This is a genomic window from Salmonella sp. SJTUF15581 (genome assembly GCF_043356775.1).
Lineage (GTDB): Bacteria > Pseudomonadota > Gammaproteobacteria > Enterobacterales > Enterobacteriaceae > Salmonella > Salmonella enterica.
Genome location: NZ_JBEUJY010000002.1, coordinates 1 through 57,671 on the forward strand (window position 1 = coordinate 1; position 57,671 = coordinate 57,671).

Here is a 57,671-nt window from a genome sequence, read left to right on the forward strand (position 1 = left end):
GGTGATGCTGCCAACTTACTGATTTAGTGTATGATGGTGTTTTTGAGGTGCTCCAGTGGCTTCTGTTTCTATCAGCTGTCCCTCCTGTTCAGCTACTGACGGGGTGGTGCGTAACGGCAAAAGCACTGCCGGACACCAGCGCTATCTCTGCTCTCACTGCCGTAAAACATGGCAACTGCAGTTCACTTACACCGCTTCTCAACCCGGTACGCACCAGAAAATCATTGATATGGCCATGAATGGCGTTGGATGCCGGGCAACTGCCCGCATTATGGGCGTTGGCCTCAACACGGTTTTACGTCACTTAAAAAACTCAGGCCGCAGTCGGTAACCTCGCGCATACAACCGGGCAGTGATGTGATTGTCTGCGCTGAAATGGACGAACAGTGGGGCTACGTCGGTGCTAAATCACGTCAGCGCTGGCTGTTTTACGCGTATGACAGGATACGGAGGACAGTTGTGGCGCACGTTTTCGGTGAACGCACTCTGGCCACACTGGAGCGTCTTCTGAGCCTGCTGTCACCCTTTGACGTGGTGATATGGATGACGGATGGCTGGCCGCTGTATGAATCCCGCCTGAAGGGAAAGCTGCACGTAATCAGCAAGCGATATACGCAGCGAATTGAGCGGCATAACCTGAATCTGAGGCAGCACCTGGCACGGCTGGGACGGAAGTCGCTGTCGTTCTCAAAATCGGTGGAGCTGCATGACAAAGTCATCGGGCATTATCTGAACATAAAACACTATCAATAAGTTGGAGTCATTACCTATTCTTCACTACAGATATTAGCAAAGAATAAGCTTTGAGCAACTGGGCTTTCCGCTATACTTAAACTTTTACCATTAACATTAAAATATTTAAAAAATATATCAGGATTAGAAATAACAGGACTAGAAAAAATGAGTTTCAAGCTCGGATATTTCTCTAACGAGGTAGAAATGACTTTATATAAAGTCATAGATCTCTTACTACTTTTATCAGCTAACTTGTGTGCTTCATCGATGAAAAGAACATCAACATTAATATCGCTATAATCCAATTCGTAAAGAAAATTATTATATCTCTCTTGAGTAAAGATCATTAAATTCTTTTCACCTGGTTTCACACCTGATACGGATTTAGTGATATTAACATTATCAATTCCTCGCTTATTTAACATAGCACGAAAATCAACTAAATATTCCTCAAGTAAAGCTTTTGTAGGTAGAATAAAAACAATAACATTAAACCTATCAAGTAAATCAATGGCACAATTTTTAATAACAAATGATTTACCCAGTGATGTTGGCCCTGAAAAACTAAAAAAATCATTAATCAGGATCTCATTATAGATATCGTATTGTCTATTAGTAAATGAATATTCTGAATTCGGTATAGCCTGAATAGCCCTACGAATATCACCTAATAGTGCAGATGAAGTTGAGAGAGAAACAGAGGGATCTGTAAAGGAAGTTACCGCTGAAAACAATCCAAAGTTTGTAAGAATGGATTTAGTTATAGCCTTTGTATAGTTATTATTAGGGAACAATTCATTTATGCCTGAAATTACTTTTAAGGCGATAGCTCTATTATGTTCATTACTGGAATTAGAAAAAAATTGACTGAAATGTAGAAGCCTCTCGTGCTGTGCCGTAAAAACAAAATCATGCTTATTCTTCTCGAAAAATGAATGAGCTAACTGTTCTAATAAACCATTATAGTAATTATTAAACTCATAGCTACTTTTGATTCTTTCACATAAATACTCTATAAGGCTAATCATCACCAATTAACTCCTTAACAATTGCCAGCGATAATTCATTAATTTTATTACTTGGCATGATCAATAAATTTAATTTTAAGCCAAAGGAAAGACTCTTGAGGATTTCTTCATCAATACCAGCACATGCTTGGTTAACCAGCGAGATAATATAATCATTTACCGAAGCGAATTCATTTTTATTATATTCCTCCAGGGATACAGTAAAAACTAAACAAAATGTACTGATACATTTATCTTCAGAAAAAAGAACTTTAAATAGAGTTTCACATTCTGATGCAGGAAGTTTTTGATTTAAAAATGAACGTTCTAAAAATAATTCCTGATTAAAACCATAAAAATTGAAATTAGAAATTACTTTCCCTATTTCATCATTTAAACCTTCAATTATATTATTGTGACCACAATAATTTGAAAATGCTAATTCATAATTGCCATCGGGACTAATCATATAATGCATGTGATGATAGTATTTGTCCGTCAGCCCAGTAGAGTAAAGATGAGGTGCATTAAGATATGTTTCTACCAACCTTCCTGTTAGCAACTTATTGGCTGGTTCATGCTTTTCCTCATTAGCTAATAAATTACCGGCTCTATACATACCTTGAGAAAGAGAAAGTTTATTTGTAGTAAGCATATGATTAAATTCAATAAGCAAAAATTTTGCAATTGGATTTAAGTTAAAGTGAGGAAATCCTTTATGTGACGGTATGTAAGTAACAACTTCAAATTCATCAGTAACTTTTTTCCTGAAAATTTCTTGGACATAATCACCTATTGAATTATCTAATTTTATTGTCCAAGCTGGTTTATGAAAAACGATACAGTCGAAAAAATTATTAAGCTGCTCATGGTCAATATCAGTTAGAGATTCAGCAACAAGATCATTATTTTTACCATTTTCTATAACAACAGCATGTGCTATTGGGAAATCTGAAGCAGGATATTCTAAGACTAATGCACCAGAAACACCTTTATACCCTCTAGACTTTTCGACCAAATCAGGTGTTGAGTTCGATTCTATATTATAATATATAAGCCCATCAGTTGATTTATCAGGAAAATTGAGCATAATACGCCCTGGTTCCGTATCATCTTGTTTATAAGCATTGAGGTAATAATGTGTTGAACTAATATTAGCTTCACTACCGATGCGTAAAGGGTGACTAGAATATCCCTCGACAAGAGTTATAGCCAAGTCTCTATCAGGAAAACTAAAGATCTTTATGGCATTGAGGCTCATTTTAGAGTTTTCTAATGAAATAGTATCTAAGCTGAGTTGGACTGGGCATTGCCTACAACATCCTGCTGTCTTTGCTTTGAATGGCTCACAACTTGTCTTCTGATGGCAAAGACCATGCTTCGATGAGATCACAAAACTTGCATCGCAGGAACTTGCCTTAAAAAGATACCCAGTCGATTCAGATCCTAACCCTTTGATCTTTATGCAATTAGCTACACTCATAGTATCGTACATTCACTCCATTAGAAGAATAAGTGCATAACACTTGACATCCTAACACATTGTTCTCACTGAAAATACTTCTGACTTTGTCATTATCACTGCTAAAATGAAATGTTGCTTGTTGAAACTGAGATAATATCCGAGCGATGGTTTTATTGTTCGGGTGATTATGCTTGCTTTTATCAGCACAAAATATATATTCTGTTTTACCTATTATCTTTATTAATTCGCTATTTGTGTTTTTTTCACTTCCATGATGTGATAATTTTGTAATACAAAAACCTGGTTCAATTCGGTTTGATCTGAAACATTCAATGATATCAGAAGCCCATGCATCACCTAAAAACAATCCTCTAAAACTATTATACTCGATGATAAGAGATAAGCTGGTTCTGTTAGTAATTGATCTATCGGGTATGAATTTATCGTTACCATTAGTAATTTCTTCAATACACTCTAATAAGGTAGGCTCCACTTTTTCATCAGATGATATTTGTGGTTGATTCTTTCTGATATAATCATTATGCATATGATGGAGTGCATCAATCGTAGGTGTTAAAGGAATAAGCTTGATATCATTGATAACGATTGGTTCATTACCAAATACTAATGTATCTAAGGAAACCCCCTTATCCTTTATAATGGTATCTAAATTGACATCTTGATTATAGGAAATATGTTGTTCATGATCAGTAAAAATTTCGCCACAAAAACTGAGACTATTAAAAATGAATTTTTCAATTTTAATCCCTGAAGATATTACATACTTATAACCGCCAATATGGTCATCGTCATTATGGGTAACAATTGCAATATCAATTGCTCTATCATGCAATAATTCTTTAAGCTTCTCTATAACATTTCTTCTTATCAAAAATGTTTTAGGTCCGGAATCAATAAGTATCAATGTATGAATGAAATCTAACAGAATACAATCGCCATGACCAGCATCTAACACATTAATTATTGGCACTATCATCACCTAATTTTAACATTACCTTAGCATTTTAAAACCGAATTTGACAGTTTATAAAATTTGATGTCATTTATAAAGGAAGTAATACCTTACTTTTATCTGGTTTGAAAATCAAGGTTCAATATCTTTCTGAAAATACAAAAAAACCGAACTTGGCGAATCCAAGCAAGGTTTCATTATTTAATCTATAAGAAATATTAGGAGTCTTACCTATGAGTAATATCAATCGATTAATCGATTCCAATTACCAACTGTAACCTAGCCAATTAATCATATAAATATTTTATAAAACAAACCTTTCGAGATTAATTAAACCATCTATATACAAATAAGATTATAATACAATTCAATCTCGGTATTGACTTTCTTCTAAAAAATTATGAGCTTCAATGTATTTATTCATTAGCATAACTTTGTAACTGTCTTTGTATACGTCATTGTATAAATTTTTTCTAATTAAATCTGCATCCATACCATTATCAATCATCACCGAAAGGTTATACATCTCGTCAATCCTTTTTTCCATGAAAATACAGTTTTTAACATACTTAGCTTTTTCACAATCCTTCCCATTTAAATATTCTTTTGTTTTGAGTATATGTTTTTTCAATAACCCGCCACTTTTTAACATTAAGTAATAGTTAATACTATTTTCCTGATAAACAATGGAGTAAGTATCATACATTTTATCAACATAAGATTTGTTGTACTTACCATCAACAAATAGATTATTATCACGAACATCAATAAAGCTATATTTAGCTTCTGCCACCAGAGCCTTATCATTAAAAACATTCATTTTTTCTGAATGGGAAAGCCTGGCTGATGAAGAGCAAGAAATAGTAGTGAAAATAACTATTAACATTGATTGAAATAAAACCTTATTAATCATTAGAACCTCCGTTGACTTTTTTATTTAAGATAGCAATCAATTATTAAAAGTCAACAGAGGTTTATTTCAGGAGTGTATCTATCTATTATTGTAGTCTATGTCTACTCCCTCGCAACTATAAGCTTTACTGTCTGAACCGGGTATAACAGATAGCATTTTCATAAGTTTTTCAGCTTGTTTTTCACTTACTCGGCATCCATTTGAAATATCGCTCAATAGTGTCCCTGGGCTAGAATTGGGGTCAACTTTAAAGTTACATGCACATTGAAGTTGACCAACCTCTATTTCTGGGACTTGTTTAGGCAATTCTGAAGCTTGTGCCAACGAAACAAAACAACTAAATGAATAAAGGAGGGGTTTAATATTCATAATGTTCTCATTTGTGGTGTGCGATTGATGAAGCTATTATATTATATTGTTTGCAGAATGACATGTTTTTATTGAAAACTGAACATATATACCCATTGGCATTTGCACTTCATCCACTAAATTCGAAACAGACATCATTTCAAATAGAAAAAACATTCTTTTTCTTATGTTTTAAGACTAATAATTAAATTATTTTCACCCAATGAAAAATTAATTTGGCTGTGCTATTATAAGGAAAGAAATTAAGTTTAGATCTATATCCCTCACAGGTGATTTTAATATGTCAAAAAGCAACTACAAGTTTGAACGTTGGATTCCTCAATCACAGTCATCTTGGGCATGGCGAGTATTTAAAAAGCATAACAATGAATTATTGAGAATGCTAATAACATTTGATAATAGTCATAAATTTACCTATAGCAACCTGAAAGAAAAAGGGGCAAATTTTGAATCTGAGGTTATCAGTTACTTTGATTCATCTCTCAAATTAAAAGGGCATATGAATGATACTAAATTTAAAAATATCAAAGAATGGAGCAATTCTTTCAATGAGTTACAAAACTGGATGAATCTCAATGCACTTCTTGCAATGATGTCGAACTTAGAAACGTATATGGCAACAGTCATTCCTTTAGCTATAGAATCTGACATCGGTGTTCTGTACGGTGTTTCAAAGAGAATAGATGGTATTGAGCTGCTTAAACATGGTAAACAAAAAAACCATGGTATAAAAGAAATGGTTATAGGTTGTACTAAAGGAACATGGCAATCAAGAGTGAATACATATATAAAAATTTTCGACCATGCTCCAGATAAACTTATCAAAAACATATCTGAACTAGATAAAATGCAAGATATAAGAAACAAAATTGCTCATGCTTTTGGGAGAGACATTGAAAGCTCCAGAGCAAATGGTAAAATCACTACATTACCCAGTGAAAAAATAAAAAATGATAAATTAATTGAATTTCAAACAACCGTATGGCAAACAGCCAAAGTTATAGATTTTCACTTGCAAAATTCTCATATCGGTGAATACTTAAGAGTCCTTTTCTATCATAATATGCAAAAAAATTTAAACACAACACTTCATAAAAATGAAAAGGCTGTTATTTTAAAAAAAAGGATTGGTAAATTTGGCGACGTTTCTGCAGGTAAAGAATTTTGCCAAGGTTTAGTAGAGTACTATGATAAACTTTAATATAAAATGGAGAATAAAAAATGAAATATGGGTACGTCACGAGCAATAAAAACTATATTTTTTATTACGATGAAAGTAATAACATAAGAAATTTTACTCTGCGAGGTAATAAATATAATGTTGACAATAACCCTCAAAGTACTTACTCACCTATTTTTGTTTTAGCTGGGATTGTTACAAACCAAACTAAACACAATATTTCAGCACAAGAGGTAAGAACATTACTTAATATCCAGAGCAATGTTAAAGAAATAAAACTAAAACATGTCGGAACAGGTAGTTTCCCTGAATTGATGAATAATAAAAAGATTCACGTGTTTCTAACATGGTTGCTTGAGAGCCCTTTCTTTATTCATTATTACGCAACAAATACGGTCTACTGGTCTTTCCTTGATATCATAGAAGACCTTGCACACTATTTATTCGACGACAAAAACAGTTCTTTATTCAAAAAAGCATTTCATAACAATATAGATCTTAGATCACAACTCGATTTTTACAAAAATGCTCTATATATACTTATCAAGAAAGACAAAACTGGTTTTTTAAAATTGATGAATGATTTTAATTATCCTGAAATAAATAATAATGATGCGAATAAATTTTACAAATCCCTGCACAAATTTTGTAGAAGTCACACAAATAGTTACCTTAGCTACAAGCATAAGAATCCAAACCATATTGAGAAATCATTGCTGGAACTAACAAGGCTCCTGTCCATCTGTAAAGACATTGATAATGCCGAATTAACATTCAATGATAAAGATCTTCTTATAGATTCATTTTCTCATTTCTATCTCAATCGATTAAATGGATTTAGAAACTCCCAGCACTTGCTTGATGAAGAAGACTTAGTAGAACCGCATCTGGTACTTTCAACAAAAAATGAATTTATTGGTGATGAAAAAAATCAATACTATGGACTGAATTTCAAATTCATAAAATCGGAAAGTAATATTGAAATTCAAATTTCTGACATTATTGCTGGTATAATTCGCTCTCTATACTCTTTTATTGAGCAGGTTGAATTTTCCGAAATTGATAGCTTTATTGAAAATTCCACCGAATTGCAAAAGGATAATATAAAGAAACTAAGCATGTTGATTTCTAAATCTGTAAATGAATGTGAAGGCTTTATTTTTAGAACCCAACCACAAATGGATGAATCAAAAATGTATAAGCTATTATCATAATGATTTAACATGTTAATAAAGCAAGAGCTAATTTATAGAAGCGGTTGCACCGTTCTATAAAGCTCTTGCTTTTCTTGCTTCCTTTCAGTCAGACAATAAAAGAAAGTCAAAACATTCCATCCTATAGATTGACAAAAAACTCATTCATTATATAAGTGATATATAAAGCATATGGATTATGCTAACTAATTAACATCATATAAAATGGAGTTTATATGCATAAGATAAATTATAGCGATGATATAGATCTATCCAAAATTTCCCGCCGTGGTGGTTTTAATAAAAGTAAAATACCTTCAGAAACAGTAAGAAGCTATTGTGTCAGTGTCCGTTTGAATGCTGAAGAACTGCAACTCCTGAATATTAAGCGAGGCTCTTATAAAAAGGGAGAGTGGCTTCGTATGGCTTCCCTTCAAAAGTTACCTCCTGTTATACCTGCGATTAATACCAAAGCCTGGAAAGCTTTAACTGACATATCACAAAAGCTAAATAGAATTGCGATCCATATCGATGGTAAGAGCAGAGATAGCCAGCTTACTCATACAGAGCTTTTCGCTGTGAAGCGACAACTGGAAGAGCTTCGCACGAATCTTTTAAGTGACAGTATATGGAGCCTCCCGAATGAAGGGTATGCGACAGATTCGCAGGGGTAAGAACATTGCTGGTGTGGTCCAATACGCATTGAAACCGGGAGCACATCATAAATGCGATCCAGTCGTAATCGGGGGCAATATGCTGGGTGACACTGTAAGTATCCCGCATAATCGTGCCATTCACATTTAGAGATCATCCGGCATAATCAATCTGCCAACGAAGGAGATCGCTATGCGTAAAGCCCGTTTTACTGAGCATCAGATCATCACTGTGATTAAGTCGGTTGAAGCTGGACGAACCGTTAAAGATGTCTGCCGGGAGGCCGGTATCTCTGAGGCCACCTACTATAACTGGAAGTCCAGATACGGCGGCATGGAAGCTTCTGATATTAAAAAGATAAAAGATCTTGAGGACGAGAACCGACGCCTCAAACAGATGTTTGCCGACCTGAGCCTTGAGAACCGGGCGCTGAAAGACGTTATCGAAAAAAAGCTTTAAAACCAGCCTTTAAGCGTGAGCTGGTCACTCATCTGATAACGGCATTCGGACTCAGTATCCGTCAGGCCTGCCGGAGCCTGAACCTGAGCAGAACGGTTTATCATTACCGTCCGGATAACACACGTGACGAACCCGTTATTACCGCATTGCAGGCGGCAGCTGAACGGTATCCACGATACGGTTTTCCGAAGCTTTTTCAGGTTCTGCGGCGGCAGGGATACATGTGGAATCACAAAAGGATCCACCGTATTTATTGTCTGCTGAAGCTGAATTTTCGCCGTAAGGGCAAACAACGGCTGCCGGTGCGTAACCCCTCGCCACTGGCCACGCCGGAAGCGCTGAACCAGAGCTGGTCTGTCGATTTTATGCATGATGCCCTGGTCTGTGGGCGTCGTTTTCGCACGTTCAATGTCGTTGATGACTTTAACCGTGAGGCGTTGTCGATTGAAATAGATCTGAATCTGCCAGCCCCACGAGTGGTCCGTGTACTCGACAGGATCGCGGCAAATCGTGGCTATCCGGTCATGCTACGCATGGATAATGGTCCGGAATTTATCTCACTTGCACTGGCTGAATGGGCAGAGCAACATGCAGTAAAACTGGAATTTATTCAGCCGGGTAAGCCGACGCAGAACGCTTTTATTGAGCGCTTTAACCGAACATACCGTACAGAAATACTCGATTTTTATCTGTTCAGAACGCTGAATGAAGCGCGGGAAATCACGGAAAGATGGGTGTCAGAATATAACTGTGAACGCCCTCATGAATCACTGAACAATATGACGCCGGAGGAATATCGGCAACACAATCATTTGGCCGGGATCTCAAAAAATGCCTGGAACTAAAACGGGTCTATTTACATATTGACCTATAAATGTGCCCTAATTTTAGCTATCTAAGTAGAGTTGTGAAACGTCCTCTCTTGGCCTTGCCACAAGACGGACTAAAAGGAAGCGACAACACTTTAACTGCCATTCAGGACAGTTAGTCAACACGCAAAACCCCGCCTCTCAATAATCAACTTAAAAATCAAAAAATATACATAACCCCTTCCATATCAACATCATCGCCACTCTTTTGCGCCTTCGCGCAAAAAATAAAAATCCCCAACAAACTCAACCACCTCCCCCACCAATTACAAGGACGCCAGCAAATAAAACAAGGGGCAACGTGAAAACGTAGCCCCTTTTTGTTGTCTATGTCCACTTTACGTCCACCAAATTAAAGGATTTAACGCCAGGATTAATGCAGTCATTAAAAGTATGGCACTGACTACTTTAGGAAGAGGCGTCCGTCACATCACTGCACGGAAAGTCCACACAGAACACGATCTGCCGCCGGACACCGTTAAATTGCCCCGCAACGCGTTATCAATACTACTACCGACGTTTCCCGTTACCTTGCTGTCGGTACGTTTACCTCATTGTCTGAAAGGTTATTTGCGAAGTTATCATTAATAATCCACGGGCGTCTGGTATGCGAATCCAGTTCCCCAATCCTGGCGCTTTGCCTGTGCGACCATACGCGCGTAAATAAGCCTGAAACCAAACTTCACCGCTTAACGCTCTCCTCTTTCCCGATTTTTACGCAAAAAATCATCACATGATCAAGTGTCGTATTAGTTATTGCATTTTACAAATGATATTGGTAATTATTATCATTCTCATTAACGACTTGTTCGATTTATGACGTGGAGAGAGAGGATTTCTCATGCGTATTCTGTTTGTCGGTCCACCACTGTATGGACTGCTATACCCTGTGCTGTCCCTGGCGCAAGCGTTTCGTGTTAATGGCCATGAAGTGCTGATTGCAAGCGGTGGAAAATTTGCACAGAAAGCAGCAGAAGCTGGGTTGGTGGTATTTGACGCTGCGCCTGGTTTCGATTCGGAAGCGGGTTATCGCCGTCAGGAGGCATTACGAAAAGAAAATAACATTGGAACAAAAATGGGGAACTTCTCATTCTTCAGCGAAGAGATGACTGACCCGCTGGTCGCGTTCGCCGGGCAGTGGCGACCAGATCTCATCGTCTACCCTCCCCTTGGAGTCGTTGGACCACTGATTGCCGCTAAGTATGACATTCCGGTAGTGATGCAAACCGTCGGCTTCGGTCATACGCCCTGGCACATCAAAGGCGTGACGAAATCACTTTCTAACGCCTACCGCCGCCATGGGGTCAGCGCGCCACCAAGAGATCTGGCATGGATAGACGTCACACCGCCCAGCATGAGCATACTGCAAAATGACGGAGAGCCGGTTATCTCCATGCAATACGTCCCGTATAACGGCGGCGCCGTCTGGGAAGAATGGTGGGAACGTACACCTGATCGCAAGCGTCTTCTGGTCAGCCTCGGCACCGTCAAACCGATGGTGGATGGCCTGGATCTGATTTCCTGGGTAATGGATTCTGCCGGCGAAGTAGATGCCGAAATCATCCTGCACCTTCCGGCAAACGCCCGCTCGGATTTACGTTCGCTGCCGCCGAATGTCCGTCTGGTCGACTGGCTTCCGATGGGCGTTTTCCTTAACGGCGCCGACGGTTTTATCCACCATGGCGGCGCAGGCAACACCCTGACGGCGCTACATGCCGGCATTCCGCAGATAGTCTTTGGCCAGGGTGCCGACAGACCCGTCAATGCCCGCGCCGTGGTCGAGCGCGGATGCGGCATTATTCCCGGTAAGAGCGGGCTTACGAGCAGCATGATCAATACGTTCCTCGGTAATCGCGCGCTTCGCGAGGCGTCGCAGGAGGTCGCGGCGGAAATGGCGGCCCAGCCTTGCCCGACCGAGGTGGCAAAAAAACTGATCGCCATGCTGCAACACGGCTAACCGCGGCAGCGCAATGACAATATGGCGGCTGAACCCAGCGTGTGTCGCCATATCTCATCTTTCACCAATAAGGAGGCTTAATGCCCGCGACTCATTCCCCCATGCCCGCTCGTGCCTGGATAGTTCGCCTTGCCCGCGTGTGTTGGGAACGTAAAACACTGAGCATCATTGTCATCGTAGCATCAGTATCGACCATTTTACTGGCTGCGCTGACGCCGCTAATAACGCGTCAGGCCGTCAATGACGCGATAGCAGGCGATACGACCCACCTGCCGTTACTTGCCTGCGGCCTGCTGTTAATTGCCCTTTTTGATTTTATCGGGAATTACGTGCGCCGCGGCTATGCCGGAGAACTCTCGCTGTGGGTTCAGCATACGTTACGTAGCCGTGCATTCGACAGTATTCAAAAACTGGACGGCGCAGGCCAGGACGCCTTGCGTACCGGGCAGGTCATTTCGCGTACCAACAGCGATCTTCAACAGGTACACACCTTGCTACAGATGTGTCCGGTGCCGCTGGCGGTGCTCACTTACTATGTGGCCGGTATCGCGGTGATGCTATGGATGTCGCCATCCATGACGCTTATCGTGATTTGCGTACTGGCCGCCCTTGCTATTACCGCCCTGCGCGCCCGTCGCCGTGTTTTCGCGCAAACGGGGCTTGCCTCAGACCGGCTGGCGCACATGACGGAGCATATGCGCGAAGTATTGGAACAGATCTCAGTGGTGAAGTCCTGCGTGGCGGAGTTGCGCGAAACGCGTTGGCTCGATGGTCAGTCGCGGCAGATGGTGCGGGTACGCATCGGCGCCGCTATCTCGCAGGCGATGCCGGGCGCAACCATGCTGGCGCTACCGGTGATAGGGCAGATCGTCCTGCTGTGCTATGGCGGCTGGTCGGTAATGAATGGGCGCATCGATCTGGGAACCTTCGTTGCGTTCGCGAGTTTTCTCGCTATGCTGACCGGCCCTACCCGCGTACTGGCATCGTTTTTGGTTATCGCACAGCGCACACAGGCGTCGGTAGAGCGCGTCTTCGCGCTTATCGACACGCGTTCTCGCATGGAAGACGGTACTGAGTCGGTTGAAGGTCAGATTATCGGGCTGGACGTGGAGAAGATGAGTTTCCACTACGACAACGGTAACCGTATCCTCAATGAGATCTCGTTTTCCATTCACGCCGGTGAAACCGTGGCAGTGGTTGGCGCCTCCGGCTCCGGAAAATCAACATTGCTGATGTTGCTGGCGCGCTTTTACGATCCTACCTCCGGCGGGGTGTGGCTCAACACCACTGCGGGCCAACAGAATATTCGCGACCTGAAACTGACGGCGCTTCGTCGTCGCGTTGGCGTAGTGTTTGAAGACGCGTTTCTGTTTGCCGGTACGGTGGCGGAAAACATCGCCTATGGGCACCCGCAAGCGACTCAGGACGACATTCGACGCGCCGCCGATGCCGCAGGCGCCAGCGGGTTCATCAATGCGCTACCGCAGGGGTTCAACACCCGACTGGCCGAACGCGGAAGCAACCTCTCCGGCGGCCAACGCCAGCGTATTGCGCTAGCCCGGGCACTGATTACCGCGCCGGAACTGCTGATTCTCGATGACACCACCTCGGCGGTCGATGCCGGTACTGAAGCGGAAATTAACACGGCTCTTGGTCGTTATGCCGATAATGAGCATATGCTGCTGGTGATTGCACGCCGCCGTTCAACACTGCAGTTAGCCGATCGGATCGTCGTGCTGGATAAAGGCCGCGTCGTGGATATCGGTACCCAGGCGGAGCTGGATGCAAGGTGTCCGACGTTTCGCTCGCTGATGAGCGGCGAGGGGGATTTTCTCGCCCTTGCCCCGGCAGAACAACGTACGCTATGGCCAACAACGCAGGCGGTAAAATCCGACGACGCGCATGAGCGCCAGACACCCGCCGGAAAAGGTTTTGTCGACCGGATGACGCGCGTTCCGGAACGCGCCGTACAGATGGCGCTGGCAGGCCACGGGCGTCAAGTCTCATCGCTGCTGACGCCAGTAGCCTGGATGTTCGTCATCGCCGCCCTGCTTATCGCGCTTGATTCCGCCGCAGGCGTTGGCGTGCTGGTGCTTTTGCAGCGCGGTATTGACTCAGGCGTTGCCGCAGGGGATATGTCGACTATTGGCATATGCGCCCTGCTCGCGCTGTGCCTGGTGGCGATCGGTTGGTGCTGCTATGCGCTGCAAACGATCTTCGCCGCCCGCGCGGCAGAGTCGGTACAGCATACGGTACGCTTACGCAGCTTCAGCCACCTGCTACGCCTGAGCCTTCCCTGGCACGAGAAGCACATCGACTCGCGTCTTACTCGCATGACCGTCGACGTTGATTCACTCGCCCGATTTCTGCAAAACGGTCTTGCCAGCGCGGCCACCAGCATCGTGACGATGGTCGCTATCGCCGCGGCAATGTTCTGGCTTGACCCCATTCTTGCGTTAACGGCATTAAGCGCCGTACCTGTAGTGATACTGGCGACGTGGATTTACCGCCGTTTGAGCTCGCCTGCCTACGCCCAGGCACGGCTGGAAATTGGTAAGGTGAACAGTACGCTTCAGGAAAAGGTCTCCGGTATGCGGGTAGTGCAGTCACACGGTCAACAGAAGCAGGAAGCCGCCAGGCTACGGGCGTTATCAGACAACTTCCGCGCCACCCGCGTGCGGGCGCAAAAATACCTTGCTGTCTATTTTCCGTTCCTGACCTTCTGCACCGAGGCTGCCTATGCCGCCGTGCTTTTAATCGGAGCGACCCGGGTCGCCGAAGGCGAAATGACGCCCGGGATACTGGCGGCGTTCTTCCTGCTATTGGGACAATTTTATGGCCCGGTACAGCAGTTGTCAGGCATTGTTGATTCCTGGCAGCAGGCAACCGCCAGCGGCAAACATATCAATGCGCTATTGGCGACTGAGGAAACGGAGAATATTGAACCGTCCTCCATAACGCCTGGCACTGGCGGCGCGCTACGTCTGGAGGCATTGACATTCCGCTATCCCGAAAAAACGCAACCTGTGCTTGATAATCTCTCGCTCACCATTCCGCCAGGAACGGTAGTCGCGGTGGTCGGACGTAGCGGCGCCGGCAAATCGACGCTGATCAAGCTGCTGGCCGGGCTCTACTCTCCCGGCAGCGGGCAAATCCGTGTCGGTGAGCGCCTAATTGATGCCGCGTCGCTTAGTGATTATCGTCGCCAGACGGGGCTGGTCACCCAGGATGTCGCATTATTTAGCGGCGATATTGCCGAAAATATCCGCTATTCGCGGCCAGACAGCAGCGACACGGAGGTGGAGATCGCGGCGCGACAGGCGGGACTCTTTGAAACTGTGCAACATCTGCCGCTGGGGTTTCGTACTCCGGTCAATAACGGCGGCACGGATCTGTCCGCGGGCCAGCGTCAGTTGATTGCCCTCGCCCGCGCCCAACTGGCACAGGCGCACATTCTGCTGCTCGACGAGGCGACAGCGCGTATCGACCGCAGCGCCGAGGAGCGCTTAATAACCTCGCTTACCGGAGTGACGCATACCGAGAAACGCATCGCGCTTATCGTCGCGCACCGACTGACCACCGCTCGCCGCTGCGATGTTATTGTCGTAATCGATAAAGGATGTATCGCTGAATATGGCAGCCATGAGCAGTTGATAGCGGCTCATGGCCTGTATGCTCGTCTGTGGCGGGCCAGCGTCGGCCAGACACGCGATACGCAAGGAGAGGTCGTAGGATAGTTTTTATCGCCACGATTTACGCAAAAGAAAGCCCGCAAGCGGCTGTTCCTGTAACAGCCGCTTTAGCTATTGATACTGACCGAAATATAAACGAGATGGAATACAAAGAATGAGACTGAGCCCGCCCGTCGCTCCTGTCGCTATACAGACCGCTACGCGCCTTCGCCGTCAACTCGCCGCCGGAAGCCAGGTTGACGCTTCTCACTTCTGGCGAGAAGCAAACTCGCTCGCGCTGCCGCTGGTGACAGCCATTAACGGCGCAGACGATGAACGGGAAGTCACCTTCCTGTGGCGTGCCGCCTCTCCTCTGCGGGGGGTTTATGTTCGCCTGAACCGTGTCACCGATAAAGATAACGTGGCGAAAGGTATGATGACGCAACTGCCCACAACGGATATCTGGCATCTGACGCTTCGCTTACCGGCGTCCTACTGCGGTTCCTATACGATGGTCGAAATACCACCGGAAACCCCGGACGAGACGGTGTTGCAGCTTGGAAGCCGTTTCGCCTCCCTTGTCGGGAGGGCGGACCCGCTGAACAGCACGCCGGGAATAAATGTTCGGGGCAATGCGCAGGAATCCGTTCTGGCGCTGGATCACTCCCCGGCACAGGAGGAGTGGTCAGGCTGTCGCGCTTACGCCGGGCAGCTTTTCACCTCAGAGCATCGGCTCGCCGGACAACGTCGCCGTGTGCGGCTGTATCTTCCTGACGTTCCTGTCGTACAACCGCTGGGCTTACTGGTACTCACGGATGGCGAGATCTGGTTCGACCATCTTGGGGTAAGCGCCGCCATTGACGCCGCCATCCGCAGCGGACGCATCGCGCCGGTGGCCGTACTCGGCATTGATAACATCAACGCGGGTGAACGCGTCGCAATCCTCGGCGGTCGCCGCGAGCTGGTGCTCGACATTGCCGAACGCCTGCTGCCAACCCTTCGCGCCAAATACCCGGAACGGCGGTGGGCGGACCGTACACAAACGGTGCTGGCTGGGCAAAGCCTCGGCGGCGTGACCGCGCTGATGGCGGCCCGCCACGCGCCAGAGAGCTTCGGCCTGGTGCTGAGCCACTCCCCCTCAATGTGGTGGACGCCGGACAACCGCAACCGCCCAGACCATTTCAGCGCAGAAGAGCGCTCATGGGTCAGCGAACATGTGTTATCCGCGCCCTCGCCAGCCGTACGTACGCATCTGTGCGTGGGATCGCTGGAAGGTTCGACGGTCCCGCAGGTCAAACAGTTGCATGAAAAATTGCGCGCCGCCGGCGTTGAAAGCCATTGCAGCGTGTACACCGGCGGTCACGATTATGCCTGGTGGCGCGGCGCATTGATTGACGGATTACGTCTACTGCCCCGATAAAACTTCACCTGCCAAAAAGGAATCACATCCGATGTATGGTCGCCAGTACCACAACAAGTGCTATCGCATGGCGCTATTTTTAGTGAGTTTTTGTTTTAGCGCGCTGAGTTATGCGCAGCCGGATATGCAGCCATTAGGGCCGAATATTGCTGATAAAGGTTCGGGATATTACCATTTTAGGGTCAATGACTTTCAATCTGCCGATGGCGCAAGACATTACCGGGTATGGACCGCTATTCCCAATAAAGCCGCCCCGCCGTCGGGTTATCCTGTTTTATATATGCTGGACGGCAATGCAGTGATGGACAGGCTGCCGGAGGCGCTGCTCAAACAACTGGCAGACCACTCGCCGCCGGTGATTGTGGCGATTGGCTATCAGACTAACCTGCCGTTTGATCTTAACGGCAGAGCTTATGACTATACGCCGGCGCCGGGAATCGATCGCGAAGGCAGTGAAAATAACCCGCGTTTTCATCGTAAAACCGGCGGCGGGCCAGCGTTCCGCCAGCTACTGGAGAGACATATCGCGCCGCAGGTGGAACAAGGAATAACCATCAACCCCGAACGGCGCGGGGTATGGGGACATTCTTATGGCGGCCTGTTCGTTTTGGACTCCTGGCTGTCGTCATCCTTCTTTCATATCTATTACAGCGCCAGCCCGTCACTCAGCAGGGATAATTTTGCCCTGTTGAATCGCCTTACGGCAGTGAAGCCGTCGCCGTTCTGCCATAAGAAACTCATTATAATGGAAGGTTCTGCGTCGAATGGGGATAGCAGGCAACGCCAGATGGCCGAGCTCCTGCAAAAAGTTCAGGAGACCGTGAGAACGCTTGAGAACAACGGCGTTAACGCGGCCCTGCAGCATTACCCGGGCCTGGGCCACGGGCCCATGTTTAACGCCTCTTTTCGCAGTGCATTGCTGGATATCAGTCGCGAACCGGCAAGCCAAAAACCACGCTGTCATTAACCCGCCGCCAGAATATGCCCGCCAGCGGCGGGCATAACCCATCAAAACGAGGCCGTCACACCGGCATAATAAGCCCGACCCGGTTCGTTATAGGTATTTGCCCCTTCGGCGGAGCGATAGATCTGTTTATCGAAGATATTGCTGATACCGACATTAAGACGCAGGTTCTTGTTGATATCGTAATTAACGTTAGCGCCGACCAGTGAGTAAGCCCCCAGCGCTTTCCCGGACAATCCTTTGGTCTCTTCACTACGCGACTCCGCATGTGTTCGCGGTTTTTGCTTGCCGTATAACGTCCAGTTGACGTTAGCGGAGAGCGCGCTGGTGATAGTCCAGTCGAGGAAGGTATTCACCGTATATTTCGGGATTATCGATAAGGGATTGCCGGTATCTTTTTGCTCAGAAGCGATCATATAAGTCGCATTGGTATTCCAGTTCAGACGGTCCGGCATCAGCGGAACAGCCATGCTGGCTTCAATACCTTCAATCAGCGCTTTACCGCCGTTCTGCCATTGCAATACATAAGCGCCAGATGCGCTTCTGCCAATAATTTTATCACCTGCGGCAATCTTATTCTGATAATCGTTACGGAAATACGTGACGCTTGCGTGGTAATCGTCTACGGTAAATTCCAGCCCAATCTCTTTATTGATGCTAATTTCAGGATCGAGGTTCTTATTACCGACCAGGTAACAGCCGCCCGACGTAATATCTTTTGGACAACCGTTGCCTTTCGAATAGAGTAAATACCCCTCACTGGTTTGATACAAGTTCGGTGCCTTAAAGGCCCGGGCAATACCGGCTTTCACCTTGACGTATTCACCTAACTCCTGGGAAAGGTTAAGACTGGGACTAAAATTACTCCCGGATTCGCTTAAATAGTCAAAACGCAGACCCGGAATAATATTGGTACCGGCCATGGGTTCGATATTATCTTCAACGTACAGCGCACTGATTTCCGATTTATTTTTGCTGCTACGGTTAGCCGCCGAACCGGAAATCCCGGCGATATTGCTATCCTTAACCGTCAGACTGGTAGAGGAAGGATCGTTTAGCTCATCGCGGTTCCACTCCGCGCCGACGGTGAGCGTTTGCTCAAATAGCCATATCACCGGGACATTCACCTCGCCGCTGGTGCGATACGAGGTCAGGCGGTTAGTGGTGAACGTCTGGTCGTTGGTAATACGCCCCTCGCCGCCGCCGGAGAGCCCCTCATTCATGCGGGTGTTATCGGTTTTTTCATAGTAGAACCCCAGGCGGCTTTGCCCCCAGTCCCAGATGCCGTTATGAGTTAGACCGTAATTCTGCCGGTACAGGCGATTGGTCTCCCGCCCGGACTGCGCCAGACTTTTGGTAACCGCGTTTGAAGTACTGTTTTGCGTATCGCCAGCATAAATATTCCCCTGCCGACTGTATCCTGCTTCAAAATCAAGGATTTGCTGCGGGGTCATTTTCCATGAGAAGACGCTATTAATATCTTTATTGGTGACCCCCTCCCGTCCGGCGGCATTTTTGGTCCCGGCGGAGGAGTTAATATCCCAGCTATCGGCATCGGTTCTGTTGAGATTACCGTACAGGCGCATCGTCAACGTATCTCCAGCCAACGGGCCGCTAAGGCTAAAGTTACCCCGCCGGGTGTCACCCTCTTTGCTGCTTTCCGGCTGGTTGGTATAGAGCGACAGCGAGCCGTGCCAGTCATTAGTGGGGCGTTTGGTGATGATATTCACCACCCCACCTGCGGCACCGGAGCCATAGCGCGCGGCGGCGGGCCCACGGATCACTTCAATACGTTCTACCATCTCCGGCGGCACCCAGTTCGTATCGCCACGGGTGTCGCGTTCTCCGCGCCAGCTATAGCGAACCGAATTTCGCGACGTCACCGGCACGCCGTCAATCAGCACTAAGGTATTTTCCGGCCCCATACCACGAATATCAATTTGTCGGTTATTTCCGCGCGTCCCCGAGGCGCTATTGCCGGTAAGATTAACCCCAGGCATCTTACGAATAATATCGGCAAGATCGTTAACGGGAGGATTCTTTTGAATATCGTCACGAGTAATAATCGAAACGCCCGGCTGTTGCTTTAATACTTGCTCGGCGGTGGATTCAACCACCATCGTTTCGCCGTTGTCGTCAGTAGATTCTGCTGCTGATAATGGACTATTAACCCCTGTAGAAACCACGGTTATTAACCAGATGAACTTCTTAACTCTCATACCCATTCCCTAAATAATGTCTAAAGTAGCGCTGTTGCCCTCAAGCTCACATCCTTGCCAGGTTACGTCTATATAGTAATTATTATCATATGCTAATGATAATAATTATCATTCAATTAAGAAAAAGGCAATCTTTCGACCGCAAAAATCTGGTAATAAAAAACGGAAATGGGATTTTGCAATATGACTCTCTGTCCGGGCTCCGCTTTGCCAGTAAATCCGGGAAGGGTGGCAGAATGCGCCTACTGAACGAAGGTTTTACAAAACAGAAATAGATGAAATAAAACTATTTTTCAAAGCGTTAATGATAATAAACACCCAGGTAAGATGGTATAGTGCGGTTCAGAGTTCACCGGCGCTTCCCTGTCGACGGCAAACCGTTCTTACAGTTTGCCAGAGACTTTCCGTCTGGGTAATGGTGGGATCGGATACGATTGTAGTCATTCGATATATGACAATGAAAGTGATGTTGGCTCCAAAATACAAAGCGCCTGGTAATAATTATCAGGCGCTTTGCAGACAGAAAACCATCAAACATCGGTTTCTCGTTCTCCAGGAACTACTGGAAAATATGGCAACCCACAGTTAGTAGATTTTACTGTCGGGTCTTGCCAGGGATGTTGTGTTACCCCCAGGTCTTTTAAAAGACCTCGTAACAGCACTAACTCGCTGGGTGTCATTTTTTGCTTTGGTTCACCCTCCTTAGGTGGACGAATATCCTCCTGACTAGTACATGTAACACAATAACCTTTTAACTCTATCCACTTAGGCTTAGAGGGGGCCTTAGGATCGGGAGGCGTCGGACTGGCAACGCATGAACAGGCACTTATACATCCAGGCATAACGTTTTCCTTTTCAAACAATTCGCTTTAGTTGGAAGTTCTACTTGAGAAAATAGAAATAGTTATTCAGATATTTTTACCGTCGCATACTCCTGTAATAATAAAAGATACTGTAAATAATTAACTCTCGGCTACTATTCAGTAGCAGATAGTTATTCTTACATTTCTTTTATTTCAGATTCACGTCAAAAAGGGCTAAATATTTTCACTATAAAATTCGTTAAAGAGTGTTTGTGTACTTGTAGACATTCTGGCGTCTTCGGTACGCAAATCGGTTAGTGTACAATCTTTAAAACAGGTATTATTTAAATTAGCCTCAGCCAAATCAGCCCTGTCCAGGTTCGTAGAAATGAAACTCGCCTTTCGCAGGTTTGCCCGGGTTAAGATAGCGCCTTCCATATCAGCAGCCATTATAGTAGCACTCTGTAATGTCGCACCGCTCATATCAGCACGTATAAGGGTTGCGCCTGAAATATTAGCGTGATCCATATTTGCACCGGAGCAAAGACATTCTACCATGCTACAGCCTAACAGACTTGTGTATTGTAAATTGGCGCCAGTAAGATTAGCGCGATCGAGGGTAGCGCCACACATAATACTATCTTCCAGACAGGCGTTCATTAAATTACTGTCGCCTAATGATGCTCCCGATAGATTTGCACCCTTAAAATTTGCACCGTCACAATCCGCCATAAACAGTACTGCCCCCCCTAAATCTGCGTCGCTTAGGTCTGCGCCACATAAATTTTCTGCCGTCAGATTTGCTCCGGTAAGGACAGCGCCTTTAAGATTCATGCCTCCCTGGGCAGTTAACATTACAGAATCCTGAGGGAGAGAAAATTCGTATCTGAATAGTAAAACTCGACATATTTTTTCAAAAGAGACAAGCGGAATTTCTCTTGTCTCAGAATTGTCGCCTTTACTGACTCGTACAATAACTTGTCCAGCTTCGTTATTCTCACCAGGAAGATTAAATTCGACACGAAACCCGCCCATATCCTCCAGTATAATGTTTTCTGGCAACGGAGCACCTCTGTCAGACATTGAACTTTTCAATGTATCAGCCATAGTGTCTATCAATTCCTGATACTGTGCTTCATTTTTCCGACGCACCCCACCACAGGTAAAAAAGTTAATGATATATTCCAGAATGGTTTTGGGAGAGGTGGCTTGCCGCATAGCAGCAGAAGTCCCCGCGCCAAAAGCAGATGTAGCCATACCAGCCAGACTATCGAGTGAACGCTGCATAATATTTTCTCCCAGAGATAGCAACATGGTACATGATAAAATTTATCATATAGATTTGCATTTAGAGATAAGGTGAATACCCCCTTTGCGTCTGGTTACATAATAACGTATCACGACGCTTTGCTGTCTGGCTTACACAATACCAGCTAAATAAACATATTGGCTTATACTCGTCATACTTCAAGTTGCATGTGCTGCGGCTGCGTTCCCTCACCCCAGTCACTTACTTTAGTAAGCTCCTGGGGATTCGCTCGCTTGTCGCCTTCCTGCAACTCGAATTATTTAGAGCATAAACATTATTTAAAATAATAAACACGGCATTCGTTTTAATACTACGTTCAGGACTCATCCCACTCATTAGCAGAAAACCTATTAAAAAGCGTGTTCAGGCATTTTATTGTTGCCATTGATAAACTGTTTAACAACATCGTCTGTACAGGCCTTCTTCGTTGCCTTTACGTTTAACTCAATCAGGCTACCGTCTCGGTTATAAGTCCATCGAGTAGTAGAGCCGTAGTATGACGATGCAGCAAAGTGATATGGAAAGATATAATCCATTATTAATGTTAAAAGAAGTCATGGCGCAGACGCCTTATCGCCATAAACGCTGGGGAGAGCGTAAGTTTCGCTATAAATTTGTATTACGTTGCCTTATTAACCCCATAACGACAATTAAATACTTCAATGAATTATGCCATCTGTCTCAACCCAGAACGCTGATCATTCATCGTCCACTGTTGCCGGCAAAAATCCAGCGGCCCTATTTGTATACCGGGCTTAGCATACGTTGCCGGGCAAGGGCTATTCTGGAACACTACCAGTTCGTTCAGTCCTTTCCGGAAAGTAAAATTAAAAAGATCCTCCTGTCCGAGGAACAAATCTTACTCGCTCACCTGGAAGGAAAAAACGGTGCTCTGGTAGATATCTACTGCGGTCCCTGTGGCTATGACAGAGAAGGTGAACTGACATTAACGCTGTGTTTCAATGATACGCCGTTGGCACGTTTATCATTTTCCTTTATCCGCCATGAAGGGAAGCAAATAGCGTTGGTTGCCGGGTTACAAGGGCCCAGTAAACATGTCGGCCCACAAGTCATACGTAACGCCACCAAAGATTGTTACGGTCTCTTTCCTAAACGGATGCTGTATGAAGCATTTGCGACATTGATGCAGGCCTGTAATGTCGACGAGATTTATGCGGTAAGTGAAAACAACCATGTTTATCGTCAACTCCGGTACTTATTCCAGAAGAAAAAAACTTTTGTGGCCAGCTATAGTGAATTCTGGGAGTCGCTAAACGGCGTTAAGAAAGGTGCCTTATATCATCTGCCATCACAGGTGATGCGTAAAGCGCCTGAAAGTATTCCCAGCAAAAAACGCGCAGAGTATCGGAAACGCTATCATATTCTGGATACAATAATACAAGAGGTTAACAGCCTCTCCCGGTAGAACTATTTCATACGCGGATGTGCAGATCCTGCTACCGTTCAGCGGATCTCTTTGAAATCTGTATCGCTACTGGATGGTTAAATACAGAATGGCTTGCGAGTGAAAAGCGCGGCATTAAACCGTCGCTTTCACTCATGCTATGATCAACATCTTAATCTTATTCCCTTCACCATAACGTCATCGATTAGCATGTTAACCATTAAATACAAGCTAAACATTTGTCACATTTTTATTTGGTTGAGCAAAAAAATAATACAAAATAGAATTTTCAGTAAGCTAAGTCAGGAGTTTTGGTGAAAATACAAGAAGTTAAGCGTATATTAACCCGCTGGCAGCCGTCTTCCTTTGCCCTATACCGGGAGGTGTTTACGCAATACGGCGGTAGTATCAATATGCACCCAGATATTGTGGATTATTTTATGAAGCGCCATAACTGGCATTTTAAATTCTTCCACTATAAAGAAGATGATAAGATTAAAGGCGCCTACTTTATCTGTAATGATCAGAATATTGGCATCCTGACGCGCAGAACCTTCCCGCTATCGTCAGATGAGATACTTATTCCGATGGCACCAGATTTACGCTGCTTCTTACCCGATCGTACTAACCGGCTTTCGGCGTTGCATCAGCCACAAATACGCAATGCCATATGGAAACTCACCAGAAAAAAACAAAATTGTCTGGTCAAAGAAACGTTCTCTTCTAAGTTTGAAAAAAGACGCCGTAATGAATATCAGCAATTTCTTAAAAAAGGCGGTAGTGTAAAAAGCGTTGCTGATTGTTCTTCTGATGAACTGACTCATATTTTTATCGAGTTATTTCAGTCTCGTTTCGGCAATACGTTATCTTGCTATCCCGCTGATAACCTTGCCACCTTTTTTAGTCAACTGCATCACCTTCTGTTTGGGCATATTCTTTATATTGAAGGGATACCCTGTGCATTTGATATCGTATTGAAATCTGAAAGCCAGATGAACGTCTACTTTGACGTATCTAATGGTGCAATTAAAAATGAGTTCAGGCCACTCAGTCCCGGCAGCATACTAATGTGGCTAAATATTAACCGTGCCAGACATTACTGCCAGGAAAGACAAAAAAAATTGCTTTTTTCCATCGGCATACTAAGGCCTGAATGGGAATATAAGCGCATGTGGTCGACCCCCTATTTTACCGGAAAATCGATTTGCTAAAAAGAAAGCCTGGACGTAAATATGTTTTTTACGTCCAGATTTTTCATAAGTCCTGATGAACTGATAAAAAACGAAAGTTTAATCATAATTTGAAAAATAAGTTAACCACCATATAATCATAATGACAATTACTCGAAATTCACTTACACTATACTCGGTTTTATGGAATTGATTAACACGGTATGTTACAGATAACGTGCTAAAAAGCGTGCAGCGGTTATACATTTTCATATGTATGTGTCATTAACCTGGCGTCAGGAACAGATGATGATGACAACTAACCTTTTATCTCTTCTGGCCTGGCATACCGTCAGTAGATTAAAGGTGTAGCCTTGCTTTATGGCATTACAAAAATGTAGGTGAGGTCTATGCTCAATGTATACGTTATTTGTAACAACGCTCTTGTGCATAAACAATACGTTATTGCCAACAGCACTGAACGGGTACAGTGGTTCTTGCTGACAACAGGCTTAAAGATCGCCTTAACACGGGATACCTGATAACTGGATTATATTATGACACATGCAGACTGGCTGATTCTTGGGTATACAACTGTTATTATTATTTTTGGTATTGTATGTTATATCGGATTGCTTAAATTGATAACGAAAGGCAAGCATGAAAAATAACGCACTTACCGGGAAGAATATACTCTCAGGAGATAAAATGCTTCGGCAATGATATGACACCACTGCCGAAATGCTATTTTTACAGAAATCAATCAGGTATTGAGGGTGATTTTATCATAGCCGCGCCAGCGATAATTCAACAACGAGAGCAGCCAGAATAGCACGAAAGCGCCCACTACACAGAAGCCCACATTCCCCATATGATCGTTAAGCGTGCTGACGGTCTGCCAAAATGTTCCGCTTAACTGTAACGCATCATCAATCAACCCCAGCGCCTCAAGCCCGCCAATCGCCAGCGCGACAATGACGGATGCGGCGGTAATGGTCATATTATAATAAAGCTTACGTAATGGATGCGAGAAAGCCCAACCGTAAGCGCCGACCATGACAAAGTTATCCAGGGAATCCACCAGCGCCATCCCGGCGGTAAACAGCACAGGAAAAATCATCATCGACCAGAGAGATAGCCCCTGGTTAGCTGCTGAAGCGGAAATGCCCAGCAGCCCAACCTCGGTTGCGGTATCAAATCCCAGACCAAACAGAAAACCGACAAAATACATATGCCAACTGGAAGTGACTAAACGAAACGTACGCTGAAATATACGCGTCATCAGCCCGCCGGGTATCGCCTCGTCATGCGCTCTCACTGACTCGCCGCGGGTAACCGAGCGAAATTGCCGCCAGACGTTGAACAAAATAAACAGGTTAAGCAGGGCCATCGCCAGCAGAAAAAAAGCGGAAACAGCCGTACCGATCAACGAACCATATTGATGCAAAACATCAATACGATCGCGAAATGCCATCGACGTCACAACAATCGCCAGACATGCCAGAACGACAATGGTCGAATGACCCAATGAAAAAAACGCCCCCACGCCTAAAGGCGTTTTACCCTGCTGCATCAGTTTACGGGTGACGGTATCGATGGCTGCGATATGATCGGCATCAACCGCATGACGCAGCCCAAAGCTATACGCCAGTATGGCTGCGCTTAGCATGACTGCATGGTGATGAAAAACACAGAACGCCCAAATCCAGGCCAGGATGTTAACCCCAACAAGAAAGACGGTTAATGCTATTCCCCGTCGTTTAGTATGATTATTCATGCCCCTGCACCCACTATATTTTTTAATTAACGCTACGGTTTGTAGGGGGAATGTATGATCATTTGATTAAAACGTCACACCTCAAGATGCGACTTTTTGTAAACGTGCTTTACCGCTGACACATTTGTGCGCATTACTGCGGAACAAGGCTTAAAAAGCGTATCCGAACGTATAACCCTCCCAACGCTTCGCTACGGGAAAAATGGGGACGAGTACGGTGCAGGCGTGCGATATCATTGACCAAAGCCAGACCAATACCCGCCCCGGCCACATTTCCTACGTTATCGAGCCGGTGGAACGGCTGTAGCGCCAGATGGATATGTTCATCATCAATGCCGGGGCCGCTATCTTCGACAACCAGCGTCACGGCATCACTATCCCGTTCAAGCCGCGCGGTGACGATGCCTTGCTCAGGCGTGTATTTCAGCGCATTATCCAGCAAGTTTCCGCACAGCTCGCTAAGCAGTACCTCATCCCCCTCGATCCACATCGCTTCCTGTTCGCCTTCGTAGCCCAGGTCGATATGTTTACTCCGCGCCTGCGCCAGGCGGGTAAAGCAGCCGCTCTGTACGATATCGTACAGATTCACCGGTGAAAAGCGCCGCTCGCCCTGCTCTTTATGCTTTACCGCAGAAAGTTGCAACAATCTTTCCGTGAGCTGAATGGTACTATCCAGCGTTACGCTCATCGCCTGCAGACTTTCGTACCAGTGATGAGGGTGCTGGCTGGCTAACGCCACCGCCGCCTGCGTTTTTAACACCGCCAGCGGCGTTTTTAACTGGTGAGAAGCATCGGCGCTAAAGCGTTCCTGCCGGGAGAGGATGCCGCGGAGCCTGTCAATGTAGCGATTAAACGCCACGATTAACAAGCGTGTTTCCGACCATGGCAGCAGTTCCGGCAGCGGCGTTAACAGACCCGGTTCGCGGCGTACCATTAATGACGAAAGTTGACGCATAGGGCGCAGGATCCGGCGTAATAACCAGCCAACCAGCACCAGGGTCAGCAACACCAGCAGCCCCTGTGAGATCCAGGAAGAGAACAGCAGTTGGCCCGCCAGATAACGACGGGACTGCAGCGTCTCTGCGACATAAATCTCCGCCATGCCGATAATGCCGCCTTCGTTGACCGGCTGTAGCAAACGCGCCACGCGGATCGCCTCGCCGCGATACTCGGTATGATAGAACCACGCCAGCGCCGGATAAAGCCGGGTACGGGGCGTAGTGGGCGGCATGGCAGGCAGATCGTCATAACCGGAAATGACCTTCCCGGAAGGGTCGACGACTTTGTAATAGAGTCGATCATTCATATTAAGCTCGAAGCTATCCAGCACCACCCAGGGCACGTTAACTTCCAGATGCTTATTGCGCACCACCAGCCGTTCCGATACTGTTCGCGCCGAGGAGAGCAACGTACGATCATAAGCCTGAGTGGCGGCCTGTAGCGCATTGACATAGCTGTTAAACGCCGACAGCCCCCATAGCAGAATCAGCGGCAACCCCAGGAACAGCAAGAGTTGCAGGTACAACGATTGCGGCTTAACCCACTTCATCGCCGCGCTCCAGCACATAACCCAGGCCGCGCAGCGTCGTAATTCGTACATCGCTTCCCTGGAGTTTTTTACGCAGTCGATGAATATAAAGTTCGATGCTTTCAGGGCTTACCTCATCGTTCAGGCTGAACACCTGTTCAAAAAGCTGCTGACGCGAAACCGGCCGCGTTCGTCGGTACATCAATACGGTTAAGAGCGCCTGCTCACGCGGCGTCAGCGCTAACGGCTGCCCCTGTAACAGAAAATACCCTTCATCATGAAAGATCAATTCCCCCAGTTGCTGAACTTCATGAACCTGCCCAGCGCTGCGTCGCAGCAAGGCCCGTAAACGGGCATCCAGCTCTTCCAGTTCAAAGGGTTTCGGCAGATAGTCATCGGCGCCGACGTTGAGACCTTTTACGCGATCCGCCACCGCGCTTCGCGCCGTGAGCAGCAAAACGGGCAAGGTCTGACCGCGTTTACGCAGCCGTTGCACCACCTCCAGTCCATCCATTCCCGGCATATTGATATCCAGCACCGCCAGCGCGTACATTTCACTGTGCAGAAGATGGTCAGCCGCCAGGCCGTCAAATACGCAGTCCACGGCAAAGCCGTTTTGCACCAGCGCTTTCTCCAGCCAGTGAGCCAGCTCACGGTTATCTTCCGCCAATAAGAGACGCATATCACATCCTGTAAAGTTTCTGCCGCATTGAAAGGGAATTGAAAGGTTATTGTTTTAACAATCACGCAACCGAACTGCTACATGTCGGCTCACATAATCACAAAAATCTTCTTCCGAACCTGAAAAATCCGGACGTCCGGCGTGAGGATAAAAAATGAAAAAACAATTACTTCGTACCCTTACTGCAAGCATTTTATTAATGAGTACCTCTGTTCTGGCGCAGGAGGCGCCGTCGCGAACGGAATGTATCGCGCCAGCCAAACCTGGCGGCGGTTTCGACCTTACCTGTAAGCTGATTCAGGTGAGTTTGCTGGAGACTGGCGCTATCGAGAAACCCATGCGGGTAACGTATATGCCCGGCGGCGTCGGCGCTGTGGCCTATAACGCGATAGTCGCTCAACGCCCTGGCGAACCCGGGACTGTGGTCGCCTTTTCCGGCGGTTCGCTGCTCAACCTGTCGCAGGGGAAATTTGGTCGCTACGGCGTGGATGATGTGCGCTGGCTGGCAAGCGTGGGCACTGATTACGGCATGATCGCCGTGCGTGCGGATTCCCCGTGGAAAACGCTGAAAGATCTGATGACGGCGATGGAAAAAGATCCCAACAGCGTGGTCATTGGCGCTGGCGCCTCTATTGGCAGCCAGGACTGGATGAAGTCGGCGTTGCTGGCACAAAAGGCGAACGTCGACCCGCACAAGATGCGCTACGTTGCCTTTGAGGGCGGCGGCGAGCCGGTGACGGCATTAATGGGCAACCATGTTCAGGTTGTCTCCGGCGATCTCAGTGAAATGGTGCCTTATCTGGGCGGCGACAAAATCCGCGTCCTTGCCGTCTTTTCAGAAAATCGTCTGCCGGGCCAGCTTGCCAATATCCCTACCGCTAAAGAACAGGGCTACGACCTGGTGTGGCCGATTATTCGCGGCTTCTACGTCGGGCCCAAAGTCAGCGATGCCGATTACCAGTGGTGGGTGGATACCTTCAAGAAGCTCCAGCAAACCGACGAGTTTAAAAAGCAGCGCGATCTGCGCGGCCTGTTTGAGTTCGACATGACCGGCCAGCAGCTCGATGACTACGTGAAAAAACAGGTTACTGATTACCGTGAACAGGCGAAAGCCTTCGGACTCGCGAAATAATCGCGGAGGCAATGATGAGCGATCGTATCTTTGCGGGTATCTGGCTGTTGCTCTGTATCGCCGGGCTATTCATCGCCTGGCAGATCCAAAGCGAATACAGCTATGAACCCGTCGGCCCCCGCCCTTTTCCGCTGGGAATTATCGGCCTGATGGCGCTCTGCGCGCTGGCGCTGTTATTACGCCATCCCGACACGGTTAGCTGGCCGCGCCGCTATGTGCTGCAAAAGCTAATTACCATGATCATCATCCTGTTGATGTATGCCTGGGGATTCGAATGGCTGGGTTTTCCCATCGCCACCGCGCTTCTCACCATGGTTATCGGGATGCTGTTCGGCGCCACGATTCCGGCGGCGGGTATCTCCGGCGCGGTATTGGGCATTCTGCTGTGGTATGCCTTTGACCGGCTGCTTGATGTCACCTTACCTCTCGGCGCCTGGCTGAGTTAACGGAGCAACGATGGATACCTGGATATATCTTTCTCAGGGCTTTGCGGTGGCGATGACGCCGGAAAACCTGGTTATCGCGTTGATTGGCTGCTTCGTGGGCACGATCGTCGGTCTGCTGCCGGGCCTGGGACCGATCAACGGCGTGGCAATCTTACTGCCGCTGGCCTTTGCGTTGCATCTGCCTGCGGAGTCGGCGCTAATTCTGCTGGCGACGGTGTACATTGGCTGTGAGTATGGCGGCAGGATCTCCTCCATATTGCTCAACGTCCCCGGCGATGCGGCGGCGATCATGACGGCGCTGGACGGTTACCCAATGGCGCAGCAAGGGAAAGGCGGCGTAGCGCTGTCGATTTCCGCAGTCAGCTCATTTTTCGGTTCATTAATCGCTATCGGCGGCATCATTCTGTTCGCCCCTTTACTGGCGCAATGGTCGCTGGCCTTCGGTCCGGCGGAATATTTCGCCTTAATGGTTTTTGCTATCGCCTGTCTTGGCAGCATGATGGCGCAAAATCCGCTTAAATCATTTCTGGCGGCGCTGATCGGTCTTGGCCTTGCGACCGTCGGCGTGGACGCCAACACCGGGGTTTATCGCTTTACCTTTGACAGCGTTCATCTTTCCGACGGCGTACAGTTTATCGTCGTGGTGATCGGCCTGTTCTCGGTATCAGAAATACTTTTAATGCTGGAACATACCAGCAGCGGGCAAACAATGGTCCGCAAAACGGGTCGAATGTTGTTCAACCTGAAAGAAGGCGCGCAGTGTATCGGCACTACCCTGCGTTCTTCGGTAATCGGCTTTTTTGTCGGCGTATTGCCCGGCGCCGGGGCGACCATCGCCAGCGCCATTACCTATATGACCGAGAAAAAACTCAGCGGCAACAGCGATAGCTTCGGCAAAGGGGATATTCGCGGCGTCGCGGCGCCGGAGGCGGCAAACAACGCCTCTGCCTGCGGCTCCTTCATCCCGATGCTGACGCTGGGCGTTCCCGGTTCCGGCACTACGGCAGTGATGATGGGGGCGCTGACGCTGTACAACATCACGCCAGGCCCGGCGATGTTCACCGAACAGCCGGATATCGTCTGGGGACTCATCGCTGCGCTGCTGATTGCGAACGTGATGCTGCTGATCATGAATATCCCGTTGATCGGTCTGTTCACCCGTATGCTCACCATTCCGCTGTGGTTCCTGGTACCCGCCATCGCTGCCGTATCGGCGGTAGGGGTGTATGCGGTACACAGCACCACCTTCGATCTGGTGCTGATGGTCGCGCTCGGCGTGTTAGGGTACATTTTACGTAAAATGCACTTCCCCATGTCGCCGCTGATCCTGGGATTCGTACTGGGGGAAATGCTGGAGCAAAACCTGCGCCGCGCACTCTCCATCAGTAACGGCAATATGGCGATTTTGTGGCAAAGCGGCGTTGCCAAAGCCCTGCTGATCATGGCGATCATGGTCATTGTCGTACCGCCAATGTTACGTCTGATCCGTAAACACAGCCGTAAACCGCAGGTTGACGCCGGTTAATTGACTGCTGAAATACGTTGTACTTGTCCGGCCTACGCGCTCATGTGCCAGGCCGGGCAACCCCGCCAGCATCACTCTTTCCATAACTCGCTCATTTTACACCCCTTCTTGCCGTTGTCAGGCTCGTGGCGCCGTTAACCTCACCTTTCGTATTGTTAAATATTTGTTGTTTTTGATCACAATAATTAAACAAAAGCGGTTGTTTCATACGCGTTTCTGGAAAATGTCGATATTTTTAATTTATGGCTACGAAATGAGCATCGCCATGTCTCCCTGACCATCTACCGAGAGGAATGATTCTGATGAATGCACTGACTGCCGTAAAAGCGAACACAGATGATTTAGCCCAACGCCATACTGGTTTCACCCTTGCCCCTTCGGCGCAGTCGCCGCGCCTGCTGGCGTTAACGTTTACGGCGGATACCACAAAACAATTTCTTCATCAGGTTGCGCAGTGGCCGGTGCAGGCGCTGGAATACAAATCTTTCTTACGTTTTAAAATCGGCAAGATCCTCGACGATCTGTGCGGCAATCAGCTACAACCGCTGTTGATCAAAACGCTCCTCAACCGTGCACAAGGCGCGCTGTTGATCAGCGCCGAAGGGATCGATGATGTCGCACAGGCAGAAGAGATGGTCAAACTGGCGACGGCGGTGGCGCATCTTATTGGTCGCTCCAACTACGATGCGATGAGCGGCCAGTACTACGCGCGTTTCGTGGTCAAAAACGTCGACAACTCCGACAGTTATCTGCGCCAGCCCCACCGCGTAATGGAACTGCACAATGACGGTACCTATGTTGAGGAGGTGACCGACTACGTGCTGATGATGAAAATCGACGAACAGAATATGGAAGGCGGTAATTCGCTGTTGCTGCACCTTGATGACTGGGAACATCTGGAGTCGTTTTTTACCCATCCGCTGGCGCGTCGCGTCATGCGCTGGGCGGCGCCGCCAAGCAAAAATGTTAGCCATGACGTCTGGCACCCGGTGTTTGATGTCGACCAACAAGGCCGCCCGGTCATGCGTTATATCGACCAGTTCGTCCAGCCAAAAGACTTTGAAGAAGGCGTCTGGCTCAGCGAACTTTCAGACGCGCTGGAAACCAGTCAAAACATCCTCTCCGTGCCGGTACCGGTCGGCAAATTCCTGCTGATTAACAATCTGTTCTGGCTACATGGACGCGATCGTTTTACGCCGCATCCTGACTTGCGTCGCGAACTGATGCGCCAGCGCGGTTACTTCGCCTACGCCGCCAGCCATTATCAAACTCACCAATAAGCGCCACGGCGAAGGAATTACGCGGATGTATGATTTTGTGATTATCGGCGGCGGCATTATCGGCATGTCGACCGCCATGCAACTTATTGATCTCTATCCGGATGCGCGCATCGCGTTGCTGGAAAAAGAGTCCGCGCCAGCCTGCCACCAGACCGGGCATAACAGCGGCGTGATCCATGCCGGGGTGTACTACACGCCCGGCAGCCTCAAAGCGCGGTTTTGTCTGGCGGGCAATCAGGCGACCAAAACCTTTTGCGATCAAAACAACATCCGCTACGACACCTGCGGCAAAATGTTGGTCGCCACCTCGGAGCTGGAAATGGCGCGGATGCGCGCGCTATGGGAGCGGACGGCGGCCAACGGCTTAGAGCGCGAGTGGTTAAGCGCGGCGGAGCTGCGTGAACGCGAACCCAATATCATTGGCCTGGGCGGGATTTTTGTCCCTTCCAGCGGGATTGTCAGCTATCGCGATGTCGCGACGGCCATGGCGAACCGCTTTCAGGCCAAAGGCGGCGAGATCATCTACCATGCCGAGGTCAGCGCGCTAACAGAACATGCCGCTGGCGTTGTCATTCGCACCTCGCAAGGTCGGGAAATCGAAACCGCTACGCTTATCGGCTGTGCAGGGCTGATGGCGGATCGGCTGGTCAAAATGCTGGGCGTGGAGCCCGGTTTTATTATCTGCCCTTTCCGCGGCGAGTACTTTCGTCTGGCCCCGCGGCACAACCGGATCGTTAACCATTTGATCTACCCGATCCCCGATCCGGCAATGCCGTTTCTCGGCGTCCATCTTACCCGCATGATCGACGGCAGCGTTACGGTCGGGCCGAATGCGGTGCTGGCGCTTAAACGCGAAGGCTACCGTAAGCGCGACGTTTCCTTCACCGACACCCTGGAGATTTTCCGCTCCGCCGGCATTCGCCGCGTACTGCAAAACCATCTGCTTTCCGGACTGGGCGAGATGAAAAACTCGCTGTGCAAAAGCGGCTATTTGCGGCGAGTACAAAAGTATTGCCCCAGCCTGACCGTCAACGATCTCCAGCCCTGGCCGGCAGGCGTGCGGGCGCAGGCGGTTTCACCGGACGGCAAACTGATTGATGATTTTCTGTTTGTCACGACGCCGCGTTCCATTCACACCTGTAACGCCCCCTCCCCGGCGGCGACATCCGCGATACCGATCGGCGCGCATATCGTCAGCAAAGTTCAGGCGCTACGCGCAAGCCAGAGCAACCCCGGACGTACGCTGCGTGCGGCACGCAGCGTGGACGCATTACACGCCGCATTTACCCGTTAACCCTTCAGACAGGAAGCAATTATGCAACTTAACGACTCTACCCTGTTCCGCCAGCAGGCCTTTATCGATGGCGACTGGCGCGACGCGCGCGGCGGCGATGTCATTCCCGTGAGCAACCCCGCCAACGGGAAACCGCTCGGCAATGTGCCCAAAATGGGGGCGGAAGAGACGCGCGACGCCATCAACGCCGCCAATCGCGCCCTGCCCGCCTGGCGCGCGCTCACTGCCAAAGAGCGAGCCAATATCCTGCGTCGCTGGTTCAATCTGATGATGGAACATCAGGACGATTTGGCGCGTCTGATGACGCTGGAACAGGGCAAACCGCTGGCGGAAGCGAAAGGCGAAATTAGCTACGCCGCCTCGTTTATTGAATGGTTCGCCGAAGAGGGGAAGCGTATCTATGGCGACACGATTCCAGGTCATCAGGCCGATAAACGGCTGCTGGTGATTAAACAGCCCATCGGCGTCACCGCCGCGATTACCCCGTGGAACTTTCCCTCGGCAATGATCACCCGTAAAGCCGGCCCCGCGCTGGCCGCAGGCTGCACAATGGTACTCAAACCCGCCAGCCAGACGCCGTTTTCCGCGCTGGCGCTGGCGGAACTGGCCCGGCGCGCCGGAATTCCCGCAGGCGTATTTAACGTCGTTACCGGTTCGGCAGGCGATATTGGCGGCGAGCTGACCAGCAACCCGCTGGTACGCAAACTGTCGTTTACCGGCTCGACGGAGATTGGCCGCCAGCTAATGGAACAATGCGCCAAAGACATTAAAAAAGTGTCGCTGGAGTTGGGCGGCAATGCGCCGTTTATCGTCTTTGACGATGCCGATCTGGATAAAGCCGTCGAAGGCGCGCTGGCTTCGAAGTTTCGCAACGCCGGGCAGACCTGTGTCTGCGCCAATAGATTGTATGTTCAGGACGGCGTTTACGATCGTTTTGCGGAAAAACTCAACCAGGCGGTAAATAAGCTCGCGGTCGGCGACGGCCTGCAAGCCGACGTCGCTATCGGGCCGCTGATTGATGAAAAAGCCGTGGCGAAAGTCCAGGAGCATATCGCCGACGCGCTGGAAAAAGGCGCCCGCGTCATTACGGGCGGTGAAGCGCACAAATTGGGCGGCAACTTCTTTCAACCGACCATTCTGGCGGATGTTCCTGATAACGCGAAAGTCGCCAAAGAAGAGACATTCGGGCCGCTCGCGCCTCTGTTCCGCTTCAGCGACGAGGCGGATGTCATCAGGCAGGCTAACGATACCGAGTTCGGCCTGGCAGCCTATTTTTATGCACGCGATTTAAGCCGCGTTTTCCGCGTCGGCGAAGCGCTGGAATACGGCATCGTCGGTATTAATACCGGCATTATCTCCAACGAAGTCGCGCCTTTCGGCGGTATTAAGGCCTCCGGATTAGGCCGTGAAGGTTCCAAATACGGCATCGAAGATTATTTAGAAATCAAATATATGTGCATCGGCCTTTAACAGGAGAGTCGCTAATGAATACCAATAACGCTTTAATGCAGCGCCGCCATAACGCCGTTCCTCGCGGCGTGGGGCAGATTCACCCGATTTTCGCCGAGCGGGCGGAAAATTGTCGGGTCTGGGATGTCGAAGGCCGTGAGTATCTCGATTTCGCGGGCGGCATTGCCGTCCTGAACACCGGTCATTTACATCCGGGCATTGTTTCAGCGGTGGAAGCGCAGTTGAAGAAATTGTCGCATACCTGTTTTCAGGTGCTGGCCTATGAACCGTACCTGGCGTTGTGCGAACGCATGAACCAGAAGGTACCGGGCGATTTCGCCAAAAAAACGTTGCTGGTCACGACCGGTTCAGAAGCGGTTGAAAACGCGGTGAAAATCGCCCGCGCGGCGACAAAACGCAGCGGCGCTATCGCGTTTAGCGGCGCTTACCACGGTCGTACCCACTACACGCTCTCTCTGACCGGGAAAGTACACCCGTACTCTGCTGGTATGGGATTGATGCCAGGCCATGTCTACCGCGCGCTTTATCCTTGCCCGCTACACAACATCAGCGACGACGACGCGATCGCCAGCATTGAACGCATCTTTAAAAATGATGCCGCGCCGGAAGATATCGCCGCCATTATTATTGAGCCGGTACAGGGCGAAGGCGGATTTTACGCCGCCTCTCCCGCGTTTATGCAGCGACTGCGCGCGCTATGCGACCAACACGGCATTATGTTGATTGCCGACGAAGTGCAAAGCGGCGCGGGCCGGACCGGTACGCTGTTCGCCATGGAACAGATGGGCGTTGCGGCAGATATTACCACGTTTGCGAAATCGATCGCCGGCGGCTTTCCGCTGGCAGGCGTTACCGGCCGGGCAGACGTGATGGACGCTATCGCGCCGGGCGGGCTGGGCGGCACCTATGCCGGAAACCCGATTGCCTGCGCCGCCGCACTGGCGGTACTGGACATTTTCGAGCAGGAAAATCTACTGCAAAAGGCGAATACGCTTGGCAAAACGCTGCGCGATGGCCTGATGGAGATAGCGGAAACGCACCGTGAGATTGGCGACGTGCGCGGACTGGGCGCCATGATCGCCATTGAGTTGTTCGAAAATGGCGACCCCGGCAAACCGAACGCGACTCTGACCGCCGACATTGTGGCCCGCGCCCGCGAGAAAGGGTTAATTCTGCTCTCCTGCGGTCCTTACTACAACATCTTGCGCATCCTCGTTCCACTCACTATTGAGGCCTCGCAGATTCGGCAAGGCCTGGAGATTATCGCCCAGTGCTTTGATGAGGCGAAACAAGCGTAATGTCCAATAAGCAGCGTCGGATGGCGACGTAACTGTCTTATCCGGCCTACAAAAACCGTTTCGATTGTAGGCCGAATAAGCCAGGCGCCATCCGGTAAACGAGCGCAATAACAATAAAGAGGTTTTAGGATGGGGCAATTGTCAGAATCACATGCATTAGGGGGCGGGCTGAAATCACGCCACGTCACCATGTTATCGATCGCCGGCGTCATCGGCGCCAGCCTGTTTGTCGGTTCCAGCGTGGCGATTGCGGAGGCCGGCCCTGCGGTACTGCTGGCCTATCTGTTCGCAGGACTTTTAGTCGTCATGATTATGCGAATGCTGGCTGAAATGGCCGTCGCCACGCCGGATACCGGTTCTTTTTCCACCTATGCGGATAAAGCGATTGGCCCCTGGGCCGGGTATACCATCGGCTGGTTATACTGGTGGTTTTGGGTGCTGGTTATTCCGCTGGAGGCCAATATTGCCGCCATTATTCTGAATTCATGGATACCGGGTATTCCGGTGTGGCTATTTTCATTAGTGATTACGCTTGCCTTAACCGGAAGCAATTTATTGAGCGTCAAAAATTACGGCGAGTTCGAATTCTGGCTGGCGCTATGTAAAGTAATTGCCATTCTGGCGTTTATCGCGCTGGGCGCGACGGCGATTAGCGGTTTTTATCCGTATGCCGAGGTAAGCGGTATCTCCCGGCTATGGGATCACGGTGGTTTTATGCCTAACGGCTTCGGCGCGGTGTTAAGCGCCATGTTGATCACCATGTTCTCTTTTATGGGCGCGGAAATCGTCACTATTGCTGCCGCGGAATCCGATACGCCGGATAAACATATCGTACGCGCCACCAATTCTGTTATCTGGCGAATTTCCATCTTTTACCTGTGTTCCATTTTTGTGGTGGTGGCGCTGATCCCGTGGAATATGCCGGGTCTGAAAAGCGTAGGTTCGTACCGCTCGGTACTGGAGCTGCTTCATATTCCGCACGCAAAATTCATTATGGACTGCGTGATTTTGTTGTCGGTGACCAGTTGTCTGAACTCCGCATTATATACCGCCTCCCGGATGCTCTATTCCCTTAGCCGCCGCGGCGATGCGCCTGCGATAATGGGAAAAACTAACCGTAGCAAAACACCCTGGGTAGCGGTTCTCCTCTCTACCGGCGCGGCCTTTTTAACCGTTATCGTCAATTATTATGCCCCGGCAAAAGTGTTTAAATTTCTTATCGACAGTTCCGGCGCCATCGCGCTGCTGGTCTATCTGGTGATTGCGATTTCGCAATTGCGGATGCGTAAAATTCTGCTGGCGCAGGGCGGAGAAATTAAGCTGAAAATGTGGCTTTATCCGTGGCTCACCTGGCTGGTTATCGGCTTTATCTGCTTTGTTCTGGTGGTGATGCTATTTCGACCGGCACAGCAACTAGAAGTCATTTCGACGGGGCTGTTAGGGCTGGGCATAATAGGTACTGTCCCCATTATGTCTCGCTGGAAAAAACTGATAAGGTGGCAAAAAGCCCCCCTGCAAAACCTACGTTAGTTATTCCCGGCGTCAGCCGGGAAGCTTCTCAGGAGTAAAAGATGACCGCCCTTTCCCAACCGACGGCCATAGATGGCTATCGCTGGCTTAAAAATGACATTATTCGCGGCACTTATCAGCCGGATGAGAAACTGCGGATGAGTTTATTAACCGCCCGCTATGCGCTCGGCGTAGGGCCGCTGCGTGAGGCGCTGTCGCAACTGGTGGCGGAACGGCTGGTCACTGTGGTGAATCAAAAAGGCTATCGCGTGGCGTCCATGTCAGAGGCGGAACTCCTCGATATTTTTGACGCGCGCGCCAATATGGAAGCGATGCTGGTACGCCTGGCGATTGAACGCGGCGATGATGCGTGGGAGGCGGAGATCCTGGCGCGAGCGCATATGCTCAGTAAACTGGAAGCCAGCGATGCCAGTGAACATATGCTCGATGAATGGGATCAGCGCCACCAGGCGTTTCATTCCGCCATTGTCGCCGGGTGCGGCTCCCATTACTTGCTACAGATGCGCGAACGCTTATTTGACCTGGCGGCCCGCTACCGCTTTATTTGGTTACGTGAAACCGTTCTGTCCGTCGAGATGCTGGAAGATAAACATATCCAGCATCACACGCTAACCGAAGCGATACTGGCGCGCGAGGCGGCACGCGCCAGCGAATTAATGCGTCAGCATTTGCTGACGCCGATTCCCATTATTCGCCAGGCGATGGCAGGAAAAATGTAGCCTGGCGCGGCCTGATAGCCATTATTCTTCAGGAATACGCAACACTTGTCCCGGATATATTTTTTCCGGGCTTTTCAGCATCGGTTTATTTGCCTCGAAGATTTTATTATACAGATTGGCGTTACCATACACTTGCTTTGAAATAGCGCTCAGGGTGTCGCCTGATTTTACGGTATAAAACTGACTTTCAGCCGCCGGCGTCGTGGTTTTAACCTGATCGTCAACGCTGCTAATCCCGGCGATATTCCCCACGGCAACCAGAATTTTTTCTTTTGCCTCCTGACTCAGCCCATCACCCGTCACTGTCGCTTTTCCATCAGCAATTTGCACATTCACTTTGTCAGCGTCGGGTATTCCCGTTTTATTTAAATGTTCCTGGACTTTTTTCGCCTGATCGTCCTTATCATGATTAGCGGTTACCGCGTCCCAGAGTTTTTCACCTGCATCTTTTACAAATTTGAAAAGTCCCATATTCACCTCGCTTGTCAAAAATACACACAAAGAAAAGTGTAGCAGAGGGAATGAGGTTATCCTGATAAGCGGCGCTTATGCGCCGCCGGTGGCCGGTAATTAATGACGCATCTGAACCCAAAATGCGTGGATAAGCCCCGGAATATATCCGAGTAATGTCAGCAGGATATTAAGGATAAATGCCCAACCGAACCCTTTTCCTAAAAGTACGCCGAGCGGAGGCAAAATAATCGTAAATACAATTCTCCAGAAACCCATATACACTCCATACAAGCAAAATTAGTCATTGTTTAAAAAGAGATTTTATCTCTAAGCATAGTCAGTTTACCTGAGCCTGCCAGTCACGCGCCGCGCTTTTACCCTCCTTTACGCTCTTTACGCTGGCATTAGGTTGACGTTTATTTTAGAATTAACTAAATTTAGAAAATGCTTAAATAACTATGACAGAGCTTGAACAACTTCAGTCCAGCGCAGAACAGGCGGCGGCCCTGCTCAAAGCGATGAGCCACCCAAAAAGATTACTGATTTTATGTATGCTTTGCGGTTCGCCAAAAACCAGCGCAGGCGAACTGGCGCGCATTACCGGGCTAAGCCCCTCCGCGACGTCGCAACATCTGGCGCGGATGCGAGAAGAAGGGCTGATTGATAGTCAACGCGATGCCCAGCGCATTCACTATTTCATTAAAAATGAGGCGGTTAATACGATTATCGCCACGTTAAAGAATCTCTATTGTCCATAAGGAGGCACGATGTCCATTGGGATAGTTTCCCCCCGTGAGGCGCAAGCGCTGATAGCGCAAGGCGCGAAACTGATTGATGTGCGCGACGCCGATGAATATCTGCGCGAGCATATTCCACATGCGCAACTGGCGCCTCTCTCCCGGCTTGAACAGGGCGATTTGCCCGCCAACCTGCGAGCGGAACAGATTATTTTTCACTGTCAGTCAGGTAAACGAACCAGCAGCAATGCAGCAAAACTACAGGCCATTGCCGCCCCAGCTCAGGTCAGTCTACTGGAAGGCGGTATCGACGGATGGAAAGCGGCAGGATTGCCCGTCACAGAAGACAAATCGCAACCGTTGCCACTGATGCGTCAGGTGCAAATCGCCGCCGGCGGGTTGACGTTGCTTGGGGTGATTCTGGGCTATACGGTCCACGGCGGCTTTTTCCTCATTAGCGGTTTTGTCGGGGCCGGGTTAATGCTGGCAGGCATGACCGGCTTCTGCGGAATGGCGCGACTACTGGAAAAAATGCCCTGGAATACCCGTACTCATTAAGCGGTACCTTCACCGCGCGTCGGTAGGTGTGTAGTAGACTGAAGGCGGGTTTATACCATTGTTCAACAGGAGAGCGTGATGTTCACACCAGGCGATATCGTACAGCCCCGAATGGGTGGGCCGAAACTGAAAGTGATTGAAGTCAACGAGGATCATATTGTCGCGGTACAGGTCGGTAATGAGTAGGGCGAAAAATTGATCCTCAAAGCGGCAGATGTCACCCCCTATTGCGAAGAAGGCGATTTTGGCGTGTGCTGATTTATCAGAATGAGCATGGCGCAACGTTCCCTGAGTCCCGGTTAATAGAGACAGGAAACGCAGCGCCATCTGTTAAAGGTTATCCGTGATTAGATTAAGAAATCATCCAGAGATTTCCCCGCCGCCAGCGCCTGGGCAATCGGTTTAGGCGTACGACCTTGTCCGGTCCAGGTTTTTTCTTCGCCATTGAAATCAGTAAAACGATATTTTGCCGGACGCGGCTGGCGCTTTTTAGCAGAACGCGGCATTGCTGAATCCATGGCAAATAACTCTTCCGGGTTAATACCGTCTGCTTTCATCAGCTCCAGAAAGGCATTAATTTTCTCCTGCTTCTCGGCAAGCTGGCGTTGCTGCAATTCTTCTTCTTCGCGTCTTTCTTTAGTGACAACCCTGAATTTTTCGAGCATTTCTTCAAGAACGTCAATGGAGAATTCGCGAGCCATAGCGCGCAGCGTGCGGATATTATTTAAGTTCTGTAACATCAAATTCATATCAATAAAAACCTTTTAACGCAGAAAACAAAAACTATTACAGGCGGTATTGTATGCGATTATTGATTATATTTCCAGATCCTAAAGTTCATACAGATATACTCAGTATAACTCGATTAATTATATTAATCTGTTAACCAGAAGGTTATATTCATTACCCCCTGTGTGTTTCAGGTTATTCTGCCTACGGTATATCTGTAGGTTCCCCGTTCGGCTGTTTATACCCTTCATTCTTCAAGTTGCTTATGTGTTGGCTACGGATTACCCGGCTCATCCATGGGCCTCGCCCTGACGGGTCGTCGCACGCGACGTTCAAATCTGCTCCCCGCAGATTTGTCGCTCCCCCCAGTCACATCGTTATCTATGCTTCTGGGGATTCACTCCCTTGCCGCCTTTAAGCAACTCGAAATCCATAGCGTATATAGCGTATTGCGTATCTCAGTAACCACGGTGACCCTCACGGTGGCTGACCTTATACAGAAGTGAATATTTCAGCACAATAAGAGATTAACCATTCAAAAATCATCATCAGAGCTTTATGCTAAAAATCAGCCTGCAATAGCTATAATTATGCTGAGAAAAGTAGAGCGCGTGCCGTTAGCCGAGAATACATCGCATCTGACAACATTTGGAATGTGGCTGAAAATCGCCAGAAAAACAATGCATTATAATGCATTGATTTAAAAGTAATTAATAACTAACAACAACGAAAATCTCGCCGCGAGCAAAAAACACACAACCACAGAGTATTTTATCGACAAAAAGTCTATAAATAAAAATATTGCACTAGTTGATAGTTATTATATAGGGATATACTCTATGCAAAGACAAAAGTGCTTTATGATTTCACTACCAACCATCACCTCATTCTGATTGATACGCTACAAGGAGCATTAACATGTTCTCTCCACAGTCACGCTTGCGTCATGCCGTAGCAGACACGTTTGCGATGGTTGTTTACTGTTCTGTTGTGAACATGTTGATCGAGATATTCCTCTCCGGAATGAGCTTTGAGCAGTCGCTTTCTTCCAGGCTGGTGGCGATACCTGTCAACATTTTGATTGCATGGCCATACGGCGTTTACCGCGATCTGATTATGCGCGTCGCGCGTAAGGCAAGCCCGGCGGGATGGGCCAAAAACCTGGCGGATGTATTGGCTTATGTCACCTTTCAGTCACCCGTTTATATTATCATCTTGCTGACCGTCGGTGCCGGCTGGCATCAGATAGTGGCCGCCGTGAGTTCAAACATTGTTGTTTCAATGTTAATGGGCGCGGTTTATGGCTACTTCCTGGATTATTGTCGCCGCCTGTTTAAAGTGAGCAGCTATCATCAGGCTAAGGCGTAAGTTAGCGTCGCGACTGGCATTGCCAGTCGCGCTTTTAGTCGGTTTTTTCGTCGCCAAAAAGCCCATTCAGATAACGTTCTAACGCTATTCGGGAGCTAAAGCCGTGGGGAATACCGTAATGTTCGTGGGTCTCGCCGCCTAAATAGAGCGGAAAATTTTGGTAGTGATCGCAGGTCTTAATATCCGAAGCCGGGTCAGCCAGTGATGAGCTACGGTCTTTTAATCTGGGATGAATGATCAGCGCAGTACGCCCCATACGCGCCTCGCGGTTAACATAAACATAATTCTCGCCGCGTCGATAACCATACGTCTTATTCGTCACCACATCGACGGTAAACCCTGCCTTTTCCAGTACCCGCGCCACCTCGTCAGGTCGTAAATACATATTTTATCCTCATTCTCTTGTACTGCGGGCTTACCTTACCCGATAGCGCGTTATCAACGCTTTCAGAAAAGTCCAGAAACGCATGATATCGCCGTAACAAGCCTCAGCAGGTAAAAATATGAACTACACTGAAAGCTACATCGAAATCAATGGAGGATCATATGCTTAACAAACCGAACCGAAACGACGTCGATGATGGTGTTCAGGATATTCAGAATGATGTCAATCGATTAGCCGACAGTCTGGAAGATGTCCTTAAATCCTGGGGAAGCGATGCGAAAGACGAAGCCGAGGCTGCGCGACGTAAAGCACAGGCGTTGCTGAAAGAGACCCGGGCGCGGATGCAGGGTCGTACTCGCGTAAAACAAGCCGCCTGTGATGCGATGGGGTGCGCGGATACGTTCGTGCGTGAAAAACCCTGGTGTAGCGTAGGAACCGCCGCAGCGGTAGGGATTTTTATCGGGGCGCTGCTTAGCCTGCGTCGCTAACGACGTGCGCTGCCGGATGGCGACATACTTTATTGGGCCTGCATCATTGCCGCAGGCCCAGGTCGCGCCATTCGGCGAAACGGTTACTGTATCGCCTGTCGAAGCTGCCATGCGACCTGTTTCGCCATGCCAGCGGAAGTAATATTGGTAAACGACAGTAAAATGCCCCCCTTTCCTGACGAAACCACTCGCCAACGGCTTAGCGCCTGTACCGCCAGTCCGGCCTGATTCGCTTTTGCTACCTGCGCTTTATCATCACCTTCAACCTCAATAACCAATTGAATACCGCCTTTCTGTAATGTCACGACAAATCCCTGTTCTGCCAGCGCTTCTTCAATCCATAACCGTCGCTGAGCATAATGTTGGCGCATCTTTTTCAGATGCCGCCAGAAATGGCCATCACGGATAAAATCAGCCAGCGTGTGCTGCCATAACAACGGTACGCTACAGGGCATCAGCGACGCCTGCTGGCGGAAATGCTCAATCTGCTTTATCGGCACCACCAGCCATGCGGTACGTAATGCCGGAAAGAGCGACTTACTGAACGTTCCGGCGTAAATCACTCGCTGCGGGGCATCCAGACTCTTGAGCGGCGGAAGCGGTTTACCGTGATAACGAAATTCGCTGTCGTAGTCATCTTCAATAATCCAGGCCTGCACATTCGCCGCCCATGCCAGAAGTTGCCGTCGGCGAGTTAACGACAGCGCCACCCCCAACGGACTTTGATGGGCGGGCGTCACCAATGCAAAGCGTCCCTGCGGGCAATCCCGCATCCCCGCCGCGACATTCAGCCCATCGGCATCGACCGGAATCGGCGCCAGCGTAATCCCCTCCTGCGTTATCACCGGGCGAATTAACGGAAAGCCGGGATCTTCCACCCACATGCTGTCTCCCGGCACAGACAATGTACGCAGGATTAGCCGCATAGAATTCGCATATCCGGAGGTAATAAATACCTGTTCCGGCAGACATTCAATGCTACGCGAAACCCGCAGGTAATCGACTATCGCCTGGCGCAAAATCGCCTCGCCGCAGACGTCGCCTAATGCCAGATCGAAGCGTGTCTGCGTGCGCAACCGACGCCCCATTACTCGCGCCCACTTCTCGCGTGGAAAGAGATCCAGCGCCGGTAACCCCATCTGAAATGGTTTCGGTTCCGGACTTTCTCCGGCAAAAACGGCGGGTATCGGCGGCGCCGTCTCAAACCGTAGAGCGTTGCTCACAAACGTGCCTGCCTGGCCACGTCGCTCCAGCCAGCCCTGCGCCACCAGCTCGCCATAGGCATTTTCCACCGTGGCGCGAGAAACGCCCAGTTCCTGCGCCCACGTTCGGCTGGAAGGCAAACACGTTCCTGGCGCGAGTTCTCCTTGCTCAATGGCCGTTTTTAACTGACGAGCGATGTGCTGATAGCGCGGCATATGGTCTGCTTTTTCTGTAAAAATATGGCTCTCTTTTACAGACCATTATAGTGCTACAGTGCTCGTCATCAACACGAGGAGAAACATGATGACGACGTTACGCCAACCCTATTATGAACTGAGCCCGGAGGTTTATAGCGCTCTGGTGCAGGCGAAAAACGCGCTGGAAAAGAGCACGCTTGACCTCACTCTGATGGAGCTGATTTACCTGCGTGTTTCGCAAATAAATGGCTGTGCATTTTGCCTGGAGATGCACAGTAAAGCGCTGCGTATGGCTGGCGTAAATCAAGCTAAATTAGATGCGCTGGCAGGATGGCGGGTAAGCCACCATTTCAGCGAGCAAGAGTGCGCGGCGTTAGCCTGGGCGGAATCGGTGACGCACATTGCTGAAACCCACGCCGAAGATAATGTTTACCTGCCGCTGCTCAATCATTTCAGCGCGCGTGAAATCAGCGATCTGACCTTCGCCATCGGTTTAATGAACTGCTTTAACCGTCTGGCGATCGGTATGCGAATGTGACGCATTGTTGCCGGATGGCGCAGATGTCAGCCAACTCTGTTATGCGTCAACCTGCAGGCCGGATCGGGCGTTCACGCCGCCATCCGGCAAAAATTAGCCATGCCGCCCCTACCCCGCTGCGTTCATCAGCGGCGTTAAAATCAATCGAAAATTCCCATATCTTGTATGGTTGAATCTTAATTCAACTACATCTAGTATTTCCTGTATCAACACACGACAATCCGACGCGTTTCATCGCGCCGTTTTCTCATTTTAAATGGAAATACGAATCATGAGCATTACTATTTACACTCGCAATAACTGTGTTCAGTGCCACGCCACAAAGCGGGCGATGGAAAGCCGTGGATTTGAATTTGAGATGGTGAACGTCGATCTGGTGCCGGATGCAGCGGATACGCTCCGGGCGCAAGGATTTCGTCAATTACCGGTGGTGATGGCGGGCGATTTGAGCTGGTCTGGCTTCCGCCCGGACATGATTAACCGTCTGCACCCGACACCCCACGCGGCAAACGCATGAGCGCGCTCGTCTACTTCTCCAGCAGCTCTGAAAATACGCACCGTTTTATGCAGCGTCTGGGGCTGCCTGCCACGCGTATTCCGCTCAATGAACGGGAGCGAATTCAGGTAGACGAACCGTACATTCTGGTTGTGCCGTCATACGGCGGCGGCGGGATGGCCGGTGCGGTGCCGCGACAGGTGATCCGCTTTTTAAATGATGAACACAACCGGGCGCGCATTCGCGGCGTCATTGCCTCCGGTAATCGCAATTTCGGCGATGCCTGGGGATGCGCTGGCGATGTGATAGCACAAAAATGCGGCGTACCCTGGCTGTACCGCTTTGAGCTCATGGGCACACAACGCGACATCGATAACGTCCGAAAAGGAGTAAATGAATTTTGGCAACAACTACCCCGGAGCGCGTAATGCAGGAAACCATGGATTACCACGCCCTGAACGCGATGCTGAATCTTTATGATAAAGCAGGCCATATTCAGTTCGACAAGGACCAGCAGGCGATCGACGCCTTTTTTGCCGCCCACGTCCGCCCGCATTCCGTGACGTTTGCCAGCCAGCATGAACGTCTGGAGACGCTGGTTCGGGAAGGGTATTACGATGACGCCGTCCTCGCGCGTTACGACCGCGCCTTCGTCTTCCGCCTGTTCGAGCACGCCCACGCCAGCGGCTTTCGCTTCCAGACGTTTCTTGGTGCCTGGAAGTTTTATACCAGTTACACGCTGAAAACCTTCGACGGCAAACGTTATCTGGAACACTTTGAAGATCGGGTGACAATGGTGGCGTTGACGCTGGCGCAGGGTGACGAAACGCTGGCCACCCAACTGACCGATGAAATGCTTTCTGGTCGCTTTCAGCCCGCTACCCCGACTTTTTTAAATTGCGGCAAACAGCAGCGTGGGGAACTGGTCTCCTGCTTCCTGCTCCGTATCGAAGACAACATGGAGTCGATCGGGCGGGCGGTGAATTCGGCGCTGCAACTCTCCAAACGCGGCGGCGGCGTCGCGTTTTTACTCTCCAATCTGCGCGAGGCGGGCGCGCCGATCAAACGCATTGAGAATCAGTCTTCCGGCGTGATCCCGGTGATGAAAATGCTGGAAGACGCGTTTTCGTATGCCAACCAGCTTGGCGCGCGCCAGGGGGCCGGCGCGGTTTATCTCCATGCGCACCACCCGGATATTCTGCGTTTTCTGGATACCAAACGGGAAAACGCTGACGAAAAAATCCGGATCAAAACGCTCTCTCTCGGCGTGGTGATCCCGGATATCACCTTCCGGCTGGCGAAAGAAAACGCGAAAATGGCGCTCTTTTCGCCCTATGACGTACAACGACGCTACGGCAAACCGTTTGGCGATATCGCCATTAGCGAACGGTACGATGAATTAATTGCCGATCCGCACGTGCGTAAAACCTATATTAACGCCCGTGACTTTTTTCAAACACTGGCGGAAATTCAGTTCGAATCCGGGTATCCCTACATCATGTTTGAAGATACGGTAAACCGCGCGAATCCCATTGCTGGGCGCATTAATATGAGCAACCTGTGCTCGGAAATTTTACAGGTCAATAGCGCCTCCCGTTACGACGATAACCTTGACTATACCCACATCGGGCATGACATTTCCTGCAATCTCGGCTCGCTGAATATCGCTCACGTCATGGATTCACCGGACATTGGTCGTACCGTAGAAACCGCTATTCGCGGCCTGACGGCGGTGTCGGACATGAGCCATATACGCAGCGTACCCTCAATAGCCGCCGGTAATGCCGCCTCTCATGCCATCGGTCTGGGCCAGATGAATCTGCATGGCTATCTGGCGAGAGAAGGCATTGCCTACGGTTCGCCGGAGGCGTTGGATTTCACCAATTTCTATTTTTACACCATTACCTGGCATGCCGTGCATACTTCAATGCGGCTGGCCCGCGAACGCGGCAAAACCTTCGCCGGATTTGCGCAGTCGCGCTATGCCAGCGGCGACTATTTTACGCAGTATTTACAGGACGACTGGCAACCGAAAACGGCGAAAGTCAGGACGCTATTTGCCCGCAGCGGCAGTACGCTGCCCACACGAGAAATGTGGCTAAAGCTGCGCGACGATGTGATGCGCTATGGCATCTATAACCAAAATTTGCAGGCGGTGCCGCCGACCGGTTCGATTTCTTACATTAATCATGCGACCTCCAGCATTCATCCGATTGTGGCCAAAATTGAGATTCGCAAAGAGGGCAAAACCGGGCGTGTGTATTACCCCGCGCCGTTTATGACCAATGAAAATCTGGACATGTATCAGGATGCCTACGATATCGGTCCGGAAAAAATTATTGATACCTATGCCGAGGCCACGCGCCACGTCGATCAAGGGCTGTCGCTCACCTTGTTTTTCTCCGATACCGCCACGACCCGCGATATCAACAAGGCGCAGATCTATGCCTGGCGAAAAGGTATTAAGTCCCTGTATTACATCCGGCTTCGCCAGTTGGCGCTGGAAGGTACTGAAATTGAAGGCTGCGTATCCTGCGCGCTATAAGGAAAGCCATATGAAATTATCTCGTATTAGCGCCATCAACTGGAACAAGATCCAGGACGACAAAGATCTGGAGGTGTGGAACCGGCTGACCAGTAACTTCTGGCTGCCGGAAAAAGTGCCGTTATCGAATGATATTCCGGCCTGGCAGACGCTGAGCGCCGCCGAACAGCAGCTCACCATTCGCGTGTTTACGGGTCTTACGCTGCTCGACACTATCCAGAACATCGCTGGCGCGCCGTCGTTAATGGCAGATGCCATCACGCCGCATGAAGAGGCAGTACTGTCGAACATCAGCTTTATGGAAGCGGTACACGCCCGCTCTTACAGTTCTATTTTTTCCACGCTGTGCCAGACGAAAGAGGTTGATGCCGCCTACGCCTGGAGCGAAGAAAACCCGCCGCTACAGCGTAAGGCGCAGATTATTTTGGCTCATTACGTCAGCGATGAACCGCTAAAGAAAAAGATTGCCAGCGTCTTTTTAGAATCTTTTCTGTTCTATTCCGGCTTCTGGCTGCCGATGTATTTCTCCAGCCGCGGTAAGCTCACGAACACTGCCGACCTGATTCGTTTAATCATTCGTGATGAAGCGGTTCACGGTTATTATATTGGCTATAAGTATCAGATAGCGCTACAAAAACTATCGGCAATCGAGCGTGAAGAGTTAAAGCTTTTCGCGCTGGATTTATTGATGGAACTGTACGACAACGAAATCTGCTACACAGAAGCGTTATATGCGGAAACCGGCTGGGTTAACGACGTCAAAGCCTTCTTGTGCTACAACGCCAATAAAGCCTTAATGAACCTGGGTTATGAGGCGTTATTTCCGCCGGAGATGGCAGACGTGAATCCCGCAATCCTTGCCGCGCTCTCGCCGAATGCCGACGAAAATCATGATTTCTTTTCCGGATCAGGTTCATCTTATGTGATGGGGAAAACAGTCGAAACCGAAGACGAAGACTGGAATTTTTAACCTTGCGGGCATGGGAAATAACGTTACATTTTCCATGCCTTTATTTCAAGCAATACCGGGTTAAATCGCGCAAATATTACAACATGTCCTACACTCAATACGAGTGACATTATTCACCTGGATTCCTCCAATTCAGGTGGATTTTTGCTGGTTGTCTCAAAAAATATCTCTCCCTCCCCATTCGCGTTCAGCCCTTATATCATGGGAAATCACAGCCGATAGCACCTCGCAATATTCATGCCAGAAGCAAATTCAGGGTTGTCTCAGATTCTGAGTATGTTAGGGTAGAAAAAGGTAACTATTTCTATCAGGTAACATATCGACATAAGTAAATAACAGGAATCATTCTATTGCATGGCAATTAAATTAGAAGTGAAGAATCTGTATAAAATATTTGGAGAGCATCCACAGCGTGCCTTCAAATATATTGAAAAGGGACTATCGAAAGAGCAAATACTGGAAAAAACGGGGCTATCGCTTGGCGTTAAAGACGCCAGTCTGGCCATTGAAGAAGGCGAGATATTTGTCATCATGGGATTATCCGGTTCGGGTAAATCCACAATGGTACGCCTTCTCAATCGCCTGATTGAACCCACCCGCGGACAGGTACTGATCGACGGCGTTGATATTGCCAAAATATCAGACGCTGAGCTTCGCGAGGTGCGCAGGAAAAAGATTGCGATGGTCTTCCAGTCATTTGCGCTCATGCCCCATATGACCGTGCTGGATAATACGGCATTCGGTATGGAATTAGCGGGCATCGCGGCGCAAGAGCGTCGCGAAAAAGCGCTGGACGCCTTGCGTCAGGTGGGGCTTGAAAATTACGCTCATGCCTATCCGGATGAACTTTCCGGTGGGATGCGTCAGCGTGTTGGGCTTGCCCGCGCGCTGGCAATCAACCCTGATATCTTATTAATGGATGAAGCGTTTTCCGCCCTCGATCCATTAATTCGTACCGAAATGCAGGATGAGCTGGTGAAATTACAGGCGAAACATCAGCGCACCATTGTCTTTATTTCCCACGATCTTGATGAGGCTATGCGTATTGGCGACAGGATTGCCATTATGCAAAATGGCGAGGTCGTACAGGTTGGAACGCCGGATGAGATCCTGAATAATCCGGCAAATGATTATGTCCGCACGTTCTTCCGTGGCGTGGATATTAGTCAGGTCTTTAGCGCCAAAGATATTGCCCGTCGCAGCCCGGTCGGATTAATTCGTAAAACGCCAGGTTTTGGTCCCCGTTCGGCACTGAAATTATTACAGGACGAAGACCGTGAATATGGTTACGTCATTGAGCGTGGCAATAAATTCGTGGGCGTCGTGTCCATCGACTCATTAAAAGCGGCATTAAGCCAGGCGCAAGGGATTGAAGCGGCGCTTATCGACGACCCTTTAGTCGTTGATGCGCAAACCCCACTCAGCGAGTTGCTCTCTCACGTCGGCCAGGCGCCCTGCGCGGTGCCGGTTGTCGATGAAGAACACCAGTATGTTGGCATTATTTCAAAACGTATGTTGCTACAGGCTTTAGATCGCGAGGGGGGTAACAATGGCTGATCAAACGAATCCGTGGGATACCGCACAGGTGGCCGATACTACGACGCAAACGGCTGATGCCTGGGGAACACCGGCAGGCGTAGCCACGGACGGCGGCAGTACCGACTGGTTGAACAGCGCGCCCGCGCCAGCCCCTGAACACTTTTCTCTTCTGGACCCGTTCCATAAGACGCTTATCCCGCTGGATAGCTGGGTCACAGAGGGAATCGACTGGGTCGTCACCCATTTCCGTCCCCTTTTTCAGGGGATTCGTGTGCCGGTGGATTACATCCTTAACGGCTTTCAGCAACTGCTGCTGGGAATGCCCGCCCCTGTGGCGATTATTCTCTTTGCGCTGATTGCCTGGCAGGTTTCCGGCGTGGGCATGGGGATCGCAACGCTGATATCGCTGATCGCCATCGGCGCGATCGGCGCCTGGTCGCAGGCGATGATTACCCTGGCGCTGGTATTGACCGCCCTGTTGTTCTGCGTCGTGATCGGATTACCGATGGGAATCTGGCTGGCGCGCAGCCCGCGCGCGGCCAAAATAGTTCGTCCGCTGCTGGATGCGATGCAGACCACGCCCGCGTTTGTCTATCTGGTGCCGATTGTCATGTTATTCGGCATCGGTAACGTGCCGGGCGTGGTGGTGACGATTATTTTTGCTCTACCGCCGATTATACGCCTGACGATCCTGGGCATTAACCAGGTGCCTGCCGACTTAATTGAAGCGTCGCGCTCGTTCGGCGCCAGCCCGCGCCAAATGTTGTTCAAAGTGCAACTACCGCTGGCGATGCCCACCATTATGGCAGGCGTTAATCAGACGCTGATGCTGGCTCTCTCGATGGTCGTCATCGCCTCGATGATTGCGGTCGGCGGGCTTGGCCAGATGGTATTACGCGGCATTGGTCGTCTTGATATGGGGCTGGCAACCGTCGGCGGCGTCGGCATTGTGATTCTCGCCATCATTCTGGACCGTCTGACGCAGGCCGTCGGGCGCGACTCGCGTAGCCGCGGTAACCGTCGCTGGTATACCACCGGTCCTGTTGGGCTAATCACCCGCCCTTTCGTTAAGTAACTCTCCTGACGCCCGGTGACGCTGCGCTTACCGGGCTTACAACTCCCTACCATAATTAAAGGAACAACGATGCGACATACTGTGATATTTGCCTCAGCGTTTGCCACCCTTGTCACCGCCAGCGCTTTCGCTGCCGACCTGCCTGGCAAAGGCATTACCGTTCAACCTATCCAAAGCACGATTTCTGAAGAGTCCTTCCAGACGTTACTGGTCAGCCGGGCGCTGGAAAAGTTGGGTTATACCGTAAATAAGCCGAGTGAAGTCGATTACAACGTAGGCTATACCTCCATCGCCTCTGGCGATGCGACGTTTACCGCCGTGAACTGGCAGCCGCTGCATGATGATATGTATGCCGCAGCAGGCGGAGACAAAAAGTTTTACCGCGAGGGCGTCTTCGTCTCCGGCGCTGCGCAGGGCTATCTGATCGATAAAAAAACCGCCGAGCAGTACAACATCACTAATATCGCTCAACTAAAAGATCCGAAAATCGCCAAAATCTTCGATACCAATGGCGACGGAAAAGCGGACATGATGGGCTGCTCGCCGGGCTGGGGCTGCGAAGCCGTGATCAATCACCAGAATAAAGCGTTTGATCTGCAAAAAACCGTTGAGGTCAGCCACGGTAACTATGCGGCGATGATGGCTGATACCATTACCCGTTTTAAAGAAGGCAAGCCGGTGCTGTATTACACCTGGACCCCGTACTGGGTGAGCGACGTAATGAAGCCGGGTAAAGATGTCGTCTGGCTACAGGTGCCGTTCTCCTCTCTGCCGGGCGAACAGAAAAATATTGATACTAAACTGCCGAACGGCGCGAACTATGGGTTCCCGGTTAATACCATGCATATTGTCGCCAATAAGGCATGGGCGGAGAAAAACCCGGCGGCGGCGAAACTGTTCGCCATCATGAAGCTGCCGCTGGCGGATATCAACGCGCAGAACGCCATGATGCATGCCGGTAAATCGTCTGAAGCCGATGTTCAGGGCCACGTGGACGGCTGGATCAACGCCCACCAGCAGCAGTTTGACGGCTGGGTGAAAGAAGCGCTGGCCGCGCAGAAATAAGATCGTTTTTTATGCCGGATAAAGCGCAGTTCATGCGCCGCTATCCGGCCAACGCAATCTCTCCTCAAAGCGCACGATTCATCACGTCACCGTTCCCCTTTATTCATCAACATCCGCTATGATTGTTTTCCCAGGAAATAATTATCTGAATCACGATTACCATCATGACGAAACCCACTCATGGGCTTAGCCCGGCGCTGATCGTTTTAATGTCTGTGGCCACGGGTCTGGCGGTCGCCAGCAACTACTACGCCCAGCCGCTGCTTGATACCATCGCGCATCACTTTTCGCTTTCCGCCAGCTCCGCAGGGTTTATCGTTACCGCCGCGCAGTTGGGCTATGCCGCTGGCCTGTTGTTTCTGGTGCCGCTTGGCGACATGTTTGAACGCCGAACGCTGATTGTCTCCATGACGTTGCTGGCGGCTGGCGGAATGCTAATCACCGCCAGCAGTCAGTCGCTTAGCATGATGATACTCGGAACGGCCTTAACCGGACTGTTCTCCGTGGTGGCGCAGATTCTGGTTCCGCTGGCCGCCACGCTTGCGACGCCCGCCACCCGCGGTAAAGTGGTCGGCACCATTATGAGCGGCCTGTTGCTGGGGATCCTGCTGGCGCGAACGGTCGCCGGACTGCTGGCAAACCTCGGCGGTTGGCGCACCGTATTTTGGGTAGCGTCGGCGCTGATGGCGCTGATGGCCGTCGCGTTATGGCGCGGACTGCCAAAGCTCAAATCCGACACCCATCTTAACTACCCGCAACTGTTGGGTTCTGTATTCAGCCTGTTTATTCACGATAAGCTGCTGCGTACCCGCGCAATGCTGGGCTGCCTGACCTTTGCTAATTTCAGCATCCTCTGGACGTCAATGGCCTTTTTGCTCGCCGCGCCGCCGTTTAGCTATTCCGAGGGGATGATTGGCCTGTTTGGCCTGGCGGGGGCCGCCGGCGCTTTAGGCGCGCGTCCGGCTGGCGGATTTGCCGATAAAGGTAAATCTCACCTCACCACCACGTTCGGCTTACTGCTGCTGTTACTCTCCTGGCTGGCTATCTGGCTTGGGCACACCTCGGTACTGGCGCTGATTATTGGCATTCTGGTACTGGACCTCACCGTTCAGGGGGTACATATCACCAATCAGACGGTCATCTATCGTTTGCATCCGGATGCGCGTAACCGGCTCACCGCCGGCTATATGACCAGCTACTTTATCGGTGGCGCCGCGGGGTCGCTGATTTCCGCCTCCGCCTGGCAACATGCCGGCTGGGCCGGCGTTTGTCTGGCGGGTGTCACGGTAGCCTTACTTAATTTACTGGTCTGGTGGCGAGGTTTTCACCGACAGGAAGCCGTAAATTAAGCGGATAGTGAGCGTTTACCTTTGTTTAAGCTCCTTAGGGTGTTAAGGAGCTCCCCAGTCTGTTAAGGTTATGCTATTCATTTATCATGGTTATTTTTATACCGGTGAAGAATAATATAATTCTATGGAAAGCCCTGCATCCCCATCTGCTCCCAGGCCAATAGCGCCCGTTCAAGGATTCGAAGGTCGTTCACCGATAGCTATCCGTGATATTCCGGTGGCTTTTGCATCGGGTTGTAAGGCCGTTTACCCGGCTTTCGCCCATCCCGCTTATCGTTCTCTCCTGATTTTTTCATGCAGGCACTCACGCTTTTCTCGTCATTCCTGGATTTGCCGCAGGCGGCGCTTTACCGGGCCCAATGTTCCCGCTGGCGTCTCAGTCTGCGTATCATTGGTTGCTTTATAGCCTGAAAGAATGATTTTGTATTAATAATACATTTACTTTATTTGTCACTGTCGTTACTATATCGGCTGAAATTAATGAGGTCATGCCCAAATGGATAGTTCGTTTACGCCCATTGAACAAATGCTAAAATTTCGCGCCAGCCGTCACGAAGACTTTCCTTATCAGGAAATTCTTTTGACTCGTCTTTGTATGCACATGCAAGGCAAGCTCCTGGAAAACCGCAATAAGATGCTGAAGGCTCAAGGGATTAACGAGACGTTGTTTATGGCGTTGATTACGCTGGAGTCTCAGGAAAACCACAGTATTCAGCCGTCTGAATTAAGCTGCGCGCTGGGTTCATCTCGCACCAATGCGACACGCATTGCAGATGAGCTGGAAAAACGCGGCTGGATTGAGCGTCGTGAGAGCGATAACGACCGCCGTTGCCTGCATCTGCAATTAACGGAGAAAGGTCAGGCATTTTTGCAAGAAGTGCTTCCGCCTCAGCATCATTGTCTGCATCAACTCTGGTCATCACTTAGCACTGCCGAAAAAGATCAACTTGAGCACATCACTCGTAAACTCCTGACGCGTCTTGATCAAATGGAGCAGGAAGGCACTGTTCTTGAGGCGCTGCGCTAAAGCGCCGACCCGCTCAAAAATCCAGATTAATAACAGGAAAGCGGACAGGCCGGCACGCGTTACTGCTGGCCTTTCTGACAACAGGTCGGCTCAGCCGATGTGAATAATAAGATCGTGGAGAACAACATGAGCGCAAATGCGGAGATCCAAACCCCGCAGCAACCGGCTAAGAAGAAAGGCAAACGCAAAACAGCGCTGCTACTTCTTACCTTGCTCTTTGTTATTATTGCCGTGGCATATGGAATTTATTGGTTTTTAGTATTGCGTCATATTGAAGAGACAGATGATGCTTACGTGGCAGGGAACCAGGTTCAAATCATGGCGCAGGTGTCAGGCAGCGTGACGAAAGTCTGGGCTGATAACACCGACTTTGTAAAAGAGGGCGATGTTCTGGTCACGCTCGATCAGACTGACGCCAAACAAGCGTTTGAAAAAGCCAAAACGGCGCTGGCCTCCAGCGTGCGCCAGACGCACCAGTTGATGATTAACAGCAAGCAGTTGCAGGCGAATATCGACGTGCAAAAAACCGCCCTGGCGCAAGCGCAAAGCGACCTTAACCGTCGTGTGCCGCTGGGTAATGCCAATCTTATTGGCCGTGAAGAGCTGCAACACGCCCGCGATGCCGTCGCCAGCGCGCAGGCACAGCTGGATGTCGCCATTCAACAGTACAATGCCAACCAGGCAATGATACTCAACAGTAAACTGGAAGATCAGCCCGCGGTTCAACAAGCGGCGACCGAAGTGCGTAACGCCTGGCTGGCGCTGGAGCGTACTCGCATCGTCAGCCCAATGACTGGTTATGTCTCCCGCCGCGCCGTCCAGCCTGGCGCGCAAATCAGCCCCACCACGCCGCTGATGGCCGTGGTGCCTGCAACCGATCTGTGGGTGGACGCTAACTTTAAAGAAACCCAATTAGCGAATATGCGCATTGGGCAGCCAGTGACGGTGATTACTGATATTTATGGCGACGACGTAAAATACACCGGTAAAGTCGTCGGTCTGGATATGGGAACAGGCAGCGCCTTCTCCCTGCTGCCCGCGCAAAATGCGACGGGTAACTGGATTAAAGTGGTTCAACGTCTGCCGGTACGCGTCGAACTGGACGCCCGCCAGTTAGAACAACATCCGCTGCGCATTGGTTTATCGACGCTGGTCACCGTGGATACCGCTAATCGCGACGGTCAGGTACTGGCCAGCCAGGTACGAACGACGCCGGTTGCCGAAAGTAACGCACGCGAAATTAATCTCGCGCCGGTCAATAAACTGATCGACGACATCGTACAGGCTAACGCGGGTTAATCCTGAGGTGCGTGTGATGCAACAGCAAAAACCGCTGGAGGGCGCGCAGCTCGTCATCATGACGATCGCGCTGTCGCTGGCGACATTCATGCAGGTGCTGGACTCCACCATTGCCAACGTGGCGATTCCGACCATCGCCGGGAACCTGGGTTCTTCCCTAAGCCAGGGGACATGGGTTATCACCTCTTTCGGGGTGGCGAACGCTATCTCGATTCCCTTAACCGGCTGGCTGGCG

At 49.6% G+C, this 57,671-nt stretch carries 52 protein-coding genes and 2 pseudogenes (1 of these 54 running past the window's edge); 38 read left to right on the top strand and 16 right to left on the bottom strand.

The genetic code is table 11. The annotated features are described in order from the left end of the window. The first annotated feature begins 55 nt into the window (after positions 1-55). A protein-coding gene (locus tag ABVN36_RS03465; RefSeq protein ID WP_223367361.1) for an IS1 family transposase occupies positions 56-753 on the top strand; the annotation gives its coding sequence in 2 pieces (ribosomal slippage) (positions 56-305 and positions 305-753; 699 coding nt in all). A 14-nt stretch (positions 754-767) separates the two neighbouring features. Here the strand turns inward: ABVN36_RS03465 and ABVN36_RS03470 are convergent. The 5 genes from ABVN36_RS03470 to ABVN36_RS03490 form a co-directional block, all read right to left on the bottom strand. Next, positions 768-1,763 carry a DEAD/DEAH box helicase gene (locus ABVN36_RS03470; protein ID WP_112324634.1) on the bottom strand — a complete coding sequence of 332 codons (996 nt, stop codon included), beginning with the start codon at positions 1,761-1,763 and terminating at the stop codon, positions 768-770. Then, positions 1,756-3,237, bottom strand: a complete 1,482-nt coding sequence (locus ABVN36_RS03475) for a hypothetical protein (RefSeq protein WP_135733578.1) — start codon at positions 3,235-3,237, stop codon at positions 1,756-1,758. Before ABVN36_RS03475 ends, ABVN36_RS03470 begins: the two co-directional genes overlap by 8 nt. After that, positions 3,212-4,198, bottom strand: coding sequence for an MBL fold metallo-hydrolase (locus ABVN36_RS03480; RefSeq protein WP_139760055.1), 987 nt, complete (start codon positions 4,196-4,198; stop codon positions 3,212-3,214). Before ABVN36_RS03480 ends, ABVN36_RS03475 begins: the two co-directional genes overlap by 26 nt. A gap of 349 nt (positions 4,199-4,547) precedes the next feature. Next, positions 4,548-5,093 (bottom strand): hypothetical protein, encoded by a 546-nt coding sequence (locus ABVN36_RS03485; RefSeq protein WP_139760054.1) that lies wholly within the window; start codon positions 5,091-5,093, stop codon positions 4,548-4,550. Between the two features lie 78 nt (positions 5,094-5,171). After that, complete coding sequence (locus tag ABVN36_RS03490; protein ID WP_135733575.1) at positions 5,172-5,462, bottom strand: hypothetical protein; 291 nt, start codon at positions 5,460-5,462, stop codon at positions 5,172-5,174. A gap of 280 nt (positions 5,463-5,742) precedes the next feature. Here ABVN36_RS03490 and ABVN36_RS03495 point away from each other — a divergent pair, with 280 nt between their 5' ends. The 9 genes and pseudogenes from ABVN36_RS03495 (at position 5,743) to ABVN36_RS03535 (ending at position 17,832) form a co-directional block, all read left to right on the top strand. Beyond that, positions 5,743-6,663 (top strand): hypothetical protein, encoded by a 921-nt coding sequence (locus ABVN36_RS03495; RefSeq protein ID WP_023138942.1) that lies wholly within the window; start codon positions 5,743-5,745, stop codon positions 6,661-6,663. A gap of 20 nt (positions 6,664-6,683) precedes the next feature. Then, complete coding sequence (locus tag ABVN36_RS03500) at positions 6,684-7,856, top strand: DUF3800 domain-containing protein (RefSeq protein ID WP_023138943.1); 1,173 nt, start codon at positions 6,684-6,686, stop codon at positions 7,854-7,856. 215 nt (positions 7,857-8,071) lie between these two features. Further along, the gene (locus ABVN36_RS03505) at positions 8,072-8,509 is read left to right on the top strand and encodes a hypothetical protein (RefSeq protein WP_023138944.1); all 438 of its coding nucleotides are present in this window, start codon (positions 8,072-8,074) and stop codon (positions 8,507-8,509) included. Beyond that, positions 8,478-8,603 (top strand): annotated as a pseudogene (locus ABVN36_RS03510) (relaxase); the annotation flags it as partial. The gene ABVN36_RS03505 and the pseudogene ABVN36_RS03510, both read left to right, overlap by 32 nt. A gap of 78 nt (positions 8,604-8,681) precedes the next feature. Next, a protein-coding gene (locus ABVN36_RS03515; protein WP_095055964.1) for an IS3 family transposase occupies positions 8,682-9,793 on the top strand; the annotation gives its coding sequence in 2 pieces (ribosomal slippage) (positions 8,682-8,943 and positions 8,943-9,793; 1,113 coding nt in all). Between the two features lie 865 nt (positions 9,794-10,658). Continuing rightward, on the top strand, positions 10,659-11,774 hold the full coding sequence (iroB, locus tag ABVN36_RS03520) for a salmochelin biosynthesis C-glycosyltransferase IroB (RefSeq protein WP_001221110.1): 1,116 nt from the start codon (positions 10,659-10,661) through the stop codon (positions 11,772-11,774). A gap of 80 nt (positions 11,775-11,854) precedes the next feature. Beyond that, positions 11,855-15,511 (top strand): salmochelin/enterobactin export ABC transporter IroC, encoded by a 3,657-nt coding sequence (iroC, locus tag ABVN36_RS03525; protein ID WP_023138945.1) that lies wholly within the window; start codon positions 11,855-11,857, stop codon positions 15,509-15,511. Positions 15,512-15,620: 109 nt separating this feature from the next. Further along, positions 15,621-16,865 (top strand): esterase family protein, encoded by a 1,245-nt coding sequence (locus ABVN36_RS03530; RefSeq protein WP_023138946.1) that lies wholly within the window; start codon positions 15,621-15,623, stop codon positions 16,863-16,865. A gap of 31 nt (positions 16,866-16,896) precedes the next feature. Further along, positions 16,897-17,832 (top strand): alpha/beta hydrolase, encoded by a 936-nt coding sequence (locus ABVN36_RS03535; RefSeq protein WP_000274361.1) that lies wholly within the window; start codon positions 16,897-16,899, stop codon positions 17,830-17,832. A 41-nt stretch (positions 17,833-17,873) separates the two neighbouring features. On the opposite strand, the gene ABVN36_RS03540 is transcribed toward ABVN36_RS03535, so the two are convergent. The 3 genes from ABVN36_RS03540 to pipB2 form a co-directional block, all read right to left on the bottom strand. Continuing rightward, entirely contained in the window at positions 17,874-20,048 is a 2,175-nt protein-coding gene (locus ABVN36_RS03540; protein ID WP_023138947.1) for a TonB-dependent siderophore receptor, read from the bottom strand. Between the two features lie 530 nt (positions 20,049-20,578). After that, positions 20,579-20,911 carry a hypothetical protein gene (locus ABVN36_RS03545; protein WP_077905218.1) on the bottom strand — a complete coding sequence of 111 codons (333 nt, stop codon included), beginning with the start codon at positions 20,909-20,911 and terminating at the stop codon, positions 20,579-20,581. 174 nt (positions 20,912-21,085) lie between these two features. Further along, positions 21,086-22,138 (bottom strand): type III secretion system effector PipB2, encoded by a 1,053-nt coding sequence (gene pipB2 / locus ABVN36_RS03550; protein WP_020899119.1) that lies wholly within the window; start codon positions 22,136-22,138, stop codon positions 21,086-21,088. A gap of 518 nt (positions 22,139-22,656) precedes the next feature. Here pipB2 and ABVN36_RS03555 point away from each other — a divergent pair. Both ABVN36_RS03555 and ABVN36_RS03560 read left to right on the top strand, forming a co-directional pair. After that, on the top strand, positions 22,657-23,586 hold the full coding sequence (locus ABVN36_RS03555; RefSeq protein WP_001728571.1) for a VirK family antimicrobial peptide resistance protein: 930 nt from the start codon (positions 22,657-22,659) through the stop codon (positions 23,584-23,586). 293 nt (positions 23,587-23,879) lie between these two features. Then, positions 23,880-24,776, top strand: coding sequence for an antimicrobial resistance protein Mig-14 (locus tag ABVN36_RS03560; protein WP_000701504.1), 897 nt, complete (start codon positions 23,880-23,882; stop codon positions 24,774-24,776). Positions 24,777-25,497: 721 nt separating this feature from the next. Here the strand turns inward: ABVN36_RS03560 and ABVN36_RS03565 are convergent. The 3 genes from ABVN36_RS03565 to tctD form a co-directional block, all read right to left on the bottom strand. Then, the gene (locus ABVN36_RS03565) at positions 25,498-26,511 is read right to left on the bottom strand and encodes a HoxN/HupN/NixA family nickel/cobalt transporter (RefSeq protein ID WP_023138948.1); all 1,014 of its coding nucleotides are present in this window, start codon (positions 26,509-26,511) and stop codon (positions 25,498-25,500) included. 133 nt (positions 26,512-26,644) lie between these two features. Further along, positions 26,645-28,060, bottom strand: a complete 1,416-nt coding sequence (locus tag ABVN36_RS03570; RefSeq protein WP_023138949.1) for a sensor histidine kinase — start codon at positions 28,058-28,060, stop codon at positions 26,645-26,647. Further along, a complete protein-coding gene (gene tctD / locus ABVN36_RS03575; RefSeq protein WP_001237934.1) occupies positions 28,047-28,721 on the bottom strand; it encodes a transcriptional regulator TctD in 675 nt (224 codons plus the stop codon). The genes ABVN36_RS03570 and tctD overlap by 14 nt, the downstream gene beginning before the upstream one ends. 154 nt (positions 28,722-28,875) lie before the next feature. Between tctD and ABVN36_RS03580 the strand changes: the two genes are divergently transcribed. From ABVN36_RS03580 to csiR, 9 genes are all read left to right on the top strand, one after another. Next, a complete protein-coding gene (locus ABVN36_RS03580) occupies positions 28,876-29,853 on the top strand; it encodes a tripartite tricarboxylate transporter substrate binding protein (RefSeq protein WP_000744413.1) in 978 nt (325 codons plus the stop codon). A gap of 11 nt (positions 29,854-29,864) precedes the next feature. Next, complete coding sequence (locus ABVN36_RS03585) at positions 29,865-30,299, top strand: tripartite tricarboxylate transporter TctB family protein (protein WP_023888535.1); 435 nt, start codon at positions 29,865-29,867, stop codon at positions 30,297-30,299. 10 nt (positions 30,300-30,309) lie between these two features. Continuing rightward, positions 30,310-31,824, top strand: a complete 1,515-nt coding sequence (locus tag ABVN36_RS03590; RefSeq protein WP_017441165.1) for a tripartite tricarboxylate transporter permease — start codon at positions 30,310-30,312, stop codon at positions 31,822-31,824. A gap of 302 nt (positions 31,825-32,126) precedes the next feature. Then, on the top strand, positions 32,127-33,104 hold the full coding sequence (glaH, locus tag ABVN36_RS03595; RefSeq protein WP_000993096.1) for a glutarate dioxygenase GlaH: 978 nt from the start codon (positions 32,127-32,129) through the stop codon (positions 33,102-33,104). A gap of 25 nt (positions 33,105-33,129) precedes the next feature. Further along, positions 33,130-34,398 carry an L-2-hydroxyglutarate oxidase gene (gene lhgO / locus ABVN36_RS03600; protein ID WP_000271897.1) on the top strand — a complete coding sequence of 423 codons (1,269 nt, stop codon included), beginning with the start codon at positions 33,130-33,132 and terminating at the stop codon, positions 34,396-34,398. A gap of 21 nt (positions 34,399-34,419) precedes the next feature. Beyond that, on the top strand, positions 34,420-35,868 hold the full coding sequence (gene gabD, locus ABVN36_RS03605; RefSeq protein WP_001176532.1) for an NADP-dependent succinate-semialdehyde dehydrogenase: 1,449 nt from the start codon (positions 34,420-34,422) through the stop codon (positions 35,866-35,868). A 14-nt stretch (positions 35,869-35,882) separates the two neighbouring features. Continuing rightward, complete coding sequence (gene gabT, locus ABVN36_RS03610) at positions 35,883-37,166, top strand: 4-aminobutyrate--2-oxoglutarate transaminase (protein WP_001095558.1); 1,284 nt, start codon at positions 35,883-35,885, stop codon at positions 37,164-37,166. Between the two features lie 129 nt (positions 37,167-37,295). Further along, positions 37,296-38,696, top strand: a complete 1,401-nt coding sequence (gene gabP, locus ABVN36_RS03615) for a GABA permease (RefSeq protein ID WP_000531282.1) — start codon at positions 37,296-37,298, stop codon at positions 38,694-38,696. Positions 38,697-38,737: 41 nt separating this feature from the next. Continuing rightward, positions 38,738-39,415 (top strand): DNA-binding transcriptional regulator CsiR, encoded by a 678-nt coding sequence (gene csiR / locus ABVN36_RS03620; protein WP_000126152.1) that lies wholly within the window; start codon positions 38,738-38,740, stop codon positions 39,413-39,415. A 21-nt stretch (positions 39,416-39,436) separates the two neighbouring features. Here csiR and lysM read toward each other — a convergent pair whose 3' ends face one another. Beyond that, a complete protein-coding gene (gene lysM, locus ABVN36_RS03625; RefSeq protein WP_023138950.1) occupies positions 39,437-39,886 on the bottom strand; it encodes a peptidoglycan-binding protein LysM in 450 nt (149 codons plus the stop codon). A gap of 99 nt (positions 39,887-39,985) precedes the next feature. Next, positions 39,986-40,144 (bottom strand): YqaE/Pmp3 family membrane protein, encoded by a 159-nt coding sequence (locus ABVN36_RS03630; RefSeq protein WP_000508175.1) that lies wholly within the window; start codon positions 40,142-40,144, stop codon positions 39,986-39,988. A 182-nt stretch (positions 40,145-40,326) separates the two neighbouring features. Here ABVN36_RS03630 and ABVN36_RS03635 point away from each other — a divergent pair, with 182 nt between their 5' ends. The 3 genes and pseudogenes from ABVN36_RS03635 to ABVN36_RS03645 all read left to right on the top strand — a co-directional run bounded on the left by ABVN36_RS03635 (position 40,327) and on the right by ABVN36_RS03645 (position 41,421). Continuing rightward, complete coding sequence (locus tag ABVN36_RS03635; protein ID WP_001749413.1) at positions 40,327-40,626, top strand: helix-turn-helix transcriptional regulator; 300 nt, start codon at positions 40,327-40,329, stop codon at positions 40,624-40,626. Between the two features lie 9 nt (positions 40,627-40,635). Beyond that, on the top strand, positions 40,636-41,163 hold the full coding sequence (locus ABVN36_RS03640) for a rhodanese family protein (protein WP_000022011.1): 528 nt from the start codon (positions 40,636-40,638) through the stop codon (positions 41,161-41,163). 78 nt (positions 41,164-41,241) lie between these two features. Continuing rightward, a pseudogene (locus ABVN36_RS03645) lies at positions 41,242-41,421 on the top strand (hypothetical protein). An 89-nt stretch (positions 41,422-41,510) separates the two neighbouring features. Here ABVN36_RS03645 and stpA read toward each other — a convergent pair. Further along, on the bottom strand, positions 41,511-41,912 hold the full coding sequence (stpA, locus tag ABVN36_RS03650) for a DNA-binding protein StpA (RefSeq protein ID WP_001051100.1): 402 nt from the start codon (positions 41,910-41,912) through the stop codon (positions 41,511-41,513). Between the two features lie 898 nt (positions 41,913-42,810). Between stpA and alaE the strand changes: the two genes are divergently transcribed. Further along, the gene (gene alaE, locus ABVN36_RS03655; protein ID WP_000492669.1) at positions 42,811-43,260 is read left to right on the top strand and encodes an L-alanine exporter AlaE; all 450 of its coding nucleotides are present in this window, start codon (positions 42,811-42,813) and stop codon (positions 43,258-43,260) included. A 34-nt stretch (positions 43,261-43,294) separates the two neighbouring features. On the opposite strand, the gene ABVN36_RS03660 is transcribed toward alaE, so the two are convergent. After that, positions 43,295-43,645 carry a DUF2002 family protein gene (locus tag ABVN36_RS03660; protein WP_000281305.1) on the bottom strand — a complete coding sequence of 117 codons (351 nt, stop codon included), beginning with the start codon at positions 43,643-43,645 and terminating at the stop codon, positions 43,295-43,297. Positions 43,646-43,806: 161 nt separating this feature from the next. Between ABVN36_RS03660 and ABVN36_RS03665 the strand changes: the two genes are divergently transcribed. Continuing rightward, a complete protein-coding gene (locus ABVN36_RS03665; protein WP_001519557.1) occupies positions 43,807-44,133 on the top strand; it encodes a DUF883 domain-containing protein in 327 nt (108 codons plus the stop codon). Positions 44,134-44,216: 83 nt separating this feature from the next. Here the strand turns inward: ABVN36_RS03665 and ABVN36_RS03670 are convergent, their stop codons facing one another. Continuing rightward, positions 44,217-45,551: a PLP-dependent aminotransferase family protein gene (locus ABVN36_RS03670; protein WP_023138952.1), complete on the bottom strand. Its 1,335-nt coding sequence runs from the start codon at positions 45,549-45,551 to the stop codon at positions 44,217-44,219. A gap of 88 nt (positions 45,552-45,639) precedes the next feature. Here ABVN36_RS03670 and ABVN36_RS03675 point away from each other — a divergent pair, with 88 nt between their 5' ends. From ABVN36_RS03675 to emrB, 12 genes are all read left to right on the top strand, one after another. Continuing rightward, positions 45,640-46,071, top strand: coding sequence for a carboxymuconolactone decarboxylase family protein (locus tag ABVN36_RS03675; RefSeq protein WP_023138953.1), 432 nt, complete (start codon positions 45,640-45,642; stop codon positions 46,069-46,071). A gap of 271 nt (positions 46,072-46,342) precedes the next feature. After that, positions 46,343-46,588, top strand: coding sequence for a glutaredoxin-like protein NrdH (gene nrdH / locus ABVN36_RS03680; RefSeq protein WP_000028870.1), 246 nt, complete (start codon positions 46,343-46,345; stop codon positions 46,586-46,588). Further along, the gene (nrdI, locus tag ABVN36_RS03685; protein WP_001275401.1) at positions 46,585-46,995 is read left to right on the top strand and encodes a class Ib ribonucleoside-diphosphate reductase assembly flavoprotein NrdI; all 411 of its coding nucleotides are present in this window, start codon (positions 46,585-46,587) and stop codon (positions 46,993-46,995) included. Before nrdH ends, nrdI begins: the two co-directional genes overlap by 4 nt. Continuing rightward, complete coding sequence (gene nrdE / locus ABVN36_RS03690) at positions 46,968-49,112, top strand: class 1b ribonucleoside-diphosphate reductase subunit alpha (RefSeq protein WP_033903659.1); 2,145 nt, start codon at positions 46,968-46,970, stop codon at positions 49,110-49,112. The genes nrdI and nrdE overlap by 28 nt, the downstream gene beginning before the upstream one ends. A gap of 10 nt (positions 49,113-49,122) precedes the next feature. After that, on the top strand, positions 49,123-50,082 hold the full coding sequence (gene nrdF / locus ABVN36_RS03695; RefSeq protein WP_000777901.1) for a class 1b ribonucleoside-diphosphate reductase subunit beta: 960 nt from the start codon (positions 49,123-49,125) through the stop codon (positions 50,080-50,082). 354 nt (positions 50,083-50,436) lie between these two features. Next, positions 50,437-51,639, top strand: coding sequence for a glycine betaine/L-proline ABC transporter ATP-binding protein ProV (gene proV, locus ABVN36_RS03700; protein ID WP_000985529.1), 1,203 nt, complete (start codon positions 50,437-50,439; stop codon positions 51,637-51,639). After that, complete coding sequence (proW, locus tag ABVN36_RS03705; RefSeq protein ID WP_000775021.1) at positions 51,632-52,696, top strand: glycine betaine/L-proline ABC transporter permease ProW; 1,065 nt, start codon at positions 51,632-51,634, stop codon at positions 52,694-52,696. The genes proV and proW overlap by 8 nt, the downstream gene beginning before the upstream one ends. 69 nt (positions 52,697-52,765) lie before the next feature. Beyond that, positions 52,766-53,761, top strand: a complete 996-nt coding sequence (proX, locus tag ABVN36_RS03710) for a glycine betaine/L-proline ABC transporter substrate-binding protein ProX (protein WP_001216613.1) — start codon at positions 52,766-52,768, stop codon at positions 53,759-53,761. Between the two features lie 164 nt (positions 53,762-53,925). Continuing rightward, positions 53,926-55,110 carry an MFS transporter gene (locus ABVN36_RS03715; RefSeq protein WP_000165772.1) on the top strand — a complete coding sequence of 395 codons (1,185 nt, stop codon included), beginning with the start codon at positions 53,926-53,928 and terminating at the stop codon, positions 55,108-55,110. A 496-nt stretch (positions 55,111-55,606) separates the two neighbouring features. After that, positions 55,607-56,137, top strand: coding sequence for a transcriptional repressor MprA (mprA, locus tag ABVN36_RS03720; RefSeq protein WP_000378431.1), 531 nt, complete (start codon positions 55,607-55,609; stop codon positions 56,135-56,137). A 126-nt stretch (positions 56,138-56,263) separates the two neighbouring features. Next, on the top strand, positions 56,264-57,436 hold the full coding sequence (gene emrA / locus ABVN36_RS03725; protein ID WP_001275600.1) for a multidrug efflux MFS transporter periplasmic adaptor subunit EmrA: 1,173 nt from the start codon (positions 56,264-56,266) through the stop codon (positions 57,434-57,436). A 16-nt stretch (positions 57,437-57,452) separates the two neighbouring features. Continuing rightward, positions 57,453-57,671, top strand: partial view of a multidrug efflux MFS transporter permease subunit EmrB gene (emrB, locus tag ABVN36_RS03730; protein ID WP_001187297.1) — the 5' portion only. 1,320 nt of this gene lie beyond the right edge of the window; 219 of the gene's 1,539 nt are visible here — the first part of the coding sequence; it begins with the start codon at positions 57,453-57,455; its stop codon lies off the right edge, out of view.

What these genes read in the sequence shown, in the direction of transcription:
- ABVN36_RS03470 (WP_112324634.1), bottom strand. Translation starts at nt 1,763, where the DNA reads ATGATTAGCCTTATAGAGTATTTATGTGAAAGAATCAAAAGTAGCTAT.
- ABVN36_RS03475 (WP_135733578.1), bottom strand. Translation starts at nt 3,237, where the DNA reads ATGTACGATACTATGAGTGTAGCTAATTGCATAAAGATCAAAGGGTTA.
- ABVN36_RS03485 (WP_139760054.1), bottom strand. Translation starts at nt 5,093, where the DNA reads ATGATTAATAAGGTTTTATTTCAATCAATGTTAATAGTTATTTTCACT.
- ABVN36_RS03490 (WP_135733575.1), bottom strand. Translation starts at nt 5,462, where the DNA reads ATGAATATTAAACCCCTCCTTTATTCATTTAGTTGTTTTGTTTCGTTG.
- ABVN36_RS03495 (WP_023138942.1), top strand. Translation starts at nt 5,743, where the DNA reads ATGTCAAAAAGCAACTACAAGTTTGAACGTTGGATTCCTCAATCACAG.
- ABVN36_RS03500 (WP_023138943.1), top strand. Translation starts at nt 6,684, where the DNA reads ATGAAATATGGGTACGTCACGAGCAATAAAAACTATATTTTTTATTAC.
- ABVN36_RS03505 (WP_023138944.1), top strand. Translation starts at nt 8,072, where the DNA reads ATGCATAAGATAAATTATAGCGATGATATAGATCTATCCAAAATTTCC.
- iroB (WP_001221110.1), top strand. Translation starts at nt 10,659, where the DNA reads ATGCGTATTCTGTTTGTCGGTCCACCACTGTATGGACTGCTATACCCT.
- iroC (WP_023138945.1), top strand. Translation starts at nt 11,855, where the DNA reads ATGCCCGCGACTCATTCCCCCATGCCCGCTCGTGCCTGGATAGTTCGC.
- ABVN36_RS03530 (WP_023138946.1), top strand. Translation starts at nt 15,621, where the DNA reads ATGAGACTGAGCCCGCCCGTCGCTCCTGTCGCTATACAGACCGCTACG.
- ABVN36_RS03535 (WP_000274361.1), top strand. Translation starts at nt 16,897, where the DNA reads ATGTATGGTCGCCAGTACCACAACAAGTGCTATCGCATGGCGCTATTT.
- ABVN36_RS03540 (WP_023138947.1), bottom strand. Translation starts at nt 20,048, where the DNA reads ATGAGAGTTAAGAAGTTCATCTGGTTAATAACCGTGGTTTCTACAGGG.
- pipB2 (WP_020899119.1), bottom strand. Translation starts at nt 22,138, where the DNA reads ATGCAGCGTTCACTCGATAGTCTGGCTGGTATGGCTACATCTGCTTTT.
- ABVN36_RS03555 (WP_001728571.1), top strand. Translation starts at nt 22,657, where the DNA reads ATGACGATGCAGCAAAGTGATATGGAAAGATATAATCCATTATTAATG.
- ABVN36_RS03565 (WP_023138948.1), bottom strand. Translation starts at nt 26,511, where the DNA reads ATGAATAATCATACTAAACGACGGGGAATAGCATTAACCGTCTTTCTT.
- ABVN36_RS03570 (WP_023138949.1), bottom strand. Translation starts at nt 28,060, where the DNA reads ATGAAGTGGGTTAAGCCGCAATCGTTGTACCTGCAACTCTTGCTGTTC.
- tctD (WP_001237934.1), bottom strand. Translation starts at nt 28,721, where the DNA reads ATGCGTCTCTTATTGGCGGAAGATAACCGTGAGCTGGCTCACTGGCTG.
- ABVN36_RS03580 (WP_000744413.1), top strand. Translation starts at nt 28,876, where the DNA reads ATGAAAAAACAATTACTTCGTACCCTTACTGCAAGCATTTTATTAATG.
- ABVN36_RS03585 (WP_023888535.1), top strand. Translation starts at nt 29,865, where the DNA reads ATGATGAGCGATCGTATCTTTGCGGGTATCTGGCTGTTGCTCTGTATC.
- ABVN36_RS03590 (WP_017441165.1), top strand. Translation starts at nt 30,310, where the DNA reads ATGGATACCTGGATATATCTTTCTCAGGGCTTTGCGGTGGCGATGACG.
- glaH (WP_000993096.1), top strand. Translation starts at nt 32,127, where the DNA reads ATGAATGCACTGACTGCCGTAAAAGCGAACACAGATGATTTAGCCCAA.
- lhgO (WP_000271897.1), top strand. Translation starts at nt 33,130, where the DNA reads ATGTATGATTTTGTGATTATCGGCGGCGGCATTATCGGCATGTCGACC.
- gabD (WP_001176532.1), top strand. Translation starts at nt 34,420, where the DNA reads ATGCAACTTAACGACTCTACCCTGTTCCGCCAGCAGGCCTTTATCGAT.
- gabT (WP_001095558.1), top strand. Translation starts at nt 35,883, where the DNA reads ATGAATACCAATAACGCTTTAATGCAGCGCCGCCATAACGCCGTTCCT.
- gabP (WP_000531282.1), top strand. Translation starts at nt 37,296, where the DNA reads ATGGGGCAATTGTCAGAATCACATGCATTAGGGGGCGGGCTGAAATCA.
- csiR (WP_000126152.1), top strand. Translation starts at nt 38,738, where the DNA reads ATGACCGCCCTTTCCCAACCGACGGCCATAGATGGCTATCGCTGGCTT.
- lysM (WP_023138950.1), bottom strand. Translation starts at nt 39,886, where the DNA reads ATGGGACTTTTCAAATTTGTAAAAGATGCAGGTGAAAAACTCTGGGAC.
- ABVN36_RS03630 (WP_000508175.1), bottom strand. Translation starts at nt 40,144, where the DNA reads ATGGGTTTCTGGAGAATTGTATTTACGATTATTTTGCCTCCGCTCGGC.
- ABVN36_RS03635 (WP_001749413.1), top strand. Translation starts at nt 40,327, where the DNA reads ATGACAGAGCTTGAACAACTTCAGTCCAGCGCAGAACAGGCGGCGGCC.
- ABVN36_RS03640 (WP_000022011.1), top strand. Translation starts at nt 40,636, where the DNA reads ATGTCCATTGGGATAGTTTCCCCCCGTGAGGCGCAAGCGCTGATAGCG.
- stpA (WP_001051100.1), bottom strand. Translation starts at nt 41,912, where the DNA reads ATGAATTTGATGTTACAGAACTTAAATAATATCCGCACGCTGCGCGCT.
- alaE (WP_000492669.1), top strand. Translation starts at nt 42,811, where the DNA reads ATGTTCTCTCCACAGTCACGCTTGCGTCATGCCGTAGCAGACACGTTT.
- ABVN36_RS03660 (WP_000281305.1), bottom strand. Translation starts at nt 43,645, where the DNA reads ATGTATTTACGACCTGACGAGGTGGCGCGGGTACTGGAAAAGGCAGGG.
- ABVN36_RS03665 (WP_001519557.1), top strand. Translation starts at nt 43,807, where the DNA reads ATGCTTAACAAACCGAACCGAAACGACGTCGATGATGGTGTTCAGGAT.
- ABVN36_RS03670 (WP_023138952.1), bottom strand. Translation starts at nt 45,551, where the DNA reads ATGCCGCGCTATCAGCACATCGCTCGTCAGTTAAAAACGGCCATTGAG.
- ABVN36_RS03675 (WP_023138953.1), top strand. Translation starts at nt 45,640, where the DNA reads ATGACGACGTTACGCCAACCCTATTATGAACTGAGCCCGGAGGTTTAT.
- nrdH (WP_000028870.1), top strand. Translation starts at nt 46,343, where the DNA reads ATGAGCATTACTATTTACACTCGCAATAACTGTGTTCAGTGCCACGCC.
- nrdI (WP_001275401.1), top strand. Translation starts at nt 46,585, where the DNA reads ATGAGCGCGCTCGTCTACTTCTCCAGCAGCTCTGAAAATACGCACCGT.
- nrdF (WP_000777901.1), top strand. Translation starts at nt 49,123, where the DNA reads ATGAAATTATCTCGTATTAGCGCCATCAACTGGAACAAGATCCAGGAC.
- proV (WP_000985529.1), top strand. Translation starts at nt 50,437, where the DNA reads ATGGCAATTAAATTAGAAGTGAAGAATCTGTATAAAATATTTGGAGAG.
- proW (WP_000775021.1), top strand. Translation starts at nt 51,632, where the DNA reads ATGGCTGATCAAACGAATCCGTGGGATACCGCACAGGTGGCCGATACT.
- proX (WP_001216613.1), top strand. Translation starts at nt 52,766, where the DNA reads ATGCGACATACTGTGATATTTGCCTCAGCGTTTGCCACCCTTGTCACC.
- ABVN36_RS03715 (WP_000165772.1), top strand. Translation starts at nt 53,926, where the DNA reads ATGACGAAACCCACTCATGGGCTTAGCCCGGCGCTGATCGTTTTAATG.
- mprA (WP_000378431.1), top strand. Translation starts at nt 55,607, where the DNA reads ATGGATAGTTCGTTTACGCCCATTGAACAAATGCTAAAATTTCGCGCC.
- emrA (WP_001275600.1), top strand. Translation starts at nt 56,264, where the DNA reads ATGAGCGCAAATGCGGAGATCCAAACCCCGCAGCAACCGGCTAAGAAG.